The sequence below is a fragment of the Mycolicibacterium wolinskyi genome (assembly GCF_002101965.1).
GTDB lineage: Bacteria > Actinomycetota > Actinomycetes > Mycobacteriales > Mycobacteriaceae > Mycobacterium > Mycobacterium wolinskyi.
In genome coordinates, this window is the sequence record NZ_LQQA01000015.1 from 518,231 (window position 1) to 574,951 (window position 56,721).

A 56,721-nucleotide genomic window follows, 5' to 3' on the forward strand; every position below is an offset into this window, starting at 1 on the left:
ACGTCATCGCCGCGCTGGCCGAAGGCACGCTGGGATCGCCGTTCGCGATCGGGACGTCGCTGAACAACGCCGCTGTCCTGATGCTGGTAGCGGCGGGTTTCACCATCGCCTACCGGGCCGGTCTGGTCAACGTCGGTGGCGAAGGCCAACTCTGCCTCGGCGGAATCGCGGCAACAGCGGTCGGTGTCTCGTTGTCCGATGACATGCCGCTGCCCATCGGATTGACGCTCGCCCTTGGGGCCGCGGTACTCGCGGGCGCAGGCTGGGCCGCGATCCCCGCCTGGTTGCGGATCCGGCGGGGGACGAGCGAGATCATCACGACACTGCTGCTCAACTTCGTCGGCCTGGCATTGGTGGTCCTGATGGTTCAAGAGCCGCAACTGCTGCGGCAACCGATGACTTCATCCGAAACCCTTCCGCAATCGGAGCCGCTGGCGCTGTCCACGCATCTGCCGCTACTGGGCCTGCCCAAGAACCCGGCGACCATCGCGATCGTGCTCGCCGTGATACTGGTGGCCACCGTGGCAATCACGCTGCGGCACAGCGCGGTCGGGCTTCGCATTCGGGCGGTTGGCCTGTCCGGTGGCGCGTCGCTGCGGCTCGGCGTGCCCGTGGACCGCACGGCATTTCTCGGGCTGACCACCGCTGGTGGATTCTCCGGTTTGGCCGGTGGTCTGTTGGTGGCCACAGCGCCGTTCATCCTCGCCGAGGGGTTCTCGTCAGGGTTCGGTTTCAGCGGGCTTGTCGTCGGACTGCTGGCACGTGGGTCCATGGCGGCTGTCGCGGCGGTCTCGTTGCTGTTCGGATTTCTCGTCGCCGGCGGTATCAATCTCCAGCTTGCCGCCGGGGTGCCCGCGTCGACCATGACCGTCGTACAGGCCGTACTCATCATCCTCATCGCCGGTGCTGCGTGGTGGACGACCACGGCGCGCTCCGCACCCCGTCACACCCGCGTTGAACCCGCAATGCCGCGTACCGAGGAGGTGCCGGCATGAACACTTCGATGATCACCGAAATACTCTCCAGCGGAGTGGCATTCGCGATACCGCTGTTGCTTGCCGCGGCCGGTGAGTCGATCAGCGAACGCGCCGGTGTGCTCAATCTGAGCATGGAGGGGATGATGCTGACGGGTGCATTCGCCGGCGTGCTCGCGGCGGTCAGCACCGGCTCGGCGATACTCGGCGCGATCGCAGGCATCGTGGCCGGGCTGATCTTCGGACTCGCCCAGGCGTTGTGGAGTGTCCGGTTTCGTGCCGACCAGATCGTCGTCGGCATCGCGGCCAACGCGCTGGCGCTGGGGCTGACCGCATTCGGGGCCAGGACTCTGCTGGGCGACGGAAAAGGGCACGACGTACCCGCATTCAGCGACGTGCACATCCCCGTGTTGAGCGATCTGCCCGTGATCGGCCCCGCACTGTTCGGCCAAACGTTGCTCGGATACTTCTGTGTCGCTGCGATTGTCGCGCTGACCGTGCTGTTCTCCAACCGCACCATGACGGGCATGCGCATCGACGCGGTGGGGGAGGACGCGGTATCGGCGGGCTGGACGGGCCTGCCGGTCAACCGGATCCGCGTGGTCGGCGTGCTCGTCGCCTCGGGTGCCGGGGGCCTGGCCGGAGCGCAGCTGGCATTGTCCGAGGTCCGTGCGTTCAGCGAGAACATGACCGCGGGCATGGGTTATCTCGCCGTGGTCGCGGTGATCGCCGGCCACTGGCGGGTCATCGGAATCCTCTGGGCAGCCCTGTTCTTCGGCGTGGCCAGGGCGCTGCAGTTCGCGTTGCCCGCGGTAGGCGTGCACATACCGTACGCCGTGTTGGTGATGCTGCCCTACGTCATCGCGATCGTCGCGATCAGCGGTTTCGTCGGCGGTCGCAAGGCGCCGTCGTGCTTGACAGTTCCCTACGTCGGCCGTGTCTGACCCAATCCGAGAGGCAACAGTCCAATGACCATCGTGCTCACGCACTCCGACGTCGCGGCACTCATCGACCGGTCCGTGGTCTACGACGTGGTCGAGCGAGCCCACGCGGACCTGTCGACCGGCATCGCCACAAACCCCGCACCGCCGGTACTGCCCGTGGGGCACGGAGCAGCCGTGCTGCCGATGGTCGCGGCGGCGGGCCGCCAGCAGGCAAGTGCTGTGAAGATGCTCTCGGACATGCCGTCCAACCGGGCGGCCGGATTGCCCACCCAGCGCTCGACGATTCTGCTGATGTCGGCATCGACCGGGGAATGCGAAGCCGTCCTCGACGGCAGGCTCATCACTGCGATCCGCACCGCGGCGGCCAGCGCGGTCGCCACCGCCCACCTGTCGCGGACATCGAGCACTTCGCTCGGCCTGGTCGGCGCAGGCACCCTCGCGGTCGAGCATGCCCGCGCGATCGCCCGGATCCGGCCGATCGAAAAGGTGCTCGTGTGGTCCCGCAGCAGGGCGACAGTCGACGAGTTCTGCCACCGCATCGCAGACCTCGACCTTGTCGTCGAACCCGCCGAGACAGTCAGCCATGTGGTCTCGGCAGCCGACATCGTGTGCACGCTCACGCCGTCCCGCGATCCGATCGTCAAAGGCGGCTGGTTTCTTCCCGGTTTGCACGTCAACGCCGTCGGCGCACCACCGCGCGCCGACCACCGCGAAATCGACGGTGCCGGTATGGCCGTCGCGAGGCTCATAGTCGACAGCAGACCCACCGCGTTGGCCAAGTCGGGGGACGTGCTGCTGGCGATCAGCGAAGGCCACCTCACCGAGGCCGATGTCGCAACCGAACTCGGCGACGTCATCGTCGATCCTGCGTTGGGGCGCGCCGGCGAGGACGACATCACGTTGTTCAACTCGGTGGGTATCGGCCTGCAGGATCTTGTCACCGCCCGATCCCTCGTCGATACCGCCGTCGAACGCGGCGTCGGAATGCGCGTGGACATGAGCGCGTGAGACCGGATCGGTTACTTGTGACCGCCCAATCGGCCGGTGATAGCGACCACCCGACGCGCGAGGTGGTCGAGCGCGTCGTTGGTGGTGTCGTCGAACTCCGCGATGTTCTCGCGGTTGGCCACCAACCCGACCCCGTAGGGATTGCCGTCGTTGAATTTGACGGGGTCGGTGTAGCCGGGCGGCACGATGATTCCCCCGAAGTGCATCAGCGACACATACAGGTTGAGCAGCGTGGACTCCTGGCCACCATGGGCGGTCTGGGTTGACGTGAACGCCGCGTAGACCTTGTCGGCCAGCTTCCCTCGTGCCCACAAGCCGCCGAGTGAGTCGATGAACGCGCGGAACTGCGCTGTCGGCGAACCGAATCGGGTGGGGGACCCGAAGATCACCGCGTCGGCCCACACGATGTCGTCGCCGGTGGCGGCCGGGTCGTCTTTGGTGGCTTCGTAATTGGCGGTCCAGGCCGGATTCTGGGCGAACGTCTCGGGAGCCAACGTTTCGGCGATGTGGCGCAACCGTACTTCGGCACCGGCTGATTCCGCTGTGCGGGCGATGCGCTTCGCCATGTTGGTGCCGTGGCCGGTGGCCGAGTAATAGATGACTGCGAGTTTGGTCACCGGTTCAGTGTAGGAAGACCCCGTGCTTTCGAGCGGGTTGATGCATCGATCGGTCGTCTGCGGGGTAACCAGGGGAGATGGCGGTTTCTACAACGGACGAGCTGGTGGTCCTGCTGGACGAAGAAGGAGCCGCGATCGGGTGCGCGCAGAAAGCCACGGTCCATCACCGCGACACCCCATTACATCTCGGCTTCTCCTGCTACCTCTTCGATGACGACGGGCGGGTTCTGCTCACCCGTCGCGCCTTGGGCAAGCGCACGTGGCCGGGCGTGTGGACGAACTCGTTCTGCGGGCATCCCGCGCCGGACGAAGAGCTGTCGCATGCCGTGGCCCGGCGCGCCCGCCAGGAACTCGGCGTGGCGATCGATTCGCCCACGTGCGTTCTGCCCGACTTCCGGTATCGCGCTGTCGCGCCCGACGGCACCGTGGAAAACGAGATCTGCCCGGTGTTCTGGGCGCGGGTCGACGGAACCGTCGCGCCCGCGGCGGACGAGACCATGGACATGCGCTGGGTGTCCTGGCAGGACCTGCGCACGGCGGCCGCCCTGGCGTGGGCGATCAGCCCGTGGGCGGCCGAACAGGTTCCGTTGCTTGAGCGGGCAGGCCTTGTCGACCAGGTGAGCTGAGCGTGCGGCGCCGACGGATCTCGAACAACCGCTCGGCGTAGGCGAGGTCATCGCGCCACAGCCGCGCTGCCGTGTAACGCATGAACGGCGCGAGCATCGGTGCGGCGCGCGTCGCGTAACGGAACCCGTTGCGGTCGGAATGCGCGATGACCGCTTCGATGACAGCGGTGCGGGGCAGCCCGTCGGGACCCAAACCCAGGGGAGTGGCGTGGGTTTCGACGACGCTGCCCCGGCCCTCGCCGTCGCTGATGCGCATCAGGATCGTGCGTGGCTCGGGACTGACGAACTCGGCGATCACCGGCACGCCGAGCCTGCCCATCCGGAAGGTGACGGCCACCGTCAGACGATCGTGTTCGTCGGGCAGGTCCCCGGCCGCCGGCGACGAGTGCAGAACGTCGAGCTTGGTGAACGAGTATGGGTGAAACCACGATCCGTGCCACGGGTCGAGCCGGTTCGCGATGACGTCGGCGGGCTCGCACGTACCCGTGAGACGTGCGACGGCCGCTACGGTCGGCTTGTCCGGCCGATGCACGATCACGGGCTCGTCGGTGGGCGCTTCGCCCCCGGCGTGGTCGAGCCGGACCCACACCAGCACACCGTCGTCGAAGCTCGGATAGGGCTTCCACCCGGCTTGGCGGCGGCCGGTCAGGCGCAGGCCGTGCCACGGGCAGATCAGTGTGCCGCATTCGACTCGTCCGGTCGACAGATCGGCACCGAGATGCGGGCATTCGGCCGGACCGACGTGCAGCGTCTCGTCGTCGTCGCGCCACGCCACCAATTCCGTTCCGGCGACGTTGGTGCCGAACGGCTTTCGCGTCACGTCCGTACTGGCGCCGAACACGTACCAGTTACCGCTCGGTCGGCGTTGCGAACGAGCGAGTGCGGCTTGGATGACGGCCGGCGACGCGTCGGCATGGGTGGGCCGCTGGGCGGCCCACTGCAGTCGTGGAAGCACCTCGAACGGCCAGGCTTTCGCCAGCCGCGAGCGCAGATCCCTGACAGTCGTCATGCGGAAAGACTCCTCCGTTGTCCGGCAAGTCGACGCAGCACCGCGGACCGGCCCTCGCCGGGCACGGTGTGCAACTCGTGGCCCCGCACACCGAACGGCGCCAGGATCGCGTTCGCCGCCGCCCATCCGGTGGTGGCGGCGCGCTCCATGAGCGCGACGGGAAGGTCGATGCGAATGCCGTCGCCGGCAAGAACCACATTCGCGTGCGGGGTGGTGATCGTCGGCCTCGACGCGAAGTCGCCCGGGGCGAATCGCGGGCAGTCCTGCCGGTACAGCACCCGCTCGTCGACGACGGCGGCCGAAGCGGTCTCCGGATAGATCTCGTGGAGGCGGCCCAGCAGGCGTTCGCGCAGCCCCTTGTCGCCGCTATCCGCCGCGTACGCGTGCAGTTCGAGTACCGAACCGCCAGTGCGGCGGCACCACTCGGCGGCCTCGTGCTCGTAGCGGCCCAGCACGCTGATGTTGTCGAGTGGCGGCCGGCCACCGGTGCCGAGGAAGGCAGGACGGTCGTTGCGCACGGGGCGGTTCAACCACAACCGGTGGACGACGAACGGCGGTGCGGTACCGAGCTTTTCGATCGACGCGCGCCATGCGCTGTCGCCCAGCGCGGGCGACGCCCCGACGATGCGCTGAAGCCCGGTCACGTCGGTCGCGAGTACGACTGCGTCGGCCGCCACCTCGGCGGTGACGCCTGCGGTTTCCACGGTTACCCGGCCTGCCGGATCGACCGCTGCCACCGATGCTCCCGTGCGGAACTCCACGCCGAGCGACTCAAGGTAGGCCTGCAACGGCTTCCACAGGGCGACGTCGAAATTGGCGTTCGCCACATCGAACACCAGGCCCTCACTCGAACCGAGGAAGTAGATGTGGAACATCGTCGCGAGTTCGGCGGCCGACAGCTCGGCGGGCTTGGCGAAGAAGCTGCGCGAGAACACCTCGAAGGCGAGGTGGCGCGCCGCCTCTGGAAAGTTTATGTCGCACAAGAACTCTTCGGCGTTGCGGTGATCGAGGCGATCGTAGGTCGCGGGCACCGACACATCGGCCAACGGTGCGGCGGCGCGGGCGTTGAGCCGGACGAGGTCGCGCAGCCGAAAGGTGGGGCTGCGCAGCGCGAACGCCAACGCATTCAACGGCGGCACGGTTGGCAGCCCACGGAAGGTGTCTTGCCTGCCCTGCGCATCGACCAGCGGGTAGTCCTCGACGGGTACGAGCATGGAGAGGTCGTCGTCGACCCGTCGAAGCAATGCGCGCAGGTTGTAATACTGGCGGAAGAAGGCGTGAAAACCACGGTTCATCGCCGCCTCGGAACCGTCGCGGAGTGGCTCGTTCCAGCCCGCGACGCGACCTCCGAGATACGGTTCGCGTTCGACGACCGTGACGTCGATACCCCGCTCGGCGAGGCCGGTGGCGGCGGCGAGCCCGGCGATACCCGCCCCGACCACGACGACGCGGGGCCGGGCCGTCAGGGCGTCCGCGTGTGACGCGCCGGGCGGTGCGGGATGGGTGACACGCCGGCTGTCGGTCATCGCGGCGACTCCGCGAGGAAGGTGTGAACCACGCCGCGCTGCCAGCCTGACACGGTCGCGCTGCGGGTGTTGGCAAATCCGTTGTCGTGCAACCTCTTCAGGAATCGCGACACCCCGTCGAAGTTGTTCACGCTGTCGCGCAGGTAGCGGTACAGCGCGGCGTCGCCGGTGCGGATCCGTCCCATCGGGATGATGATCGCGGTGCTGACGAGGTTCCACATCATCCTGGCCGATCGGGAGTCTCGCACCGAGTATTCATGCACGGCAAGTGTCGAGCCGGGCCTCAACAAATCCCGGAATGTGCGAAGCACGGTGTCCGGGTCGGCGAGATTACGCACCAGGTATGCCGCGAAGATGCCGTCGAACGGTCCGTGGACGCCGTTCGCGGCCAACTGCTCGACGTAGGACTGGATGAAGGACACCGATTTGGGCCAGTTCTTGGCGCGCGCCTGCGCCAGCATGCCCGCCGACCCGTCGACGGCGACGATCTCGGCGTGCGGCGCCGCGGCGAGCAGGGCGGCGGTCGAAGCGCCGGTGCCGCAACCGGCGTCGAGTAGGCGCATGCCGCGGCCGCCGTCCGGCAACGCCATTCGTCGCGCCGAGAGGCGCAGATGGTCGTGATAGCCGGGATTGGCGTGCACCAGCCCGTCATAGGCCGCCGCGCCCGCATCGAAGGCCGCGGGCACGTCATGACGAATGTTCACGGTCGGCCTCCTTCGCGTACCGCTTGCGTTGGTACTGCCAGAGAATCAGGACGGCGGTCACCATCGCCCAGCCGAACAGAAAATCCTCCACCGGGATGTCCCACGGGAAGCGGATGCCCGTGGTGTGCCGGTCGTCGTAGAGGACGATCGGAGCGCTGAGTTTCGTCAACCAGCCGTCAACGGGAATCTGGAAGGCCAGGACGATCGCCATCGAGATCCAGTAGGTCGCCGTGCGGAAGATGCCGGTGCGAAACACCTTGAGCTCCAACGCGATGACCACGCCAACGGCGATCACCGCGGGCAATGTGTACCCGAGCCCGCTCACGTCCGCACCTCGCGGCGCTGCGACCACAGCCGCAGCCCCTTGTGCAGCAGATTGTCAACCGCGGTGAACGTGAGGAGCCCGCACAGCGGGATCACGATGAAGAACAGCAGCTCCTCCAGGGGCATCACGCCGAAGAGGTGTATGCCGCTGATGTAGCGCGGATTGTAGGTCCACACGTCGGCACCGATCGCGAGCGCATCCCAGACCACGAACACCGCGGCCACGGGCAGCACGGCGCGTGCTGTGCGCGCCGGTCGTCGGTAGACACCGGTGCCGAGGAACTCCAGCGGAAGGGTGATCAGCAGACACGCCCCGAGTACGAGCAGGTAATGCCAGCGGTCCACTGTCACGGCCTCCGATCGAACAGGCGCGCCCGCCACGCGCCGGCCAGACCGCTCGTGGCAACGGCCAGGCGGCGACCGGTTCCGACGGTGGCGCGCTGACTGAAGACCGCGAACTCGATGGCCTCGATGCGGTCGAGTATTTCGGAGTAGAGGGTCAGCGCGGCAGTGATGCAGGGCCGCGACCGTGGCTCGAGCATGCCGATTCCGCGTTGGGCGTACGCGTACACCCGGCGGGTGATCGCGTGTTGTTCGACGAGCGCGCGCCGGACCCGCTGATCGGTGCGGCGATTGGTGTGACACCACTCGAGCACGTCGCGATCGACGTCGTAAGCCGACAGTTCATCGGCGGGAAGATAGACCCGGCCGAGTTCGAGGTCCTCATCGATGTCGCGCAGGAAGTTGGTGAGCTGGAACGCCTTTCCGAGACCGGCGGCATACGGCGCGGCCTCCGCACGGGGGCCCACGGTGCCGAGCACCGGCAGCATCTGCAGACCGATCACCTCCGCCGATCCGTACATGTACCGGTTCAGCGCGGCGCGGTCGGCGTAGTCGGTCACCGTCAGGTCCATCCGCATGGACCGCAGGAAGTCATCGAACAGGTGCCAGTCGATCCCGTAGCTTCGTGCTGCGTGCACCACGGCGGCCAGGGTTGGATCGTCGCCCGAGCACTCATTTTTGACGAGACGCTGGAACAGGTCGGTCCCGAGATCCTCGAGCCTGCGCGCACGATCCTCGGTGCTCGTGCCGTCGAAGTCGTCGAGAATGTCATCGGCATGCCTGGCGAAGCCATACAACGCGTGCACGGCGGGTCGCTGATCGGGCGCCAGCAGCCGGGTTGCCAGGAAGAAGGTACGGCCATGCTGGGCGTTGATCGCCCGGCAACGTCCATACGCCTCGCGCAACTCGGGATCGCGCACGCCCGCCGCGTTCAGTTCTGATGAAATCACGTCACCACCGCCCGAGTTCGCTTGTCCAACAATGGAACACCGGTCACCCGGTCGGCCGCCAGCCGTCCGGAGATGACGGCGGTGGGCACCCCAACACCTGGGATCGTCGACGATCCGGCCAACACCACGTTGTCGATGCCGCGCACGGTGTTGGCGGGTCGGAACGGTCCGGTCTGGCTGAAGGTGTGTGCGAGCGCGAACGGTGTCCCGGCGGCCATCCCTTGCCGTTCCCAGTCCGCTGGGTCGACGACGTGCAGCAGCTCGGGGTCTTCGCCGACGCCGGGCAGCCGTTCGCGGACCGTATCGAGCATGTGCTGCACGTAATCGGCACGCTTCGCTGCCCAATCGATCGTGCCCACGGCGGTGTTCGGCGCGGGTGCAAGGACGTAGAGCAGGTCCCGCCCGCTCGGTGCCAGCGTGGGATCGCTTGCGGTGGGGCGGGTCACCAGCAGCGAAGGATCGCCCATCACCCGGCCGTCGTCGATGATGTCGGCGAACGTCTGCTGCCACGCGGATCCGAACAAGATGTTGTGGTGTCCGGCCTGCTGCTCGGTCACCGCGCGGCAACCGACGTGTGCGACAACCGCCGACGGGGCCGGGCGCAACCGCGTCGGCCGCCGCGGGGTACGGCCCAGCAGGCGGTAGGTGTCGGGCAGTTCGGTGGTCAACACCACCGCGTCGGCCTCGAACCGTTCACCGGTGTCGGTGACGACCGCGCGCACCCGGCCACCGGACCGTTCGAGGTTCGATACCGTTGCGCCGTAGTGGAATTGGACCCCGGCGTCCGCGGCGGCCGCCGCCATCGCGTCGGGCAGTGCGCGGACTCCGCCGATGGGAAAGTGGACGCCGGAAACGGTGTCCATGTAGGCGATGATCGCGTATACGGCCAGCGCGCGCTGCGGCGGAACCCCGACATAGAGCGCCTGGAAGGTGAACAGACGCTTGAGGCGCTCGTCGGTGATGAATTTGTTGACCACGGTGTCCCAGCGCCGGAACCCGCCCAGGGCGATCACCCGGGCGAGCTGCGGTGTGACCAGCGACAGCGGCGAGTCGAAGTTCGCGTTGATGAACCCGTCGAATTCGACCTGATACAGCCGGGACAGCCACCGGCGCAGTTCCAGGTAGCCGTCGGCCTGGCGGCGGTCGGTCAATCTCTCGATCTCGGCTGCCATCGCGTCCGGGCTACTGTGCACGTCGATGCGGCTGCCGTCGGCGAACGCCGCGCGGTACGCCGGCTCGACCGGACGCAGTTCCATTCTCGACGACAGGGATTCGCCGACGGCGTCGAAAGCCGCGTCGAGAATGTCGGGCATGGTGAGCACGGTCGGCCCGGTGTCGATCCGGTATCCGTTGACGTCGCAGCGGCCCACGCGACCACCGGGGTGCGTACCGCGCTCGACGACCGTCACGATGCGGCCCCGGCCCGCCAGGTGCATTGCGGCCGAAAGGCCGGCCAGCCCGGCGCCGACGACCACCACCTTCTCGGTGGATCCCCCGACGGTCCGCATCACGCGACCCGGTCGGCGCAGCTGGCGACGGCCGACGCCGTCAGGTCGGTGCTCATCACGCAGACGATGTACCCCGCCTGCGCAAAGTCGAACCGTCGAATCGTGGCCCGATCGAGCGCTACGGTGTTGCCTCGTGCCCGTCGCGGTCCTGAGACCGTCGCCGCTCCTTCATCTCCGCCTCGTACACATGGCGTTTGCCGTTCATCAGATCGTCGCGAACCCGCTTCTCATGCGCGCGGAACCGCGACCAGTACCCGTCGTCGAATTCCTCGACCACCTGAAAGGTCCAACGGCCGTTGATCACGTTGCGGCCGACGAGATCTTCGGTCAACCGATCGGCGATCTCTCCGTGTCCGGCTTCGCGCAACTTGTCGCACGCTTCGCCGAGCAGCAGGTCCGCATGGCCCATCACTTGGTGAAACGAGTACAGATGACCGCGCGCGCGTTCGACGTGTTCGAGTGCCTCTGACACCACACCAACGGCCTCGACGGTCGCGTCGTCCACGCCGGACGGTCTGATGTGGGCATCTTCCTGCGCGGTCATGACGAGTGCCGCTTGAGTGCGTCGGGTTTGTGCACCGCATCGCGGCCGGTCTTGTCGCTGCGCACCCGGTACTGCGGCTCGTCCGCAGTCGCCCGGACCTGACGACCGGCCGTATTGGTATCGGTCGTGATCTTCTCGACCACCGTGCCGGGCACCGTGGCGCCATGGCTTTGCCACGACACCTTGTCGCCTTTCCGGAATCCTTCGCTCACACGGGTGCTATACCCACTTTTCCGGTGAGGTCACGGCCGCCAGATGCGGCAGATTCCCGATCCCGAATTCGCGTTTCAAGACCGTGCGGGCGGCATAGAAGCCCGACATGCCGTGCACCCCGCCGCCGGGCGGCGTGGCCGACGAACACAGATACGCCTTGGGAATCGGCGTGGACCACGGGTTGACTCGCAGTGCCGGCCCGGTCAGCGCACTGACCATGTTGTTGCCACCGACTCCGATATCGCCGCCCACCAGGTTCGCGTTGTGTGCGGTCATGTTCGACGCGGGCACGCTGCGTACCGCGACCACGACGTCACGAAAGCCCGGGGCGAACCGCTCGAAGATCGTCGTCACCGTCTCGGCCATGTCCGCCGTCGAGCCGTTGGGTACGTGGACGTAGGTCCACAGTGGCCGCCGGCCCTGCGAATCGATGCGCCCCGGGTCGGCGGTATGGGGGAGCGCGGCAAGCACCATCGGCCATTCGGCGTGGCGACCCGCGGCGATCTCGGACTCGGCCAGCGCCATCTGTGCGCGGCTGCCGCCCAGATGCAGCGTCGGAGCATGCGCCAGACGCGGGTCTTCCCAAGGGATTTCGCCGGAAAGCACGAAATCGACCTTGGCGACGCCCGGCCCGTAGGTGTAGCGCCGCAACGACTTCGCGTAGCGATCCGGCATCCGATCGCCGTATATCGACAGCAGCGCCGTCGGCGCGATGTCGTAGATGACCACGCCTGGCGGCGGTTCGGTGACCTCCTGCTCGAGCACCAGTTCGCCGCCGTGCGCCTTGAGGTCGGCGATCAGCGCGTCCGGTATCGCCTGTGACCCGCCGACCGGGATCGGCCAGCCGACCGCGTGGCCCAGGGTGGCGAGCATGAGCCCGGCCCCCGAGGAGACCAACGACGGCATCCGCGAGATCGTATGCGCGGCAACACCACTGAACAACGCGCGGGCGTCTTCGCCTTTCAGTGACCGCCACAACGGGGTGCCCTGGACCAGGAGGCGGGGCGCGACCCGCAGCGCCGCCGGGAGTGAGGGCGGGACCGACCGTTTGTCGCCGAGCAGGAGCCCGACCACGCCGTCGCAATCGTCGGCGAGCGGGCCGAGCAGGCGCCGCCATGAGTCCCCGTCCTCGAGTTCTTCGCACGTGCGGTCGATGTCGCGGTAGCCGATGACCGCGGGGCGGCCGGGCAGCGGGCTGGCGTAGGAGATCTCCGGAACCGACAGCCGCACCCCGCGTGCGGTCAGGTCGTACGCCGCGAAGAACGGCGACGCCAAGGCCAGCGGGTGCACCGCCGAGCAGATGTCATGGCTGACCCCGGGAAACTCGGGGTCAGGCAGCGTGCGGGCGCCGCCGCCCGGTGTCGACTGGGCTTCGATGACCCGCACGGACAATCCGGCCCGAGCGCAGATGACCGCCGCCGTCAACCCGTTGGGACCGCTGCCGACCACTGTGACGTCCACAACTCAAGTAGAACGCATGCGCGGCGGGTGTGACGGATCTCCGGTAGCGGGCGTCCCGGTGCAAATCCGCACACACTAGGCTGACCGCGTGAGTCTTCCCGTTGTACTGATTGCCGACAAGCTCGCGGAATCGACCGTTGCCGCCCTCGGTGACCAGGTAGAGGTCAGATGGGTCGACGGTCCGGACCGCGAGAAGCTGCTCGCCGCCGTTCCCGAGGCCGACGCATTGCTGGTGCGGTCGGCCACCACGGTGGACGCCGAGGTCATCGCCGCGGCGCCCAAGCTCAAGATCGTCGCCCGCGCCGGCGTGGGGCTGGACAACGTCGACGTCGACGCCGCCACCGCCCGCGGTGTGCTGGTGGTCAACGCGCCGACCTCCAACATCCACAGCGCAGCCGAACACGCGCTCGCGCTGCTGCTGTCGGCGGCCCGCCAAATTCCGGCCGCCGACGCGACGCTGCGCGAGCACACCTGGAAGCGGTCGTCGTTCTCGGGCACCGAGATCTTCGGCAAGACCGTCGGGGTGGTGGGCCTCGGCCGGATCGGTCAGCTCGTCGCGCAGCGGCTCGCGGCCTTCGGCGCGCACATCGTCGCCTATGACCCCTACGTGTCGCAGGCGCGTGCCGCACAACTCGGTATCGAATTGCTCACGCTCGACGAGCTGCTCGGGCACGCCGACTTCATCTCGGTGCACTTGCCCAAGACCAAGGAGACCGCCGGCCTGATCGGCAAAGAGGCGCTGGCCAAGACCAAGCCGGGCGTGATCATCGTCAATGCCGCACGCGGCGGCCTGATCGACGAGCAGGCGCTGGCCGACGCGATCACCAGCGGCCATGTCCGCGGCGCCGGACTCGACGTGTTCGCCACCGAGCCGTGCACCGACAGCCCGCTGTTCGAGCTGCCGCAGGTCGTGGTCACCCCGCACCTCGGCGCATCGACCGCCGAAGCCCAGGACCGGGCCGGCACCGACGTCGCGGCGAGCGTGAAGCTCGCGCTCGCAGGTGAGTTCGTGCCCGACGCGGTCAACGTGGGCGGCGGCGTCGTCGGCGAGGAAGTCGCGCCGTGGCTGGATCTGGTCCGCAAGCTGGGCCTGCTGGTCGGCGCGCTGTCGGATGCGCCTCCGGTGTCACTGTCGGTGCAGGTGCGCGGCGAGCTCGCGTCCGAAGATGTCGAGATCCTGCGGTTGTCGGCACTGCGCGGCCTGTTCTCTGCCGTGGTCGACGAGCAGGTCACGTTCGTCAACGCCCCGGCGCTGGCCGCCGACCGTGGCGTGGCCGCCGAGATCAGCACCGCGACCGAGAGCCCCAACCACCGCAGCGTGGTCGACGTGCGCGCGGTGCACGCCGACGGCTCGTCGATCAACGTCGCGGGTACGTTGTCCGGTCCGCAGCTGGTCGAGAAGATCGTGCAGATCAATGGCCGCAACTTCGATCTGCGCGCCGAGGGCTACAACCTGATCGTCAACTACAGCGACAAGCCGGGTGCGCTCGGCAAGATCGGCACGCTGCTCGGTGGTGCCGAGGTCAACATCCTGGCCGCACAGATGAGCCAGGACGCGACCGGCGACAGCGCCACCGTGATGCTGCGCCTGGATACCGATGTTCCCGAGGATGTGCGTGCCGCGATCGCCACCGCGGTCGGCGCCAGCACGCTGGAAGTGGTTGACCTGTCATGAGACTCGCTGTCATCGCCGGCGACGGCATCGGACCGGAAGTCATCGACGAGGCCGTCAAGGTGGTCGACACGGTGCTGCCCGGGGTCGAGAAGACCGAATACGACCTGGGTGCCCGCCGCTACCACGCGACCGGTGAACTGTTGACCGACAACACCATCGAGGAACTGCGTGGCCATGACGCGATCCTGCTCGGTGCGATCGGTGATCCCTCGGTGCCGAGCGGCGTGCTCGAGCGCGGGCTGCTGCTCAAGCTGAGGTTCGCGCTCGACCATCACGTGAACCTGCGGCCGGGCCGTCTCTACCCGGGTGTCACCGGTCCGCTCGTGGGCAATCCGCCCATCGATTTCGTGGTGGTGCGCGAGGGCACCGAGGGGCCGTACACCGGTAACGGTGGGGCGCTGCGCGTCGGCACCCCGCACGAGGTGGCGACCGAGGTCAGCGTCAACACCGCGTTCGGTGTCGAGCGTGTCGTCCGGGACGCGTTCGCCCGGGCCCAGAACCGCCGCAAGCACCTGACATTGGTGCACAAGACCAACGTGCTGGCGTTCGCCGGCAGCCTGTGGTCGCGGGTGGTGTCCGAGGTGGGCGCGGAGTTCCCCGACGTCGAGGTCGCCTATCAGCACATCGACGCGGCGACCATCCACATGGTCACCGACCCGGGCCGGTTCGACGTGATCGTCACCGACAACCTGTTCGGCGACATCATCACCGACCTGGCCGCGGCCGTGTGCGGTGGCATCGGTCTGGCCGCCAGCGGCAACATCGATGCGACGCGCACCAATCCGTCGATGTTCGAGCCCGTGCACGGCAGTGCACCCGACATCGCGGGGCAGGGGATCGCCGATCCCACCGCCGCGGTGATGAGCGTTGCGCTGCTGCTGGCCCATGTCGGCGAGACCGACGCGGCAGCCCGGGTCGACAAGGCGGTCGGCGAGCACCTGGCCACGCGCGGTGACGAGAAGTTGTCCACCAGCGAGGTCGGCGAGCGGATCCGGGCGCTGCTCTGACTTCGTTGATCCTGCGTTGAGGGCGTTGGTCTCTCGTTGTTTTGCGTCCTCAACGCAGAGTCGATCCGGTGCTAGTCGACTGCTCAGCGAGGTCGGGGAGTGACTGACCAGTTCGCGACGCTCACCCGGCAGTGCCGGCTGTTCGTCATCGGTTCGTCGTTCTTCGCGGTCGCCACGGCGCCGGGCTTTCCGGCGCTGGCGGGCGCCGGTGCGACGAACGTGTTGTGTTTCATCGGCTCATGGTTTTTCACGACTGCCGCGTGGATGCAACTGGCACTCGCAGATCGGACGCGCGGTACCGAATGGTGGTCGGCGCTCACACAATTCGTGGGCACGCTGATGTTCAACGTCAGCACCGGCACCTCGGTGTGGGTGCACGCGGTGCTGGCCGAACGTCGCTTCGTGTGGGCGCCGGACGCCACCGGGTCGTCGGCCTTCCTCGTCAGCGGTGTGCTGGCAATCTTCGCCGTCGGCATGTGGGCTCCGAAATCCGTTGACTGGCACGCCGCCTGGATCAACCTGGCCGGCTGTGTGGCGTTCGGGGTGTCCGCCCTGGCGGCGTTCGTCCGGAAGACCGGGGTCACCGTGGACGAACGGCTCGCCAACTTCGGCACGTTCCTCGGTGCGCTGTGCTTCCTGACGGCTGCGCTGCTGCTGCGCCCGCGCGGGAGTTGAGCGGTTGGCGTTCAGCGTTCGTCGCGCAGACCTTCGTCGGGGGGAACCAGGGGAACCGCCAACAACGGCAACAACGCGCACACCGCGAAGGCCGCCGGATATCCGGACACGCCGATGAGCGCGCCGAAGAGCGGTGAGGAACTCGCGGTGGCCAGATGTTGCGTCGTGTTCTGCGTCCCCAACGCGCGGCCACTCCAGAACGGCCCGGCGATCTCGGCGATCGCCGTGAACGCCAGACCGTTGTCGGAGACCGTGATCACCGAGGCGATGACGATCAGCGCGATACTGATCGGGGAGTCCAGCCAGTCGGTGAAAGCCAGCAGCGCCATCGTCGCCGCCGCCCCGAGGGCGATCGTGCGGATGGGCCGCAACCGCTGACCGACCACGTCCGACCATCGTCCGGCCGCGATCCGTCCGGCGGCGCCCAACAGCTGGGCCACCGTCACCAGGGCACCCGCCGACGAGGCCGACCAGCCGCGGTCGCTCATGAGCCACACCAGGGTGAAGGTCCACACCATGCCCTGCGGAATCACCAGCAGCACCGACACGGCATGGATGCGCCACAACACACTTGAGCCGCGGTACGGATTGGCCAGATGTTCGCGAGGTGCCTCGTGGCGAGGCGGTCGCGGTGGGTCGAGCACGCCGATGGCGCACACCACGGCTGACAACACACAGACGACGGCGGGGAACAGCAGTGCGGTCGACGCACCGTGACTCTCGGCGACCCGAGGGATGACCAGCGCGCCGAGGCCCACGCCCAGCGGGGTGGCGGTCTGCCGGATACCCATTGCCAGGCCACGCTGTTCGGGCGGGAACCAGCCGACGACCACACGGCCGCTGGCCGAATTGCTGCTCGCCGCGGCCATCCCACCCAGCAGCAGGAACACGCCGACGGCCACCAGTGACTCTGCGGAGGCCGCTGCGAAGGCGGCCGCGGCGGTCAGTGCCGAACCCACCGTCAGCACGATGCGTTCGCCGACCCGGTCCACGAGATATCCCCACGCGATGAGCGTGATGACCAGGCCGAAGCTCGGCATCGCCGACAGCAGACCGGCCTTCGCCAAATCCAGACCGCGCTCGCTGTGCAGCGTGGGAATGAGGAATGCCGCGCCGTTGATGAACACATTGGCGCAGGTGGTCGCGGTCAGTGCGATGCCGAGCATCGACCAGCGGCGAATCGTGCTGATCGATGAGACGGACATATCTGGATCGTGCCACATGGATCTCAATATGCTGAATCAGTATCTCAATATTCGAGATAGACGCTCGGTGTGTTCCGCGTCACGGGAGTCGTTCGGGTTTCCGGTGTTTCGCGATCGTGGCACCGAATGATCTGGTGTCCGAACATGCCTCGAACAGACCGGTGCTCGCGGTCGCCTAGCCTGGGCTCGTGAAATGGTTGACGGTGATCGCTCTGGTGCTCCTCGCGTTCATTGCCGGTCCGGTGCCGACGGCGGCCGCGGCGGCACCGAACTGGTCCGGTTTGGACGCGCGCCATTTCGACGGCCCGATTCCCGCTCCTGGCACGCTCATCGAGTCGGTGCCGCTGGATCCGGCGCTGTCGCTGCCGGGTGCGGGGGCCGCGTACCGGATCCTGTATTCGACGATCGACCAACATGACTCACCCGCTGTCAGCACCGCGGCGGTGTTCCTGCCGCACGGCGAGGCGCCCGACGGCGGCTGGCCCGTGATCGCGTGGGCGCACGGCACCGTGGGGCTCGGTGATGACTGTGCACCGTCGGCGCAGCCGCGCAGTGAACGCGACAGCGAGTATCTGACGCACTGGCTCGACCAGGGTTACGCGATCGTGGGCTCGGACTACGCGGGCCTTGGCACACCGGGTTTGATGAGCTACCTCAACAGCGTCGCGACCGCGCACAGCGTCGTCGATTCGGTGATCGCCATGCACCACATGGACCTGCCGTTGTCGCCGAAGTGGGCGCTCGTCGGCCAGTCTCAGGGCGGCGGTGCCGCCGTCAACAGCGCGCGCTGGGCCACCGAATTCAGCCGCGGAAGCGGACTGGACTATCGCGGTGTCGTGGCGACCGGGACGCCGTTCAACGTCGAGAGCATCGTCAAGCAGGCCGGCCCGGACATGGCGCTGCCGCCGAATCTCGGACCGGCAGCCAACAGCTACACCGGCTACATCCTCGCGGGCTTTCGCGAGGCCCGCCCCGACATCGACGTCAACAGCGTGCTGACCCCCGCCGGGGTGGCCGCCGTCGACAAGGCCGAGACGCTGTGCAAGTCCGAACTCGACGCGGCGCTTGCCGGCATGACCCCGACCGGGTTCTTCCGCGCCCCGCTGAGCACCCTGCCCGGCGTATCGGATGCGCTCGACGCCCACCTCGGTACCCCGACCAGTGGCTATGACCGCCCGATCTTCCTCGGCGTCGGCCTGCTCGACCACGATGTCCCACCGAACATGTCGATGCAGCTCAACGATCAGCTCCGGGCCAACGGACAAGACGTCACACTCAAGATCTACCCGGACGAAGATCACTCCGGGACTGTCCTCGCCTCGCTGCCGGACTCCACGCCGTTCCTGCGCGCGATGTTCGACGGGAGCTGACGCAGGGCGTCTCGACCGAGCGCCACACCCTGAGCACTACGCTGACAAAAATGCGCTTAGGTCGAATCGCCAGTCCCGACGGCGTCGCGTTCGTCAGCATCGAAGGCGACGGGGCAGATGCCGTCTGCAAAGAGATCGCCGAGCATCCGTTCGGTAATCCGAACTTCACCGGGCGCACCTGGCCGCTGGCCGACGTGCGGCTGCTCGCGCCGATTCTCGCCAGCAAGGTGATCTGCATGGGCAAGAACTACGCCGCACATGCCGAGGAGATGGGCGGTGTGGCGCCGGAAGATCCAGTGATCTTCCTCAAGCCCAACACCGCGATCATCGGGCCGAACGTGCCGATCCAACTGCCGGCCGACGCGTTCCCCGTCCACCACGAAGGCGAGCTGGCCGCCGTCATCGGCAGGCCCTGCAAGGACGTGCCCGCCGCACGCGCGGCCGAGAACATCCTCGGCTACACCATCGCCAACGATGTTTCGGCGCGCGATCAGCAGCAGAAGGACGGTCAGTGGATGCGGGCCAAGGGCCACGACACCTTCTGCCCGGTCGGGCCGTGGATCGTCACCGACCTCGACCCGTCGGACCTCGAGCTGCGCACCGAGGTGAACGGCGAAGTCCGCCAGCGCAGCCGGACCTCGCTGATGATTCACGACATCGGCGCGATCGTGGAGTGGGCTTCGGCCGTCATGACACTGCTGCCGGGCGATCTCATCCTGACCGGCACCCCAGAAGGCGTCGGCCCCATCGAGCACGGTGACACCGTCAGCATCACCGTCGAAGGCATCGGGACTCTGACGAATCCCGTTGTGCGTAAAGGAAAGTAATGAGTAACGACACCGTCCGCGTGCGGTTCTGCCCGTCACCCACCGGCACCCCGCACGTCGGCCTCGTGCGCACCGCGCTGTTCAACTGGGCCTACGCCCGCCACACCGGAGGGACTTTCGTCTTCCGCATCGAGGACACCGACGCCGCGCGGGACAGCGACGAAAGCTACGCCGCGATCCTCGACGCGCTGCGCTGGCTGGGGCTGGACTGGGACGAGGGTCCGGAGGTCGGCGGTCCCTACGAGCCGTACCGGCAGTCGCAGCGCAGTGAGATCTATCGTGACGTGATCGCGCGCCTGCTCGAAGCCGGCGAGGTGTACGAGGCGTATTCGACGCCCGAAGAGGTCGAGGCCCGTCACCACGCGGCAGGTCGCAACCCCAAACTGGGCTACGACAATTTCGATCGCACCCTGACCGATGAGCAGCGCAAGGTTTTCGCCGACGAGGGCCGTAAGCCGGTGCTGCGCCTGCGCATGCCCGACGAGGACTTGTCGTGGAACGACCTGGTGCGCGGCCAGACGACGTTCCCCGCGGGGTCCGTTCCGGATTTCGCGATCACCCGCGCGAGCGGTGATCCGTTGTACACCTTGGTCAACCCGGTCGACGACGCGATGATGAAAATCACACATGTGCTCCGCGGCGAGGACATCATGCCGTCGACCCCACGCCAGATCGCGCTGTACCGGGCGCTCATGCGTATCGGTGTGGCCGAGCGGGTGCCCGAATTCGCGCACCTGCCAAGTGTTCTCGGCGAGGGCAACAAGAAGCTGTCCAAGCGCGACCCGCAGTCGAACCTGTTCCTGCATCGCGATCGCGGGTTCCTTCCGGAGGGTCTGCTGAACTATCTGGCCCTGCTCGGCTGGGGCATCGCCGACGATCACGACGTGTTCAGCCTCGACGAGATGGTCGCCGCGTTCGACGTCGTGAACGTCAACTCGAACCCGGCCCGTTTCGACCAGAAGAAGGCCGACGCCATCAACGCCGAGCACATCCGGTTGCTCACCCCAGAGGATTTCACCGCGCGGCTGCGTGAGTACTTCGTCACACATGGATACGACACCGGGCTCGACGACGCCGGGTTCGCCGAAGCCGCCGCGCTCGTGCAGACGCGCATCGTGGTGCTGGGCGACGCGTGGGGCCTGCTGAAGTTCTTCAACGACCACGCCTACGAGATCGACGAGAAGTCGGCGGCCAAGGAGCTCAAGCCTGAGTCCGCACCGGTGCTCGACGCGGCGCTGAGCGCGTTGGAGCCGGTCGGGGAGTGGACGACGGCCAACATCGAGGCCGCGCTCAAGACGGCTCTGCTGGACGGGCTGGAGCTCAAGCCGCGTAGGGCGTTCGGCCCGATCCGCGTCGCGGTCACCGGAGCGACCGTCAGCCCGCCGCTGTTCGAGTCGATGGAACTGCTCGGCGCCGACCGCAGTTTGGCGCGGCTGCGCGCCGCGAGGGACCGCGTGTAAAAAGTAGGTGCAAATCTTTGGTAGTCTGCTCGTCGGCCCGGAAAGCGGAGCGGGGAAGCCCCCGATACGCGATTCGGACCGAAAAATGCCCGTGACCTGCGGTGATGGGCAGCCAATGGGGTATGGTGTAATTGGCAACACAGCTGATTCTGGTTCAGCCATTCTAGGTTCGAGTCCTGGTACCCCAGCTGCTATGAGCGCTCTTCCGAAGAGCGTTCGAGCACAGCGGAGCGATTAGGTCAGGCTGATCACCTGAGCTATGCTTTTCCTCCGGAAGTTCTGGCCCCCGTCGTCTAGCGGCCTAGGACGCCGCCCTCTCACGGCGGTAGCGTGGGTTCGAATCCCATCGGGGGTACAACGCGAAACACCCAGTTCAGTCGAACTGGGTGTTTTGTCGTTTCGGGGGTGTGTTCTGCGTGCTCGGCCCGCGATTGTCACGCTGGCGTGGCTGTGGGTGTCGAACGTCACTCTGGCGTGACAATCGGCGTCGTCGGCGCGTGCGGTGACGCGTGCTCGCCCGCCATTGTCACGCTGGCGTGGCTCCGGGCGTCGAGCGTCACTCTGGCGTGACAATCGCGGGGACGGCGGAGCGGGGAGCAGGCGCGCGACGCGCCTCACAGCCGGCGCGTGAGGGCGTCGGCCGCGGCGAGCAGATCGGCGGCCCAGCGTGCCCCCGGCCGACGGCCCATGCGGTCGATGGGGCCGGATACGGACACCGCGGCGATCACCTCGCCGCGGCTGTCGCGTACCGGAGCCGAGACGCTCGCCACACCGGGCTCACGCTCGGCGGCACTCTGCGCCCATCCGCGCTTGCGGACTTCGGCCAGTGTGCGGTCGGTGAACTTGGCGGTGGGCAGGACGGCCTGCTGCGTGGCCGCGTCGGCGTATGCGAGCAGAACCTTCGCGCCCGAGCCCGCGGTCATCGGCAGCTGAGTTCCGACGGGCACGGTGTCGCGGAGTCCGGCCGGCGGTTCCAGTGCCACGACGCACACTCGCGACAGGCCCTCACGCCGGTACAGCTGCACGCTCTCGCCGGTGATCTCGCGCAGCCGGGGGAGTACCGCGGCCCCTGCCGCCAGCAGCGGATCGTTGACGTGGGCAGCCAATTCGGTCAATGCCGGGCCGAGCCGCCAGCGGCCGTCGCCGTCGCGTGCCAGTAGCCGGTGGGTCTCAAGGCCGGCGGCCAAGCGGTGCGCGGTCGCCCGCGGGAGCCCGGTCCGCTCGCAGAGTTCGGCCAGACCGCAAGGTGACTCGGCCACGGTGTGGAGCACACCCACCGCTTTGTCGAGCACGCCGATGCCGCTATCATTTCTCACAGAGAGATACTAACGTCTCGAATGCTGAGATGGCAGGTGAGACGGCAACAGGATCTCCCAGCCCCTTACTGCAGCCCGCAGCGCACTGAACCGAATCGAGTACTGGCGATGGATCAACCGACAAAGACATCTGCGAAACCGCGCACCCTTGCCGAGAAGGTCTGGGACGACCACGTCGTAGCGCTCGGCGAGGGTGAGGGCGCCTCGAAAGAGCCCGACCTGATCTACATCGATCTGCATCTCGTGCACGAGGTCACCAGCCCGCAGGCGTTCGACGGACTGCGCTTGGCGGGCCGGCCGGTGCGGCGGCCCGATCTGACGATCGCCACCGAAGACCACAACGTGCCCACGGTCGACATCGACAAGCCGATCGCCGATCCGGTGTCGCGCACGCAGGTCGAGACATTGCGGCGCAACTGCGAAGAATTCGGCATCCGGCTGCACCCGATGGGCGATACCGAACAGGGCATCGTGCACATCATCGGGCCGCAGCTCGGCCTGACCCAGCCCGGCATGACGATCGTGTGCGGTGACAGTCACACCTCGACGCACGGTGCGTTCGGCTCCATCGCGATGGGTATCGGCACATCGGAGGTCGAGCATGTGATGGCGACGCAGACGCTGCCGCTCAAGCCTTTCAAGACCATGGCGGTCAACGTCGACGGCGTGCTGCCGCCCGGGGTCAGTGCCAAGGACATCATTCTCGCCGTCATCGCGAAGATCGGAACCGGTGGCGGACAGGGCCATGTCATCGAATACCGGGGCAGCGCGATCGAAGCGCTGTCGATGGAGGGCCGGATGACGGTCTGCAACATGAGCATCGAAGCGGGCGCGCGCGCCGGCATGGTCGCCCCCGACGAGACCACATTCGAATTCCTCAAGGGCCGTCCGCACGCCCCGAAGGGCGCCGACTGGGACGCGGCAGTCGAAGCGTGGAGTCAGTTGCGCACCGACGAGGGGGCCGAGTTCGACACCGAGATCTACCTCGACGCCGCCGAACTCACCCCGTTTGTGACGTGGGGCACGAACCCGGGTCAGGGTGTTCCGCTGTCGGCCTCGGTTCCCGATCCCGAACTCATGGGCGACGACGCCGCGCGGCAGGCCGCCGAAAAGGCTTTGACCTACATGGATCTTCGCCCCGGTACCGCCATGCGGGACATCGCGGTGGACACCGTGTTCGTGGGCTCGTGCACCAATGGCCGCATCGAGGATCTGCGCGTGGTGGCCGATGTGCTGAAGGGCCGCACGGTCGCCGACGGCGTGCGGATGCTCGTGGTGCCGGGTTCGATGCGCGTCCGTGCGCAGGCCGAATCGGAAGGCCTCGACCGGATATTCATCGATGCCGGAGCCGAGTGGCGCCAGGCCGGCTGCTCGATGTGCCTGGGCATGAACCCCGATCAGCTGTCGCCGGGGCAGCGTTGCGCCTCGACGTCCAACCGAAATTTCGAGGGCCGCCAGGGCAAGGGCGGCCGTACCCACCTGGTGTCACCGGCCGTCGCAGCCGCCACCGCCGTGCGCGGAAAGTTGGCGTCGCCAGCCGATCTGCCTGCCGCAACCCGCTAGAGGAGCCCGAAAAATGGAAGCATTCAACACTCACACCGGCATCGGCGTCCCGCTGCGGCGGTCCAATGTCGACACCGACCAGATCATTCCGGCCGTCTATCTGAAGCGGGTGACCCGAACGGGTTTCGAGGACGGACTTTTCGCCGCGTGGCGTAATGACCCGTCGTTCATATTGAACCTGCCGCCGTTCGACAAGGGCTCCGTGTTGGTCGCCGGGCCCGATTTCGGCACCGGATCGTCGCGCGAACATGCCGTCTGGGCGCTCATGGACTACGGCTTCCGAGTGGTTATCTCCTCCCGCTTCGCCGACATTTTTCGGGGCAACGCGGGCAAAGCGGGGCTATTGGCGGCAGAAGTCGCCCAAGATGATGTCGAGCTGCTCTGGAAGCTCATCGAGCAGAATCCAGGCCTGGAAATCACTGTGAATCTTCAAGATCGAAATGTGTCCGCAGGAACGGTCGTGGTGCCGTTCAGGATTGACGATTACACGGCATGGCGGCTGCTCGAAGGACTCGACGATATAGGCCTTACGCTGCGGAAACTCGATCAGATCGAGGCCTATGAGCAGCGCAGGCCGGGGTGGAAGCCGCGCACCCTGCCGGCCTGATTCAGGGCCCTCGGCGACCCCAATTCGCCGCCTTCCGAACCGGTTCTGAACCCCCCGGGCAGGAGTCCAAGTGGGGCAACCAGATTGCCGGAAAGTTCGCCAGCTACGCCTGAAATTGCGCGTGGCTCTTGGAAATCAGTGGTCAGAGGGTTTACCGTGTCCTCTAGTCGGTCCAAGGTGGACCACTGGTTTCGGAGGTTTTGAATGAACAAAGCGGAGCTCATCGACGTACTCACAACCAAACTGGGCACCGATCGTCGGCAGGCTACCGCCGCGGTGGAGAACGTTGTCGACACCATCGTGCGCGCGGTGCATAAGGGCGACAGCGTGACGATTACCGGTTTCGGTGTTTTCGAGCAGCGCCGTCGCGCTGCCCGGGTCGCGCGTAACCCACGTACCGGCGAGACCGTGAAGGTCAAGCCCACCTCGGTGCCGGCCTTTCGGCCCGGCGCACAGTTCAAAGCCGTTGTCTCTGGCGCACAGCGTCTCCCGGCAGAAGGTCCGGCGGTCAAGCGCGGTGTGACCGCGGGCCCCGCCAAGCGGACTGCCGCCAAGAAGACTGCTGCCAAGGCTCCGGCCAAGAAGGCTGCCACGAAGGCTCCGGCCAAGAAGGCTGCTACCAAGGCTCCGGCCAAGAAGGCTGCCACGAAGGCTCCGGCCAAGAAGGCTGCTGCCAAGAAGGCCCCGGCCAAGAAGGGCCGCAAGTAGATTCCCCTCAGGCACGCCGTGGGCCCACAAGCCCACGGCGTGTCTTTGCGTGTGGGGCTATTTCTGTTTCGGCAGGGCGCTGCACATGTAGTCGGCGGCCACGAGCTCGCCACCGGACAATGACAGCACCCAGGTGCTGCCCTTGCGGTTACCGCTGGTTTCCGGGCGCACGTTCGCGCGCTCGCACCACCACGCGATGAGGTCTGGAATCACCTTGCCCTGCGTACAGATCACCGGGGTACCGGCGCGGGCGGCGATGTCGAGCACGCGGCCGCGGGCAGCCTTCTTATCCGAGGTATACGCTTCCTCGGTCAGCAGCGGTTCGTTGTGGACCTCGACGCCGAGTTCTTGGGCCAACGGCTCGACGGTCTGGTGACAGCGCACCCGATCGGCGGCGTACAGCGTTGTGGCACCGAATGCCAACAGCTGGTCGACCAGAGACTCGGCCTGCGCCCGGCCCTGCTTGTCCAGCGGGCGTTTACGGTCGTCACCCTTGTAGCTGGCCTTGCTGCCCGCGGTGCCATGCCGGACGATCATCACGGTCTTCGTTTCCGGTGGATGAGATACGAACCGCTGCAACACTTTTCGATCATAGGGATATTGCAGCTGCTCCAGCGCGGCGTCGATCGGAAGCCAGACAAGTTTGTCTACTTCACCATTGGGGGTGAAATCACCACCGGTGGCCTTGGCCGCCCAGTACCAAACCCGTTTGGTGCCCTGCTGGATCGGGTACGTGACTGCACCGAGGCGGCGACCGAGTTGCGCGGTATACCCCGTCTCCTCGGCGACCTCGCGCAGGGCGGTGAGCGGTTCGGTCTCGCCGGATTCCAGCTTGCCTTTGGGCAGTGACCAATCGTCGTACCGGGGACGGTGGATGACGGCCACTTCGATCGGCGCCGGCGCATCACCGACCGGCTCACCGCTTCGTCGCCACAGCACCGCGCCCGCCGCGGGTACCGTTTTCTTCACCGCCTTCGCGGCTGCTGTGCTGTCGTTCGACACCTCTACTCCTGCAGGTCAATCGCCGGCATCTGCCACCGGCCCGCTCGGACCCGGTTCAGGGATGCCGGTGCCGTTCCATCAGTGACACCTGGTGGTCTCTGACCGTCTGGCCTTCTTGCGGCAGTGCCGTCCAGTGGCTGTCGTGGCGCAGTTCCCAACACCGGGTGGCCGGATCCATCGCGGACTCGAACACATCGTTGAGCTGTGCGGTCAGCCTCGGGTCCTTGACCTGAGCCATGACCTCGACACGTCGGTCGAGATTACGATGCATCATGTCGGCGCTGCCAATCCAGAACTCGTCGATGGCGCGGAAGTGAATAATCCGTGAGTGCTCCAGGAAGCGGCCGAGGATCGACCGCACGGTGATGTTGTCGGAATACCCCGGCACGCCGGGGCGTAACGCGCAGATGCCCCTGACCACGACCTCGACTGGGATTCCGGCCTGAGAGGCCCGGTACAGCGCGTCAATCACCTGCTCGTCGACGAGCGCGTTGGCCTTCAATCGGATTCCGGTTTGAGCACCGTCACGCTGGGCCGCGATCTCGCGGTCGATGCGCTCGATGATGCCCTTGCGCACGCCGCGCGGTGCTACCAGCAGATTGCGGTAGGAATCCTTGCGGGAGTATCCCGTCAAGGAGTTGAACAGGTCGGTGAGATCGGCGCCGATGTCCGGGTCGGCCGTGAGCAGGCCCACATCCTCATAGAGGCGTGCGGTTTTCGGGTTGTAGTTGCCGGTTCCGATGTGGCAGTAACGCCGGATGGTCGAGCCCTCGCGCCGCACCACCAGACACGTCTTGCAGTGCGTCTTGAGACCGATCAACCCGTAGACCACATGCACGCCGGCCTGCTCCAGTGTGCGTGCCCATTTGATGTTGGCCTGTTCGTCGAATCGGGCTTTGATCTCGACGAGCGCGACGACCTGCTTGCCGGCCTCGGCGGCGTCGATCAGCGCGTTCACGATCGGTGAGTCACCGGAGGTGCGGTAGAGCGTCTGCTTGATCGCGAGCACGTTGGGATCGGCGGCGGCCTGTTCGATGAAGCGCTGCACGGTGGTTGAGAACGAATCGTAGGGATGGTGCACCAGCACGTCCCCGTCGCGCAGCGTCGAGAAGATACTCTTCGGGGTTTCTCGTTCGCCGAACGCCGGTGGGGTGGCCGGGACGAACGGCCGGTCCTTGAGGTCGGGCCGATCCACGCTGTAGATCTGCCACAGCGCGGACAGGTCGAGCAATCCGGGCACCTCGATGACATCGCCTGGGGCCACGTCGAGTTCGCGCAGCAACAGCTCGAGCATGCTCTCGGTCATGTCGTCGGAGACTTCCAACCGGACCGGCGAGCCGAATCGCCTGCGGGCCAATTCGCGTTCGAGGGCCTGCAGCAGATCCTCGTCCCGGTCTTCCTCGACCTCGAAGTCGGCGTTGCGGGTGATCCGGAAGGCGTGGTGTTCCACAACTTCCAGACCGGGGAACAGCACCGGCAGGAACGCTGCGATGAGTTCCTCCATCGGCAGGAACCGTGCCACCGCGGAACCGTCCGGCGAACCGAGCTCGACGAACCGGTCGACGTTGTCGGGCACCTTGATTCTCGCGAAGTGCTGCCCGCCGTCGTCGGGATGTTTGACGGTGATCGCCAGATTCAGACTCAGGCCGCTGACGAAGGGGAACGGGTGGGCCGGATCGACCGCGAGCGGTGTCAGGACCGGGAACACCTGTTCGTGGAAGTACCGCGACAGTTTTTCTCGTTCGGAATCGTCGAGTTCGGCCCACGTGACGATGAAGATGCCCTCTTCGGCCAGCGCCGGGCGCACCGCGTTGAGAAACACCCCGGCATGGCGGCTCGCAATCTGCTGCGTCCGTTCACTGATTCGGCGCAACTGTTCGCGCGGCGACAGTCCGTCGGCCGACCGCACCGACAGGCCCATCTCGTCGCGTCGCTTCAACCCGGCGACGCGCACCATGTAGAACTCGTCGAGATTCGAGGCGAAGATCGCCAGGAACTTGGCTCGTTCGAGCAAGGGCAGCGACGGGTCGGCGGCCAACGCGAGCACGCGCGCGTTGAAGTCCAGCCAGCTGAGCTCGCGGTTGAGGTAGCGATCTTCCGGCAGTGCGTCGTCCACCGCCGGTGAGGTTGCCGCGGGCGGCGCTTCCGGTGTAGCGACGGTTTCCACCGCCTGCTGCGATCGCGCTGAACCGTCGCCCAGTTGGGTTTCGTCGGTGCGGGTGTCAGGCTCCGCTTCGGTGGCTTCGCTCACCTGTCCGATCATTCCCTATGTGCGCGCTCCGCGGCTACCCGCTAGCGATGCCGGGCGACCGCCTGGGAAGTGGCGGCCCCGACCCCGAGGCGCCGTGCCGTCTGGAGGTCGTCGGGTGTGTCGATGTCGCATCGCAGCCCCGGCCACGCACCGGTCAATTCGATTGCTCCGGAGTGCCGGTGGTGCGCGGCCGAATCGGCGCCGAACAGCGGTTGGAGCGGAACTCCGAACGCGAACAACGCCGAGGTGCCGGTGCCGTGCCGGTCGCCGACGAAACTGCGCTGATAGCCACGCGCCGAGGCGAGTGCCTCGGCGAGTTCCTGCGGCTGCAGAGCCGGAAGATCGCCTTGCAGGACAACGATGTTCGGTGTGCCGGCCCGCAGCTCGGATTCGGCCGCCGTGATCGCGTTGTTCAGCGGGTCGTGGTGACCCTGCGGAGTCGGGTCGGCCAGTACGCCGGCGCCCAGCTGACGGGCGGCATCCGCGGCGACGTCGTCGGGCGTCACCACTGTGACCGGTGCGACGCTGGAAGCCGCGGTGATGGTGTCGACGAGCATGGCCAACACGACGGCCTCGCGGGTTGGTGCCGAAAATATGGGTGCCAGCCGAGTCTTGGCCGCGGCGAGCCGTTTGACCGCGATGATCAACGCCACGTCAGCGCCCGATGTAGCTGCTGCGGCGCTGGCTGTTCTCGTGCCGCTCATGGTGCCATCCTGCCAGCCGCGCCGGTGCCGTCGCCCGCGGCGGTGTGAGGGTTAGGGTGAACGCGTGGTGGAGGCTGCGGTCATGGGGGCCGGCGCGTGGGGAACGGCGCTGGCCAAGGTCTTGGCGGATGCTGGCAATCCGGTGACGATGTGGTCCCGGCGGCCCGAAGTCGCCGACGAGATCAACAGTGAGCATCGCAACGCCGAATATCTCGGTGACGTGAAGTTGCCGTCGGCGATCCGGGCGACGAGTGACCCCGCGGAGGCGCTGGCCGGTGCATGCACGGTGCTGCTCGCGGTTCCGGCGCAACAGCTGCGCGCCAACCTCGAGGGCTGGAAGCACTTGATCGGCGACGACGTCACCCTTGTGAGCCTGGCCAAGGGAATTGAGCTCGGCACGCTGATGCGCATGAGTCAGGTCATCGTCCAGGTCACCGGGGTGGATCCGGCTCGCGTCGGTGTGGTGACCGGGCCGAACCTGGCCAGTGAGATCGCCGACGAGCAGCCCGCCGCGACCGTCGTCGCCTGCAGCGACTCCGGGCGGGCGGTCACGTTGCAACGCGCGCTGGCCACCGGGTACTTCCGTCCGTACACCAATGCCGATGTGGTGGGTGCCGAGATCGGCGGTGCGTGCAAGAACGTCATCGCGCTGGCCTGCGGGATGGCCGTCGGTGTCGGCCTGGGGGAGAACACCGTCGCGGCCATCATCACGCGCGGTCTGGCCGAGATCATGCGGCTGGGCATCGCTTTGGGCGCAACGCCCGCCACGCTCGCCGGGCTGGCCGGGGTCGGTGACCTCGTCGCGACCTGTACGTCGCCTCATTCGCGCAACCGCACCTTCGGCGAGCGGCTCGGCAAGGGCGGAACCATGGAGTCGGCGCTCGCCGCCGCCGGCGGGCACGTGGCCGAAGGGGTGGCCTCATGCGAGTCGGTGCTCGCGCTGGCCTCCAGCTACGGGGTCGAGATGCCGTTGACCGATGCCGTACACCGGGTCTGCCACAAGGGTTTATCGGTTCACGAGGCGGTCGCGCTACTGCTGGGCCGCAGCACCAAACCGGAGTAGGTTCACCCCCGGACGCGAGGACAACACGGTATGGATGGCACGTACGGCGACTCCACTCGTAGCGTCAAAGCCGTTGGGATAGAGGCAGTCCCAGGGAATCCCGTCGCGCCGATGCCGGTACCCGCGTCCACCTTCCACCTCTCGCCCGACGAAACCGAGCAGCTCGACAGTTACGGCCGGACCTCGAACCCGTCATGGCGCCAGCTCGAAACCGCGCTCGCCGAGCTCGAGGGCGCCGCGGCAGCGCTCACGTTCGGCTCGGGGATGGCGGCGATCACCTCGGTGCTGCGGGTCCTGACCAGATCGGGTTCGACCCTGTTGGTCCCGGCCGACGGCTACTATCAGGTTCGCCGATATGCCGCGGAATATCTTGCGGCACAAGGTGTTACGGTGATCGAGGCGCACACTGCCGAGATGTGTGAGGCCGCGTCGGCCGCGGATGTGGTGCTGGCGGAAACGCCTGCCAATCCCGGTCTCGACGTCGTCGACCTGCACCGGCTGGCGATGACCTGCCGTCGGCGCGGTGCGACTCTGGTGGTCGACAACACCACCGCGACTCCGCTCGGGCAGCAGCCGCTGTCGCTGGGGGCCGACCTGGTGGTCGCGAGCGCCACCAAATCCCTGTCCGGACACAGTGATCTGGTCGCCGGTTACGTCGCGGGCAGTCAACCGGATCTGATGGCCGCGGTCGAACGTGACCGACTGCTGGCCGGGCCGATACTCGGCGCGTTCGAGGCTTGGCTGGTGTTGCGGAGTTTGGGCAGCGCCGGGCTGCGGTTCGAGCGGCAGTGCCAGAATGCGCGGGCCCTCGCGGTGATGTTGCGCAGTCACCCCGCGGTGGTCTCGGTGCGGTATCCCGGACTGCCCGACGATCCGGCGCACGAGTTGGCGGCGGCCCAGATGAAGCGGTTCGGCGGACTCGTCGCCGTCGAGCTCGCCGACGCCGCCGCCGTGCACGCGCTCGTCGAACACAGCGAACTGCTGATCGCGTCGACCAGCTTCGGCGGCATCCACACCTCGGTCGATCGGCGGGCCCGGTGGGGTGACCCGGTCCCGCCCGGGTTCGCGCGCATCTCGGCGGGCATCGAGGACACCGACGATTTGCTCGGCGACGTCGAAGCGGCGTTGTCGGCCGTCGCCGACAGCTGATTCGAGCTGTCTCGCGGGCCTGCGACGAAGGCTGCGGGCCGGATGTGCCCACGTGCGCGGTCGGCCCGGGACGGTAGCCTCTCTAGGTTGTGACTGCCCGCAACCAGCCTCCAGGACGCATCCGCGTCGCCGTCGTGTACGGCGGGCGTAGCTCCGAGCACGCGATCTCGTGCGTGTCTGCAGGCAGCATCCTGCGCAACCTCGATCCGCAGCGCTTCGAGGTGGTCGCCGTCGGTATCACCCCGGACGGGTCATGGATGCTCACCGACGGTCGGCCCGAGACGCTGGCGATCACCGACGGTCAACTGCCCGCGGTGACCGAGGACTCCGGCACCGAGCTCGCGTTGCCCGCCGCGCCCAACCGCAGGGGGCAGTTGTTGTCCCTGACCAGCGGCCCCAGCGAGGTGCTCGCGGCCGTCGACGTGGTGTTTCCCGTGTTGCACGGCCCCTACGGCGAGGACGGCACCATCCAGGGCCTGCTCGAGTTGGCCGGGGTGCCCTACGTCGGTTCGGGTGTGCTGTCCAGCGCCGCGGGCATGGACAAGGAGTTCACCAAGAAACTGCTGGCCGCGGAAGGATTGCCGATCGGCGATCAGGTGGTCCTACGTCCGAAGGACGCCACGCTCGGCCTGGACGATCGGGAGCGGCTCGGCCTGCCGGTGTTCGTCAAACCGGCCCGCGGCGGCTCGTCGATCGGCGTCAGCCGCGTATCCGCCTGGGACGAGCTTCCCGCGGCGATCGAGCTCGCCCGCCGTCACGACCCGAAGGTCATCGTGGAGGCGGCGGTTCCGGGACGCGAACTGGAATGCGGCGTCCTCGAATTTCCGGACGGCCGGGTCGAAGCCAGCACGGTCGGCGAGATCCGGGTGGCCGGGGTGCGGGGTCGTGAAGACGGCTTCTATGACTTCGCCACCAAATATCTGGTCGACGCCGCCGAGCTCGACGTGCCTGCCAAGGTCGACGACGACGTCGCCGATGAGGTTCGCCGGCTCGCGGTGCGCGCGTTCACCGCGATCGACTGCCAGGGCCTGGCCCGCGTCGACTTCTTCCTGACCGACGACGGTCCGGTCATCAACGAGATCAACACCATGCCCGGCTTCACCACCATCTCGATGTTCCCGAGGATGTGGGCGGCCAGCGGCGTGGATTACCCGACGCTGCTGGCTGCGATGGTCGAGACCGCGCTGGCCCGCGGTACCGGCCTGCGCTGAGATCCTGCGCTGAGGTCAGCGCGCCGGGGCCGGATCGATCGGCCGGGCCGCCATGGTGCGGGTGATCTGTCCGGAGATCAGCTGAATCGGGGTCGGGCCCGAGCCGGCGGGCAGGGTGAGCGCGACGTACACCGGCCGGTCCACCGCGTACCACGTGCTCCTGGTGTCCTCGGACGCTTCGGCACCGGCGCCGGGATCGCGGACCTGGAACCACTGCACGGCATCGACCAGTTGCAGCGGCGCGCCCACCACGAAGTCGCCGGGCCGCTCAAGACCGCACCGCAGGATGACGGGCTCGGTGTCGGCTCCCGCGCGCCACGCGGCCGCGCCCGGCGGAGTCGGATCGACGGTGGGGGCACGACGGAAATCGCCGAGCTGCTCGGGCAGTGCTCCCAGCAGCGCATGGCATTCGGCGGTGTCGGCCTGTGGGGCGGGCACCGAGGAAATGACGACAGGTTGCTGGTCGGGCGACTGCTGGCGGGACGCCGCAATCCCCAGCACGGTGATCAATGCCGACACCGCAACGACGACCGCCGCAATCAAGAGAGCGCGGGGTGGTCCATCGGTGGTCTGCGGATCGGTCACACCACCAACTCTATGGCTGCGCTCCGTTGGCGATCGGGCAGGTCAGGGTCCGGGTGATGCCGGTGACCTGCTGCACGCTCGGCATGACATCGCTCTGCAGGGCGGTCAGCGTGTCGGCGCTGATGCGGAGCACCACGTCGTACGGCCCTGTGACGTACTCCGCCGAGATCACGCCCGGCAATGCGGCGAGCTGTTTGGCGACGACCTCGGCGCGGCCCACCTCGGTCTGGATCAGCACGTAAGCCTGCACCACCCGCCGTCTCCTCCGTCTCGCTGCATAGACTCCTCGCCGCAGGCACCAAACGTACCGCAGGTGTGGCCAGTGTTCATGGCGCAGCCACGAAGGGCAGAAGGGCATATGGCCGACCGAGACCCAGCCACCGACATCCACGACAGTCTCGCGGCGGTCGGCGAGTTCGCGGTCATCGACCGGTTGCTGGCCGGGCGAGCACAGCCGGAATCCGTCACGCTGGGACCAGGTGACGACGCCGCCGTGGTGGCGATCCGTGACGGCCGGACGGCCGTTTCCACCGACATGCTGGTGCAGGACCGGCATTTCCGGCTGGACTGGTCGCGGCCCCACGACGTCGGACGCAAGGCGATAGCGCAGAACGCCGCCGACATCGAGGCCATGGGCGGCCGGGCCACGGCGTTCTTCGTGTCGTTCGGTGCGCCGGCCGACACGGCGACGGCGGACGCGGTCGAACTCGCCGACGGAATGTGGCATGAGGCCCGGAAACTGGGGGCGGGCATCGCCGGTGGTGACCTCGTGCGCGCACCGCTTTGGGTGGTCTCGGTAACCGTGCTCGGTGATCTCGGCGGCCGTGCACCGGTCCGGCGTAGCGGGGCGCGCGGCGGCGATGTCGTCGCGGTGATCGGCGATCTCGGCCGGTCGGCTGCCGGTTACGCGTTGTGGGACAACGAAATCGATGGCTACCCCGAGTTGCGGGACCGACACCTCGCGCCGGCGCCTCCGTACGGTCAGGGCGCGGTGGCAGCCGCGGCCGGTGCGACGGCGATGACCGATGTCTCCGACGGGCTGCTCGCCGATCTGGGTCACATCGCCACGGCGTCCGCCGTCGGCATCGACGTGTTGACCGATGGCGTTGCCGGCGATCGGGCCGCGGTTGCCGCGGCTGCCGCGGCCGTCAATACCGACCCGTTGCAGTGGGTCCTGGGCGGCGGTGAGGATCACGCGCTGGTAGCGACGTTTTGCGGGGCTCCGCCCGACGGTTGGCGGGTGATCGGCCGAGTGATCGACGGGCCGGCCCGGGTTCTCGTCGACGGCGCGCCGTGGCCGGGAAGCCCGGGATGGCAGTCGTTCGGTTAACGGCTCCCGCTAAGTTGGCTTTTCGTGACTGCGGACGCGACTAGCAATTCAACCGGTGCCCGGCCCCTCAACGAACTCGTCGAAGACGGCTGGGCCCGCGCGCTTGAACCCGTCGCGGCCCAGGTGGCACAGATGGGGGAGTTCCTGCGCGAGGAGCTGACCGCGGGCAGGCGTTATCTTCCGGCCGGCCAGAACATCCTGCGGGCCTTCACCTTTCCCTTCGATCAGGTGCGCGTCCTCATCGTCGGACAAGATCCCTATCCCACGCCGGGACATGCCGTCGGGCTGAGTTTCTCGGTCGCATCCGACGTTCGACCGCTGCCGCGCAGCCTGTCCAACATCTTCACCGAGTACGCCGATGACTTGGGGTACCCGCCGCCCAGCACCGGTGACCTCACGCCGTGGGCAGAACGCGGCGTCCTGCTGCTCAACAGGGTCCTGACGGTGCGCCCCGGCACTCCGGCGTCACATCGCGGGAAAGGCTGGGAACCGGTCACCGAGTGCGCGATCCGCGCATTGGTGGCGCGCCGCAAGCCCATGGTGGCCGTGCTGTGGGGACGCGACGCGTCGACGCTCAAGCCGATGCTCGCCGAAGGTGACTGCGCCACGATCGAATCCCCGCACCCGTCACCGCTGTCGGCCTCGCGCGGATTCTTCGGATCGCGGCCGTTCAGCCGTGCCAACGAACTTCTGCAACAGCGTGGCGCGGAGCCGATCGACTGGCGACTGCCCTGACTACCCCGGCATCGGGATGGGCGGCGGCGACGGAATCGGCGGGGGTGAGGGAATGGCCGGCGGCGATGGGATCGCCGGCGGGGACGGGATCTCGATCGTCGCGTCCCCGTCACCCTCGGTGGTCACCGTCGGAGGCGACGCGGGAGACGTCGGCGCCGGAGACAACGTGGTCTCTTCGATCGGAGACTCCGTCGTCTCGATGACCGTCGTCTCGGTGGTCGTGGTCTCCGTCGTGGTTTCGTCACCGGAGTCGCCGCCACCGCATGCGGTCAGCAACGCACCTACGGCAAATCCGGAGGCGACAGCGTAAAGCGCTGAGTGTGATACGCGAGAGGTCATGACGACAGGAGCTACCCCGCCGACCTCTCGGTTAAACCAAGGCGACCGCGCGCAAGCGCTCAGCCGTGCTGGTCTTCGTCTTCGCGCAAGCGCTCAGCCGCGCGCGACCTTGCCGGCCTTGATGCAAGAAGTGCAGACATTCACGCGCTGCTTGTTGCCACCCGGGCGCGTCACGGCGCGCACCGACTGGATGTTCGGATCCCAGCGCCGGCTGGTCCGCCGATGCGAATGCGACACCGACTTGCCGAAGCCCGGCGCCTTCCCGCAGATATCGCACACGGCAGCCATATCAACAACTCCTCGAAATCAGTACTTGGGGGCCAACGACCACAGGCGGGGTGACCCGACAACCTGATCAGAATACCGGCCAGGCTGGCTATCGCCAAAATCGGCCGTGAGCACCGCCTCAGGTTATCCACAGGCGACGGTGGTCTCATCGGGTTTGTCGCCGTCACTGGCTAGGCTGGCGCCCACCATGGGTGGTGTGACCGGCACCCACACCGCACCGGGGATTCGGCTGAAACTGGGAGGTCCGATGTCTGCTCGGCGGCTCGATGCCACCGCCTTGCGGGATTGGGCACATACCGCCGTCGGCGACCTGATCACCCATACCGACGAGATCAACCGGCTCAACGTCTTCCCGGTCGCCGACGCCGACACCGGCACGAACATGCTGTTCACCATGCGGTCGGCGTGGGCGCAGATCGATGGCGCGCCGGCCGGCGGCGACGTCGCCCAGGTGGCGAGCGCGCTGGCCGCGGGCGCGCTGCAGGGCGCCCGCGGCAACTCCGGGGTGATCTTGTCGCAAATCCTGCTCGGGGTGGCCGAAGTCATCACGTCGGCTGCGGCCCAGCGCGACGGCGACCTCACCGATGTCGACGGCGCATTGTTCGGGGCGGCGTTGCGGCACGCCGTCGGGTTGGTCAACACGTCGATGGGCGAACCGGTGCCGGGCACCATCGTCTCGGTGCTGCAGGCCGCGGCAGGCGCCGCCGAAGACCGTGCCGCCGATGGCGCCGAGCTAGGTGAGGTTGTCGCGGCGGCGGCCGAGGCCGCGGCCGCCGCGCTCGACCACACCCCACAGCAGCTCGACGTGCTCGCCGAAGCCGGCGTCGTCGACTCCGGCGGTCGGGGCCTGCTCGTGCTGCTCGACGCGATGACCGCGACGATCGTCGGCCAGGCCCCCCGCAGGGCCACCTATACGCCCGAGCCACCACAGGATGCGCCGACCGCGCTCACACAGACACCGACCACCGCTCCGCCACAGTTCGAGGTCATGTATCTACTGAGCGGTTGCGGAGCCGACGCGGTCGAACAGTTGCGAGCCGGTCTTGAGGAATTGGGCGAGTCGGTTGCGATCGCGGCCTCGGGCAGTGACCAATACTCCGTCCACGTCCATGTCGACGATGCGGGCGCGGCAGTCGAGGCGGGGCTGACGATCGGCACCCTGACGCGTATCCAGATCACCGCGCTCATCGGAGCAGGCGGAGCCCGCCCCGTCGGCGGGTGGGAACGCGAGCGCGCGGTACTGGCCATCGTCGACGGTGATGGCGGCGCCGAGCTGTTCGGCGGCGAGGGTGCGCATGTACTGCGTCCGGATGCCGGCGAGCCGGTCAGTGCCAAACAACTGTTGCGCGCGCTCGTCGACGTGGGCGCCGCGCAGGTCATGGTGTTGCCCAACGGTTATGTGGCCGCCGAAGAACTCGTGGCCGGGTGTACCGCGGCGATCGGTTGGGGTATCGACGTGGTTCCGGTCCCGGCGGGTTCGATGGTGCAGGGACTGGCTGCGCTCGCCGTGCACGACGCAGGCAGGCAGGCGGTCGACGACGGCTACACCATGGCGCGCGCCGCGGCGGGTGCGCGGCACGGTGCCGTGCGGATGGCCACCGAGGAGGCGCTGACCTGGGCCGGTGCCTGCAAACCTGGCGACGGCCTCGGCATCGCCGGAGATGAGGTGCTGATCGTCGGGCCCGACATCACCGCCGCGGCGGCCGGGCTGATCGATCTGTTCCTGGTGGCGGGTGGCGAGCTGATCACCGTGTTGACCGGCGACGGCGTCGACCCCGCGGTGGGTGAGGCACTGCAGGCGCACGTCCACAAGGAACACCTCGGGGCGGAGTTGGTGACGTACCACACCGGCCATCGCGGTGATGCGCTACTGATCGGGGTGGAGTAGTGGTAAACCTCGGCGACCGGCTCGACATGGTGATCGGCACGAAGGCCGCCGGTCCGCTCGAAGAGCACTTCGGCATCCGCACCGTCAACGATCTCCTGCGCCACTACCCCCGCAAGTACAGCGACGGCATGACGGTACGCGGCGAGGGCGAGGCGCTCGACCTCGAAGAGGGCGAACACGTCACGTTCATCGATGTGATCACCAAGGCCGAGGCGAAGCCCATGCGCAGCCAGCCCGGCAAACGCCCACGCAGGTATCTGCGGGTGACCCTCGGCAAGCACCGGCCCGAGGTGACGGCAACCTTTTTCAACGCCGACTGGTTGATCGACAAGCTTGAGGTCGACACCCGGCTGATGCTCTCGGGCGAGGTCAAGTATTTCCGCAACACCCTGCAGCTGAACCATCCGGCGTTCCTGGTTCTCAATCCGCCCGCAGGCAAGCAGATCGGGACCAAGTCGCTCAAGTCCATCGCGACCGCGTCCGGCGCCAGCGGTGAAGACATGTTGGCCGAGTTCGAGAAAGAGTTCTTCCCGATCTACCCCGCGTCGGCGAAAGTGCAGAGCTGGGACATCTACCGATGCGTGCGCCAGGTGCTCGACGTGCTCGACCCCATCGTGGATCCGCTGCCGGAATCGTTTGTCCGCCAGCGGAATCTGATGTCGGAGGACGAGGCGTTGCGGGCCGTGCACCTGGCCGAGACCGCGGCGCAGCGGGACCGGGCCGCCGAGCGGCTGACCTACGACGAAGCCGTCGGCCTGCAATGGGGTTTGGTGGCACGACGCTACGGCGAGCTCAGCGAGTCGGGTCCGGCGGCGCCTCGAACCGATGACGGGTTGGCCGCCGCGATGCAGAGCCGGCTTCCGTTCGAGTTGACGGTGGGCCAGCGCGAGGTGCTCGACGTGATCTCCGATGAGCTCGCATCGACGCGTCCGATGAACCGCATGCTTCAGGGCGAGGTCGGATCGGGCAAGACGATCGTCTCGGTGCTCGCGATGTTGCAGATGGTCGACGCGGGATACCAGTGCGCGTTGTTGGCGCCGACGGAAGTGCTTGCCGCTCAACATGCCCGGTCGGTGCGTGACGTCCTCGGGCCGCTGGCCATGGCCGGACAACTCGGCGGAGACGACGACGCCACCCGGATCGCGTTGCTGACGGGCTCGATGTCGCCCCAGCAGAAGCGCCAGGTGCGAAGCGAGGTGGCCTCGGGTGAGGCAGGCATCGTGATCGGCACACACGCGCTGCTGCAAGAGGCGGTTGAGTTCCACAACCTCGGCATGGTCGTGGTCGACGAGCAACATCGGTTCGGCGTAGAGCAACGTGACGCCTTGCGCGCCAAGGCTCGTGACGGTCTGACCCCGCATCTGCTGGTGATGACGGCGACGCCGATCCCGCGAACGGTCGCGCTCACGGTCTACGGCGATCTCGAGACCTCCACGCTGCGCGAGCTTCCGCGGGGGCGTCAACCGATCACCACCAACACGATCTTCATCACGCAGAAGCCGGCTTGGCTCGACCGGGCGTGGGCCCGGATACGCGAGGAGGTGGCCGCGGGCCGCCAGGCGTACGTGGTGGCTTCCCGTATCGACGAGAACGACAAGAACGGCAATGACAAAGGCGGCCAGGGCGGGCCGCCGCCGATCACCGTCGTCGAGCTGTTCGACCGCCTCAAGTCCGGGCCGTTGTCCGGTCTGCGGCTCGGCCTGATGCACGGCCGGCTGTCCGGTGACGAGAAGGACGCCGTCATGTCGGCATTCCGGGCCGGTGAGATCGACGTATTGGTATGCACGACGGTCATCGAGGTCGGTGTCGATGTGCCGAATTCCACCGTGATGGTGGTGATGGACGCCGACCGGTTCGGCATCAGCCAGCTCCACCAGTTGCGGGGCCGGATCGGTCGCGGCCAACACCCGAGCCTGTGCCTGTTGGCGACGCGGCTGCCCGAGGGCTCCAAGGCGGGGGAGCGGATCAAAGCGGTCGCAGGCACGCTGGACGGTTTCGCCCTTGCCGACCTGGATCTCGACGAGCGCCGCGAAGGGGATGTGCTCGGGCTCAACCAGTCGGGCCGGACCATCAATCTGCGCTTCCTGTCATTGCGTGAACATCTGGAAGTGATCACCGACGCGCGCACGTTCTGTGAGGCGATGTACGAACAGAATCCGCAGGATCCTGGAATGGCCTTGCTAGCAGCGCAATTCGTCGAAACCGAGCGCGTCGAGTATCTGGAAAAGGCATGACCCTGCGCCGGGTGGGGTGGCTGGCCGCAGCCGTCGCACTCGCGGTTGTGGTGGCCATTCAGGTGATGGTGTCCGACCAGCGCAGCGCGCGGTTCGTCGCGCAGGCGCAGACCCCTACCGTGGCCGCGGGCATCGATCCGCTGGCCGGGCTGGCGGAGATCCCGATTCGCGTGCGCGGCAACGACTATCGGCGCGCTGCATTCGGCGAGGCCTGGGACGACGAGAACAGCGCGCCCGGTGGCCGAAACGGCTGCGACACCCGTTTCCTTGGGGGGTTTGGCATGTTGCGTGAGACGTTACAAGAAGTCGGTTTCAAGCAGGGAACCCTCCGATGAGCCGGACGAGGCTGGCGTGGTCGGGTGCAGCTGCCGTTCTGGCGGTTGTGGTGGCCGTCCAAACGGTGATCTCGTCGACAGGGCCATCGACGTTGATTGCCGGGGCGGATCTACCGACGGTGACCGCTGGCGTCGATGTTCTGGCTGGAGTTCCGGTGGTGCCGGTCCGCGTCCGTCATGGGGACTATCGCCGCGCGGCGTTCGGAGAGGCGTGGACTGATGACACCGATGCGCCTGGCGGACATAACCTGTGCGATACGAGGAACGACATCCTCGACCGCGATTTGATCGACAAGACGTATGTGGCGATCAGTCGCTGCCCGCGTGCGGTAGCCACGGGTGTTCTGCACGATCCCTATACGAGTACGACGGTAAACTTTCAGCGCGGCAACAAGACTGGTGCAGCCATACAGATCGAGCACATCGTGCCGCTGGCCTATTCATGGGATCAGGGTGCGTGGGCATGGCCGGAATCGTTGCGTGTCCGGTTCGCCAACGATCCGGCGAATCTCCTTGCGGTGCAGGGGCAGGCGAATCAGGACAAGGGCGATAAAGAGCCGGCGTCGTGGATGCCGCCCAATGCCGCGTTTCATTGCCAATACGCGATGCAGTTCATCGCGGTGATGCGGGGCTACGGGTTGGCGGTTGATGAACCGTCGGTGCCAGTGTTGCGTGACGCCGCAGCAACATGTCCGAGTGGCCGGTGAGGAAGGGGTTGGGCTTGACCGGCCGCCACGTGGTCCTGCGTCGACGGCGCTCCTGGCATTTTGAAGCCCGTGCCACTGGCGGTGGCCGCGGTATCGCGGTCGGGTATCGGTCGTAGACGTCGGCAGCCAGACTGAATACCTCGGCCCGTTGCAACCTTGAGTGCCGATACCCCGCTGCCGAGATGCAACGAAGATCGACAAGACACGCCGCGTTGCTTTGACGAGATTCGGGCGTGTCGCGAGGGGGGCTTACTAATCTTCGCTGCAGAAATTCAGGTCAGGTTGGTGGTTGTTCACTTCGGATGATGATTGAGAATTTCCTTCGAGCGGGTGAGTGTGACTTACCAGGCCCGCAGCGTTACCAGCCGGATGTTGATTGCCGTCGAGAAGCTGTCAACGTACTTCTCCGGTGTGGATTCTAGATTCTCCCGGATTCGGCGTTCGTACTTGGCTAGATACTGCGCCAGCCGCTGCGGGTCGTCCGCGCCGGCCGACAGCGCGGCTAAACCGTCGATGGTCACGACACCATCACCGAGTGTTCCGTCACCGTCGAGATGGAACGAAACCCGTTTGTTTCCAGTAATATTGCGAATCTTGCCCGAGGTGGGCTCGCTGATCACGAACAGGTCGTCGCCGTTGAAATGGAACCACACGTAGGAGCTTTGTGGTTGCCCATCGTGACGGACGGTGGTGATCCAGCCGAAGTCCGCGTTCTCCAGGCGGGCGGCCGATGACGAATCGATCACGTGTGCCTCCTACCGGTAGGCGGAGTGCTTACCGGGTGCCACCGCCGTCCCCCGAAGCGGTGACACCCGGCGCCACTCGCCTACGCCGAGATCATTCCGTGCGGGTCGATGATGAACTTGTTCGATGAGCCCTGGTCGAAGGTTGAATACGCGTCCGGTGCCTCGTCGAGGCTGATGACCTTGTTGTTGAGCATGGGGCTCAGGTAGGGCATGCGGTCCCACAGGATCGCCATCATCAGTTCGCGGTGGTAGTGCATGATCGGCGCCTGCCCCGCCGATACGCGCGGCGACTTGATCCACGCCTTGCCGAAGTCCAGCGGGAAGGTGCCCTGTTGCTCCGCCTTTGTCGGTGCCAGGGGGTCGGGTCCGTAGACGCCGATGACGCCGGTGGCGCCGCCGGCGCGGGTGGCCTCCATCACCTGATTGATCGCGGCCGCCGGCAGCGCCTCGTTGGCCTCCGCACCGACGCCGTGGGCTTCGGAACCGACGTAGTCGACGGCGCAGTCGACTTCGGGCTCGCCCAGGATGGCCTCGATCTGGTCGGGCAACGGAATGTCCTTGCTCAGGTCGATCGTCTCGCACCCGTTGTTCTTCACCAGGTCGAGCCGGTCCTGGTAGTAGTCGCCGACGATGATGCAGGAGGCACCCAGCAGCCGTGCAGCCGCCGCACCGCAGCGGCCGACCGGACCGGCACCGGCGATGTAGACCGTCGAGCCGGGTTTGGCGCCCGCCTCCATCAGACCGTGGAACGCGGTGGGCAGGATGTCCGAGAGCAGGGCGAGATCGAGGATCTTCTCCATGGCCTGGTCTTTGTCGGGGAACCGTAGCAATTGGAAGTCGGCGTACGGGACGAACAGGTACTCGGCCTGACCGCCCTGCCAGTCGCCGAGGTTGAAGCCGTACGCGCCACACGCGACGTCGGCATTGGTGGTTTCGCAGACATCGGTCCGGCGCGCTTTACAGTTGCGACACCGTCCGCAGGCCACGTTGAACGGGACGGAGACCAGATCGCCTTCTTTGAGGAACTCGACGTCGGGGCCCACTTCGACGACCTCACCGGTCATCTCGTGGCCCATCACCATCCCCTCGGGCACGGGGAAGGAGCCTCGGAAGATGTGCAGGTCGCTGCCGCAGATATTGGTGGCGACCATTTTCAGGATCGCGCCGTGGGGAGCCTTCTTCCCGTTGGGCATGACCAGTTTCGGATACTCCAGCGAATCGACCCGCATGTCCCCCGGATTGTGGAAGACGACTGCGCGGTTACCTTCAGCCATGGTGGTGAACCTCCTTGCAGCACAATTGATGTGCTGATGTGACGGTCAGTCGGCCTGGTGGCGAACTGTCCTATCAACGTATGCGCGACCATGCATCGTGTCGGTGACCGCGCGCGCCACCGTTGTGACAATTCGTGCCAGCGGGTTCGTCACTGAGCGAATTCGGCGGCCAGGTAGGGGGCGGTGGCGCTGTCCGCGCTGGTCGTCACCTCGGCGGGGGTGCCGGCGACGACGATGCGGCCACCGGCGCCGCCGGCGCCAGGTCCCATGTCGATGACGTAATCGGCTTGGGCGACCACGCGCATGTCGAGTTCGGCGGCGACCACGGTGTTGCCGGCATCGACAAGCCGATGCAGGTGCGCCAGCAGCCGGTCGGTGTCGGCGGGGTGCAGTCCCGCGGTGGGCTCGTCGAGCAGATAGAGCGTGTCGCCGCGGTGGGCGCGTTGCAACTCACCGGCGAGCTTGACGCGCTGCGCTTCGCCACCAGACAGTTCGGTGGCCGGCTGCCCGAGCCGCAGATAGCCCAGACCGACATCGCACAGCGCCCGCAGAGCTTGCAGCACCGCGGGTTCGCCGTCGAAGAATTCCCGCGCCACCGACGCGCTGAGCTCGAGCACCTCGGCGATGTTCTTGTCGTGCCAGCGGATCGCGAGAGTTGCCGGGTTGTAGCGGGTTCCGTGGCAGTCGGGGCAAGGGCTGTAGACGCTGGGCAGGAACAACAGTTCCACCATCACCCAGCCCTCGCCTTCGCAGGTCGGGCATCGTCCGCCAGCGACGTTGAATGAGAATCGTCCGGGTTTGTAGCCGCGCTTCTTGGCCTTGGGGGTGGCGGCGAAGAGCCGGCGCACGTGGTCGAACAGCCCGGTGTAGGTGGCGATGTTGGATCGCGGGGTGCGGCCGATCGGCTTCTGATCGATGCACACCACCCGGCGGATACCGGCGGTTTCGCCGACCACGTCACCGGAGGCGACCTGCGTGGTCTCGGCGAGCAGGTCGTCGTCGCGGGCGTCGTCGAACCGCACCGGGCGGCCGAGGTGCTCACCGACGATCTCGGGGAGGGCCTGGGCGACGAGGCTCGACTTGCCCGACCCGGACACGCCAGTGACCGCGGTAAGGCAGCGTAACGGCACCGATACCGACAGATTGTGCAGATTGTTGCGTTGTACACCAGCGAGTTGCAGCCACTCGCTACGCTCTCGCGGTGTGCGCGGGGCGATGCGGGTCTCGTCGCCGAACAGATAACGACGGGTGACCGAGTCGGTGACGTCGGCCAGCCCGGCCGGTGGCCCGCTGTAGAGGATCTGGCCGCCGTCCAGCCCGGCACCGGGCCCGATATCGACCAGCCAGTCCGCGGCGGCGATGACATCCAGCGAGTGCTCGACGACGAAGAGGCTGTTACCGCTGCGCTTGAGGCCGGCCAAGATGTCGAGCAACGCGTCCCTGTCGCGGGGATGCAGACCAGCCGACGGCTCATCGAGGACATAGACCACCCCGAACAGCTGCGACGATAACTGCGTGGCAAGCCGCACGCGCTGCAGCTCGCCGCCGGAAAGGGTTGGCGTGCTGCGCGCCAGGGCAAGGTACCCGAGTCCGAGATCCACCAGGGGCCTAAGCCGCTCCTGCAGTTCGGCGACCAATCGCTGTGCGGCAGCGCGTTTCTCGTCCGACATGTTGGGCGTCTGGCGGACATCCGGTGCCGCGGCGTGCGAGGAACCGCCGGCCGCCACCCGTCCGTCGACCGCCGCGCGTCGTGCCGTCTGCTCCAGGGCAGTGCCGGAGGCGGCCGGTTTCCACCGCGGGCTGAGCACCGTGGCGCACAGCGCGGCGAGCTGGTCCAGCGTGAGCCGCGACAGCTCGGCGATATCCAGACCTTCGAACGTCACCGACAGCGCTTCGGGCTTGAGCCGCTTTCCATGACACGCCGGGCACTGGCCGCTTCCAACGAACTGGGAGACCCGTTTCTTGACGCCAGCGCTCTTGGTGTTGGCGAACGTGTCGAGGACGTAGCGGCGCGCGCCGATGAAGGTGCCCTGATAGCTGGGCTCCATCCCGGCCTTGACCGCACGCCGGGTTTCGGCTGGGGTGAAACCGGCGTAGACCGGCACCGTCGGCCGGTCCTCGGTCACCAGGATTGCCATGGCGGGCCGCCGCGCTGTTAGACAGCGCAATCCGGTGGCGGCCGCCCATTGACCCGCCGCCTTGGCGATGACATCGCTGCCGATCCCGTCCTTCCACGACAGCACTGCCACGCTGTGCGGTAAACGCAAGTCCTGGCCGAGCGCCTCGCCGCGTGCGTACGCACTTGCGTCGTCCGCTCCTGCCAGCAGGTCCTCCACGAGATCCCGTCGCACCCGCAGGTCAGCCTCGGCGAGGGCGCGCTGATGCGACAACTCCATGGCGAGCACCGTGGTCGCGTACTCCAAAGCGAAGATGTCCAGTTCGTCGGCGCGACGTTTCGGGTCGAGCAGGAGCAGCACACCGAGAATGTCGGTCTGCGGCCGGACCACGCAGAACAGCCGGTCCCCGTCTCGTTGTGGTTTCCCGTTCGCCGCCGCGTGCCGAAGAACGTCTTCACGGTTGGCACCGCCGATTCGGCGGTGCCTGGTCGGTTGGGCACCGCCGGACCAGGCTCGCAGGTGGCCGAATACGTCCTCGACCCCGACCGTCATGGCGGTCAGCTCGTGCAGCGCGCGGGCGATCCCCGCCTCGCGGCCACCGGCGGGCGACGTTGTGGTCAGGGCGTCGTGGATCTGTTCGTGGAGCTTGAGTTCGGTCACGGTGCGAGAAAGTCGTTCGATCGTTCGCGCGCGCTCCTCGGTGAGCTCGATCAGTTGGCGGCGTTGTTCGCGTTCCCGTTCGATGAGCGCGGCGATGGTCATCGCGGCTGCCGTCTGTTGACCGAGCACCTTGAGCAGGAAGAGCTCGTCGGCGGGCGCGGCACGCGCCGCGCTCACCACGATCACACCGGTGATGCCCTCCATCCCGCGAAGCGTGAGTGCGAATCTCCACAGCCCATCCGATAGGTGGATCTCCTGGTCCACGCCCAGCGTCGCCGAGACGGCCGCGTCGAGCTCGCTGTCCAGCCGACGCCCAATGTCGAGTCCGTCGACCAACGACCCGTTCATGACCTGATAGGTCGAATCGGTGTGGCATCCACCCAGTGATGGCACCGAGTCTGCGGCCAGCCGAAGTACCGCGCCCGAGCTGCGACCGTCGAACATTAACGACGAAAGCGTGAAAACCCCGTACAGATTCGACAGCTGGGACCTGCCCGAGCTGTCCACCTTCAGCGCGTCATTTCGGCCTACCGGGTTCGTGGTCGACGCCCCCGTTCAGCCTGCCGGACAAATGCCAGCCGATGCCAGGCCCGCTCGACCCGCGTGGAGATGATCGTACGCGCGCCGATTGCCGGCCAGTGGGGCCCAGTGATCCCGGTTCATCGTTCCCCGAGGTCTACTCCACGAAGAATGTTTGGACTGCCGGGACGACGCTGCGACCTCCAGCCAGTGGGTACAATGATTACCGAGAAGTGGAGGGACACTCCGCCGCTGCGGCAAGGTTCTCTGCCCTTCCGGTCATCTACCGCAGATTAGGGAGACCAACCATGGCTACAAAGGCATTGCTGGTACGGCTCGAGGCCAAGCCCGGCAAAGAAGGCGCCGTCGAGGAATTTCTTCTTTCGGCGCTGCCGCTCGTCGAGCAGGAACCCGGGACGAAACCGTGGTTCGCGGTTCGGTTCGGTCCTTCGACGTTCGGCATTATCGACGCGTTCCCGGACGAGGCGGCGCGGGAGACGCATCTTGGCGGCCCAGTTGGAAAGGCCCTCGCGGAGAAAGCCGACGAGCTCTTCGCCTCACCACCCGACATCAGCAAACTCGACGTTCTCGCCAACAAACTCTGAAACCTCCCCGAGGGGAAGCGTCACAGGCTTGAGCGTGCGCAATTGATTGATGTTCCCCAGGGAGTGGTGGGCATCGGAGATAGGGGGTCCTGCTGGACGGATGTTGATGAGGCCACAGCCGCCTGACCCTGTGTCTACCAAACGGGGGTCAAGCCCATCATTTCTGTCGTAGAACACCTGCAGATAACGTAGCCACGACAGTCGACCGGAAGAGGCGAGACAGGTCGTGGTGGACGTCGCGGAAACCCTTGTGAGTCCTAGAGATATCGATCAGACGCCGCGCATACGGCGCCACCGACTCCAGGTACCGTCGCTGAGACTCCGCGAACAGCGTGCCGAAGGCCAGCGATGACTTGCCCGAACCCGACACCCCGGTGAACGCGACGAGCGCATCACGCGGCACCTCCACAACGACATCGCACAGATTGTGCTCGCGGGCACCGCGCACCCGAACTCTATTGTCTGGCTCCATCACTCATCTCCTCGTCCGGCGACGTTATCTGTGGATGCACGGCGTCTCACTGACGATTCGTGCCACAGCCCTGACGTCCCGTGCCAGGTCGGCGATAGGGCGTGGCCCGCTGCACATTTCCCTCCGAGACGCTGCGAGGCCTTCACGCGATCAACGCCCGCCGAAGCACTGCGCTCGGTGGTGCTGCGCTGACGGAGCTACGGCGACGGATCGAGCCGGTCCCGCAGATTCACGGCGCCCTCCCGGGCCAGGTGGCGGAACTCCCCGGGAGTGATCCCTGTGACCGCCCGAAACGACCGATAGAAGTGCGTATCGTTGGAAAACCCCACCTCGCGGGCGATCGATTCGATGGGCAGATCCGTCTGGTTCGTCAGTAGCCGCTGGGCGGCGGCGATCCGCAGGGTGCGCAGATGCGCGGTCACGGTTTGTCCGGTGCCCTCGAATAATCGGTGCAGGGTGCGGCGGGACACGTGGCAGCCGACGGCGATCCGGTCCACATCGAGGTCTGGGTCGCCGAGGTGGTGACGCAGGTAAGTCAGGACGCGCTCGCGCTGCAGCAGCAGCGGAAGATCCAGCGCGCCCTGAGTTCGCGCCGCGTAGGCAAGCAAGGAACCGGCCAGGCTCGCCGCGTGTGGAGCCAGCAGACCGGCGCCCACCGGGTCGACGGCCTGCGTGGCAGCCAGACTCCGGAAGAAAGCGGACACCGACAAGAGCGCCCCCTCGACGGGAATCTCTACTGCCAGCAGATCCGTGCTGGGCCGCAAGCCCGCATCGGCGAATGCACGCTCGGCCGGTATATGCACGACGACCTGCTCGTAAGGATCGCGGTAATCCAGCGAGAACGGCTGCGCGCTGGCGTAAATCACCACCCGGCCGGGCCTAACCTCTGCGGTATGGCCCGCCTGAGTAATGACTCCCGTGCCACGGCTCTGAAACAGCGCGTACAGGTACTCCCTATCCTCGGCACCACGGGATATCAGGGCGCGGCTTCGACTAACCTTTTCGCCGCTGGCCCGCTTGACCGACAGCGCAAAGTCGCCGTAGTCGGCATAGTTGATCTCACCGGCGAAATTCGGATCATAGGGAGTCGGCGCAACGTCGACGTACGCCTTGTGCCGCGCGGTGCGCCAGTAATCAATCGCGGCGTCAGGGTCCACCGCCTGGGTGGACCACGTCGCGGTATCAGACGCGGTCGCCGCATCGTGCTCCGACATTCCTCACCTCCCTCAATCACTGAATCTAAGCGATCGCCGCGCCGTCGGGTTCAGGATTGCGTCGGAGCTACGTCCGGGTGCCCGTCGGCTGTGCGCGAGGCCTCTGACCAGGGTGCGAGTGTTGTCGCCGCCACGAGCGTAACCCATCCGCGCAGAACCGCTCGGCGTTTCCCTGGGTGTCGGTCGCAAACGCGATGACTTGGGGCCCACAGCACCCGACGGTGTAGCCGGGTTTCTTCGTCTCGGGCGGGCGATGCCCGCAGCCGCCTACGGACGTCGTCGACGATGCCGACGGTGTCCCCGCGTCCACGGCACGCAAGATGGTGCGGTGCCACGTGGTTCGGCGTTCGCGGGCGAGCTGATCAGCCATGCCCACACGAAGAGGACCAGCGGCGACGGCGGCGGCTCGGGGGTCTCAACGAGGCCGGTGTTGCGCAGGGCAGCGACACCTGGCGGCGAGTCGGGGGCGGCAGGCGGATTCGACTGACCGGTCACCCTCACGATGCGGGGTTGGGGAGCGCCGAGATGGTGGTGACGCGGGCACCGGCCGGTTGGTTCTGCCGCAGCCGGTCGTTCTCCAGAGTGAGAACCTGGATGGCGCGGGCGAACGTCTCCGCGGTGGCCTTCCACTTGCGGCGTTGGTCGTTAGCGTCGCCGAGTCGGCGCCGAAGATCCTCGATGTCCGATTTCAGCTGTGCAGCATCGGTTTTGACGGGGTTGTGATGATGGTCGCGTAGCTGGTAGAAGAGGTCCTTCAACTCGGGGTGCTTGTGTGTCAGGTAGTGGCGTTTGAGCCCCGACTCGACGGCCACCGCGGTGATGGTGAGATCACCGGCCCGAGCCGTGGACGGCCGTCCCGACAGGACCCGCACCATGGCGGCCAGCAGCTGCGCCGTCACGTCGCCGGGGGGTGTGATCGCGGTCGGGTCGGGTTGGGTCATGAGGCGGGCTCCCCGAGTGCGGTGGGTTCGGTCGCGCGAAGCGTTACCTCGGCGGAGGTCGCGTCGTGGTGGGCGGCTGCCGCGGCAAATGTGTCGGCGCGGTGCAGCATCCGCTGCGCCAACGGCTCTGGGGTTGCCGGGCTCGCGGCTTCCCGCCGTAACCGCGTAACCTCCCGCTGCATGTCTGCGACCTGGCGGTCGGTACGGGCGATGTTCGCACAGTGCCCCGCGCAGTGATCGAGCCGCGGTTCGGTCGATCTGCTGGTGCGCTCATGGAGGCAGGCCGCTCGGTTCGGATCGAACAGGCAGGTCAGGAACTGCTTGGGGTTGTCGTATACGCGCAGTTGCGTATCGCGCTTGACGCGGTTGAGGTCTGCGGTGCTGAGGAACGTTCCGCTGAACCGGGGCGCGGCGTCCAGGACGGAGACCAACCGCTGCCCTGCCGCCCCTGAGATGCGCGCGCCGGACGCGACGTCGCCGCGAGTACGTTCGATCGTGTCGACAATGGCGGTGAGCTCCTCGCGTTCCATAAGGGCGGCGAAGCCGTCGTTCTTGAGGCCGGCGTACCCCTCGCCTTCGCGCACGGTGAGATGTCCGTATTGGACGGCCAGCGCGATCTTCCCCTGGGGCAGTCGGCGGATGTGCCAGGCCAACGTTCGACGGAAGCGCCGGAGCGTGACCGCGCCCGCCGGATCGGGTGGGATGGCGTAGGCCTGTGGGAGGTGGCGATCGTCGCGCAGCCGATTGGCGGTGTCGATCAGCGCGGTGATCCTCTTGGAGGCGTTCACCGGGTCGAGGATGATGTTGCTGTCGCGCATCATCGGGAACAGGGTGTCCTCGTCGGGGTAGACCCGTTCCAGGGTGGCGATCGCGGTGGCGACCGGCTTGATCGTCGCCCATGTGCGTTGCGCGCCTTCGGGATCGGTGCGTCCGTCGCGTCGTACCCGTTTGTGTTTGCGTCCGCTGACGGTGTACCGCACGGTGCCGTCGACACGTTCGACGCGGCAGCATCCGGGTTTGAGCGCCAGTGCTTCGTGTGGTCGCATTCCGGTTAGGTAGGTGATGATCACCAGGCAGGCCGCGGACAGGGATTTGTGCAATGTGGGTAGGTCGGCGTAGTCGATGTGGTCACACCACGGTCTGCCGTCGATGGTGGCGATGATCGGACTGTCGATCGGTTTGGCGGCGTCTAGGTCCAGTGCGAAGTCGCGCCCGGATGCCTTCAGGGCGTTGGAGATGTCGGAGGGATGGACGTCGCCGTGCATCGCGGCGAGGTATTGGACGTCCCAACAGGGCTGTCCGTGTTGTAGTCGGGCCGGCAGGGACGTGACGCCGTCGCGGAGCCAATCCTGTACTAGAGGAGAAGCTTTCGCGAACCCGGCACGGGTTTCGCATCGGGGTATCCGAGCAAGTCGGGTGTTCCACCGCGCGGTGGCTGCGGCGATGTCGTCGGCGAAGTCGAGGAATCGCTGCGCCCACAACAGCAGGGGTGCCATCGTCGCGGGATGGATGATCCGTGTGGTGTTCTCCCCGCGTCGCTCGCCCCGGCCCAGCAGGTCGGAGATCGGTTCGTCTTCCCAGGGCGGCATGGGTAGCGCGTCACCAGGTGGTAGGTGGGGTGCGTGCGCCCACAGCCGTGTGAGACCGCGTAACGTCCGCGCGGCCGTGCCCCGGCTGACGCACTTCTCGCCGAGATGCCGGACAAACAGTTCCAGGTCGTCGCGGGTCAGATCGCTCAGTCGCCCGATGCCCCGTTCGTCGACCCAGTGGGCGAACGTCAGCCAGTCGTACATCACGGTGGTGCGAATAGTGCTGGCGCTGAACCATTCCACGCCGCTTGAGCCGCTCTTGTCGAGGGTGACTTCCGGCGCCTCGGTGTTGATCAGCAGCCATGCGGCCCGTCGAAACGACTCCCGCAATTGCTCGGGAAAGCGCTCCCAGGTCAGCAGGCCCGGTTTGACGGCGGCCGGTGCTCCCAGGGGTGCCAGCGGCCAGCGCGAGTCGGCGAAATCCGCCACGGCGGCCTCGGATGTGTGGACCCGCTGCGCGATGATCGACGGGTCGCCCGGCGACGGCAGCCGATACGGGGTGGCGGCGAATTCGGGTTGTGCGGACGACGTCATGCCGACAGCTCACCGTCGAGAAGTCGACCGACCAGTTCGCGTTCCGCGTCGGTGGTGGCGGCCATGGCGTGGGCGCGTTCGGCGTCGGTGCTGTGGTGGTCGAGCACGTCGCAGAGACGCTGGTGATGAAGCTGCCACCGCTGTCGCCACTCCGTCTCGGACAACGCGCTGCGTAGTTCCTCAAGGGCGGCGTGCAGGACGACCAGTCGGCCCAGGTGTCGCGGCGTCGCCACGGCGTTGGCGCATCCCAGGCAGGCGAGGAACGAGTCGGTGCACAGCGCATCGGTGCCGGGATGGTGCTGGAAATCGGTGCAGGCCGCGATGACGGTGTCGGCGCTCCCCGAGCGAATGCGCTCGTCCACCGCGTTCTCGGCGACGATGCGCAGCTGCACGTAGTTCTCGGCGGTGCTCAGCGCGTTGGTCAGACCCGTCTCGATGACGGGGCGGGATTCGTCGCGGGTCGCGGAGTCGTTGAGGACATAGGCGTCGTCGTGGACGTCGCGGCTGTTCTGGGTGGGAGTGCGATCGAAGAGGACCTGGCGGGTGCGGCGCAGTCGTTGCAGCGAGATGGGACCACACGGCGCCCACGTCGAGAGCCGCCGGACGGTGCCGTTGGGGGTGCCAAACGCGAATCGGTCGTCGGCGGTGTATCCCTTGTGGCGGGCGTAGATGAGAAGACGGTCTGTTGGCTCGTCGATGGATGCCAGGACGTCGCGAGCCGGTTCGGTGGCGGCGATGACCCACTTGAGTGCTCGTCCGGTCTCGCCGCCCGGTTCGACGACCTCCGTGGTGGTGCTGTGGCGGTAGCGTCCACGTCGAGGCTTGTCGATCCTGATGGTGAACACGTCCACCCCGTCGGCGACGCCGGCGACGTTGTCGGGCACCGCGAGTTCATCGACGACGGACGGATTCCATCCCGCCTCGGCGGTGAGCAGGACCGCGCACGCCCAGGCCTCGTGCGGTGTCAGGAAGAGGTGATCCTGCGCGGCCCGCGCGGACACCCCCGTGGTCGACACGCCCCGAGGTCGCGGCAGGCCGGCTCCGACACCCGCATGCCGAGATCGGCGACCTGGGCGAGGGCATGGGCGATGCGCGTCTGGGGAGCAGTGAGTTCCTGTTCGGCGCGGTAGCTGGCGAGAAGCTCGTTATTGGCGCCGATTCTTCGTGCCGCGCGGTGCACGACTTGTCGCGCCGCTCGTCGGATCTGGCGGAACTCCTCGTGCGTGTAGGAGATCTGCAAGCGTGGTTCGGGTTTCCCGGTGCGTCGCGACAACGCCGCGGTCAGGGATGTCGACAGGTTCCCGGCGGCGCGGAGTACGTTGCGCACGTTGCGGATCCGGGCGGCACCGGCACTGGTGGTCGCTCCGCCGTTGTGCAGAATCCATCGGTTCCACACTCCGCCGTCGATGGCTGCCACCGTGTCCGGTCGCGGCTCTTCGCTTTCCAGCCAGCGGAGAAAGGATGCGATCGTGTCGTAGTGGGCCAGGGCGGTTTCCGCTGATCGCCATCGGCCGCGTGGACCGTTCAAGTAAGCCATGGCGGTGATGAGTTCCAGGCGCAGCTGGTGTGTGCCGGGTAGCTTGGCCAGGCTGACCAGTGCCTGTCGCGTGCCCGACTCGTTGGACGCCACGAACGACAGGTGTTCCGTGTCGACGGTGCTGGTGCTGTCGAAGTCGCTGGGTGGTAACAGTTCACCTCGTGTGAGCCGCCTAGCCATTGCCGGCCTGTGCGACGTCGAGCACGCGCGGGTCGAGTCCAGCCAGTCCGGAAAGGGCCCGTTGCAGATCGCCGCGGCCGATCAGCGAACGGAGCCGCACACCGTTCAACGGTGCGAGATAGCGCTCCCTGGTCGTGGTTTCGTGACGATGGCCTAGCAGGTCGCGTACGGTTTCCCAGGCCATCCGGTAGCGCTCTTCGTGGTATCCGGTGCTGCCCGTGCTGCCGTTCTGCACGTCGATGGCGCGATGCAGCGCAATGAGCATGTAGAGGGCGAACGAATGTCGCAGGCTGTGCGGGCTCAGACGCGGAGCCCGCGATCCCGGTTTCACGACGCCGCCGGGGCGAATCTCTTTGAACGCATCAAACACTCGATCATTGGCATCGCTCATGACGTCGGTCCACGCCGACACCGGCAGGGGCATGCCGGCTTCCGATAGCCACAACCACAAGGGCTCCGGCCCGTCGCCGGTGTCGAGGAGCAATCTCCGACGGTCGGCGATGTCGATGTCGTCGGGGCGCCGCCATCGGCCCGAATACTTCAGTTTCATGCCGTCGGCGGTCAGACGGGTGTCCGTGACCAGGATCCGGTCGGCGTTCTCGTAGCGCTTGTGGCGTTTCGCTCGGTCGACGGACACTCGTCTCGTCGTCGTCATGTAGCTGTTGACGATGGCCAACGCGTCGTTGAAGAGATACCAGGTGCGTGGGTGGCGGCCCTTGGCGATCGCGGCGGCTAGACGGGCCTCGTTCAGGCCGACGGCGTGTCGGTCGCAGGATGGGAGTTCGAGTGTCAAGAGTGAGGCACCTTCGGTGATCCGCAGCCCGGACGAGAACAGCATCTCCATCATCGCTTTGTTGCGCAGCGCATTTCGTCCCTTGAACGAGGTACCTCGTAGGTCGTCGAGTGTGTAGCCTTCGATACCGACTTTGCGCCAGAGGCGAAATGTTCGCGGCGTAACCCACTTGACCCGCTCGGCGACGACGTTGCGGGACCGCACCGGCACGCCGTTTCGGTGGCCCGATCCCGACCGGGCGGGACCGAGCGATTCACGCTCGACGGGATTGAACTCGATGTGCCCTCTGGTGCGGTGCGACGCCCATCGATAGAGCAGGGAGATGGCGGCCAGTTCGCGGTTGGCCTTCGACCCGCTGACGGAATGCTCGTTGAGGTCGCTCCGTGAGCGCCACAACCAGTACGTGTTGACGTCTTGAGGAGACGCCTCTGACCAGCTTTTCCCGCGAGTGTCTAGATATTCCAGCCACATTCGCAGATCGGCTGCATACGATTTCTTCGTCGACGAGCTCAGTCGTGCGAAGTGGGGAGACGCGAGGAACTCGCAAAGGCGTGGATCGCAACTGCCGTCCGAAGCTATCAATACCGGCGCATCCCGACCGATACCGAGTGCACGCTCTCTCTCGCCGAGGTCATCGAGCTCTGCCAGTACTGGGTGAAAGGCCGGGTCCGGGAGAGCGGACCCCGACCACGTCAGCAACCACTCCCTCGCATCAGCCTCGGGTCGTTGCACGGATCAAACACTATGGGTAGTGCGCAACAAAACAGCGCTACAACACGCCAAAATCCTGAGGAAACTCGCAACGACATCCTCAACCGCGATCTCGCCGACAAGACTTTCGTGTCGATCAAGCGGTGCCCCAACGCGGTCGCCACCGGCACGCTGCACGATCCCTACACCAACGTTGTCGTCGCGTTCGTCCGCGGCAACCAGACGGGCGCGGCGGTGCAGATCGATCACATCGTTCCACTGGCATTGGCATGGGATCTGGGCGCACGCGATTGGCCGGACGATCTTCGTCTCCGGTTCGCCAACGATCCGGCGAATCTGATCGCGGTCGCCGGGGAAGCCAATCAGGACAAGGGCGATCAGGAACCGGCGCATTGGATGCCGCCCAATCGTGCGTTCTGGTGTCAATACGCCGTGCAGTTCGTCGAGGTGTTACGCGGTTACCGCCTGCCGGTCGACGCGCCGTCGGCGGTCGTGCTGCGTGAAGCCGCCGGGACGTGCCCGACGAGCTGAATCGTCTGCTCGCCAGACTTCAGAGGTCGAGCAACCAGTTCTGGCCGTTGAGGTCGTGGCCGAAACTGTGGTGACGTTCCTCGTCGACAAGCCGGAAACCGAACGCCTCGTAGATCTTTCGAGCGGCGACCAGCACGTCGTTGGTCCACAGCGTCACGCGTTGATAGCCCGTGTCGCGCGCGAACTGCAGGCACTGTTCGACGAGCCGGGTGCCGAGTCCGAGGCCGCGAGCGTCCGGGGTCACCAACAGGATCCGCAGCTTCGCCACCTGGGGTTCATCGCCGGCGACGCAGAAGATGCAGCCCGCCCGCACGCCGTCGACTTCGGCAATCCAGCCTGCTTCGCGTGCGGGATCGTGGTTCGCGGCGAAGTCGGCGACGATCGCCGCCACCAATTTCTCGAAGTCGGTGTTCCAGCCGAACTGCCGGTTGTAGACCTCGCCGTGGGCCATCACGACCCACCCCAGATCGCCGGGGCGGTCGGCCCGGCGCACGAGAACCTGTCTCTGATCGACGGCCTGCGACATCGAAGAACCTCCAGAACACTGAAACACTCGTTTCAGTAGCGGTAGGCTACCAACGTGCCCACCGCCGCGACAAGCCCCTCGGCCCGGCAGACCGAACTGTTGGAAGCCGCCTACCGGTACGCCCTCACCCACGGCTTGGGCGACATGTCGTTACGTCCCTTGGCCGCGGCGATCGGATCGAGTCCACGCGTGCTGCTGTTCCTGTTCGGCAGCAAGGACGGGCTGGTGCGGGCCCTGCTCGCGCGGGCACGCAGCGACGAACTGGCGCTGCTCGACCAGTTGCGGGACACCGGTGACACCGAACCCATCGGGCTTGGCGCCGCCGTCGAGGAGACCTGGAAGTGGCTTGCCGCAGACGAACATCGGCCATTGCTGAAACTCTGGGCCGAGGCGTACGCGCGATCGCTCTCAGAACCGGATGGGCCATGGAGCGGCTTTGCCCGCGCCACGGTGGAGGACTGGCTCGATGTCCTCGCGAATTGCCAACCGACGCAAGACAAAACCAGTGCCGACGGGATCGCGCGTCGCACCCTGGCGCTCGCAGTCCTGCGCGGGGGACTGCTCGACCTGCTGGCCACCGGCGACCGGGACCGGGTCACGAGCGCCGTGCGCGCGCAAACGGCTCAGTTTCGCGTGTGACGAGCAGGCGAAAAGCACCCCAAACCTGTTGATCTAGGGTGCTTTGCGTCAGCTCGCGGTTTAGGTGCCGGTGTAGGTGGCCGGGTCCGGCCGGAACCGGGTGCCCTCGTCGAGGCCGTTGAGGGACGCCATCTCGTCCTCGGTCAGCT

The 56,721-nt window shown here is 66.9% G+C and carries 54 protein-coding genes, 2 tRNA genes and 3 pseudogenes (2 of these 59 only partly in view); 28 read left to right on the forward strand and 31 right to left on the reverse strand.

The window, feature by feature from the left end; genetic code table 11:
• The 3 genes in view from AWC31_RS16880 to AWC31_RS16890 are tightly spaced (at most 24 nt apart) and all read left to right on the forward strand, a layout consistent with a single transcriptional unit that may run on beyond the window.
• Positions 1–995: the 3' portion of an ABC transporter permease gene (locus tag AWC31_RS16880; protein WP_085145253.1), read on the forward strand. It extends 115 nt beyond the left edge of the window; only the last 995 of its 1,110 coding nucleotides appear in the window; its start codon lies beyond the left edge, outside the window; it ends in the stop codon at positions 993–995.
• Positions 992–1,918: an ABC transporter permease gene (locus AWC31_RS16885; RefSeq protein ID WP_085145254.1), complete on the forward strand. Its 927-nt coding sequence runs from the start codon at positions 992–994 to the stop codon at positions 1,916–1,918. Before AWC31_RS16880 ends, AWC31_RS16885 begins: the two co-directional genes overlap by 4 nt.
• A 24-nt stretch (positions 1,919–1,942) precedes the next feature.
• The gene (locus tag AWC31_RS16890) at positions 1,943–2,926 is read left to right on the forward strand and encodes an ornithine cyclodeaminase family protein (RefSeq protein WP_085145255.1); all 984 of its coding nucleotides are present in this window, start codon (positions 1,943–1,945) and stop codon (positions 2,924–2,926) included.
• Positions 2,927–2,937: 11 nt separating this feature from the next.
• Here AWC31_RS16890 and wrbA read toward each other — a convergent pair whose 3' ends face one another.
• Positions 2,938–3,543 (reverse strand): NAD(P)H:quinone oxidoreductase, encoded by a 606-nt coding sequence (gene wrbA / locus AWC31_RS16895; protein ID WP_085145256.1) that lies wholly within the window; start codon positions 3,541–3,543, stop codon positions 2,938–2,940.
• Positions 3,544–3,620: 77 nt separating this feature from the next.
• On the opposite strand from wrbA, the gene idi reads away from it, so the two are divergent.
• Entirely contained in the window at positions 3,621–4,169 is a 549-nt protein-coding gene (gene idi / locus AWC31_RS16900; RefSeq protein ID WP_085145257.1) for an isopentenyl-diphosphate Delta-isomerase, read from the forward strand.
• On the opposite strand, the gene AWC31_RS16905 is transcribed toward idi, so the two are convergent.
• The 10 genes from AWC31_RS16905 to AWC31_RS16950 all read right to left on the reverse strand — a co-directional run bounded on the left by AWC31_RS16905 (position 4,102) and on the right by AWC31_RS16950 (position 12,750).
• Positions 4,102–5,178, reverse strand: coding sequence for a DUF5914 domain-containing protein (locus tag AWC31_RS16905; RefSeq protein WP_085145258.1), 1,077 nt, complete (start codon positions 5,176–5,178; stop codon positions 4,102–4,104). The genes idi and AWC31_RS16905 overlap by 68 nt on opposite strands.
• Complete coding sequence (locus AWC31_RS16910; RefSeq protein WP_085145259.1) at positions 5,175–6,704, reverse strand: FAD-dependent oxidoreductase; 1,530 nt, start codon at positions 6,702–6,704, stop codon at positions 5,175–5,177. The genes AWC31_RS16905 and AWC31_RS16910 overlap by 4 nt, the downstream gene beginning before the upstream one ends.
• Positions 6,701–7,408 (reverse strand): class I SAM-dependent methyltransferase, encoded by a 708-nt coding sequence (locus tag AWC31_RS16915; protein WP_085145260.1) that lies wholly within the window; start codon positions 7,406–7,408, stop codon positions 6,701–6,703. The genes AWC31_RS16910 and AWC31_RS16915 overlap by 4 nt, the downstream gene beginning before the upstream one ends.
• On the reverse strand, positions 7,392–7,733 hold the full coding sequence (locus tag AWC31_RS16920) for a lycopene cyclase domain-containing protein (RefSeq protein WP_085145499.1): 342 nt from the start codon (positions 7,731–7,733) through the stop codon (positions 7,392–7,394). The genes AWC31_RS16915 and AWC31_RS16920 overlap by 17 nt, the downstream gene beginning before the upstream one ends.
• Positions 7,730–8,077 carry a lycopene cyclase domain-containing protein gene (locus AWC31_RS16925; protein WP_085145261.1) on the reverse strand — a complete coding sequence of 116 codons (348 nt, stop codon included), beginning with the start codon at positions 8,075–8,077 and terminating at the stop codon, positions 7,730–7,732. The genes AWC31_RS16920 and AWC31_RS16925 overlap by 4 nt, the downstream gene beginning before the upstream one ends.
• A gap of 2 nt (positions 8,078–8,079) precedes the next feature.
• Positions 8,080–9,024, reverse strand: coding sequence for a phytoene/squalene synthase family protein (locus tag AWC31_RS16930; RefSeq protein WP_085145262.1), 945 nt, complete (start codon positions 9,022–9,024; stop codon positions 8,080–8,082).
• Positions 9,021–10,532, reverse strand: a complete 1,512-nt coding sequence (gene crtI, locus AWC31_RS16935) for a phytoene desaturase family protein (RefSeq protein ID WP_085145263.1) — start codon at positions 10,530–10,532, stop codon at positions 9,021–9,023. The genes AWC31_RS16930 and crtI overlap by 4 nt, the downstream gene beginning before the upstream one ends.
• 118 nt (positions 10,533–10,650) lie before the next feature.
• On the reverse strand, positions 10,651–11,076 hold the full coding sequence (locus AWC31_RS16940; protein WP_085145264.1) for a hypothetical protein: 426 nt from the start codon (positions 11,074–11,076) through the stop codon (positions 10,651–10,653).
• Entirely contained in the window at positions 11,073–11,288 is a 216-nt protein-coding gene (locus AWC31_RS16945) for a hypervirulence associated TUDOR domain-containing protein (RefSeq protein WP_085145265.1), read from the reverse strand. Before AWC31_RS16945 ends, AWC31_RS16940 begins: the two co-directional genes overlap by 4 nt.
• Positions 11,289–11,295: 7 nt before the next feature.
• Complete coding sequence (locus AWC31_RS16950; protein ID WP_085145266.1) at positions 11,296–12,750, reverse strand: phytoene desaturase family protein; 1,455 nt, start codon at positions 12,748–12,750, stop codon at positions 11,296–11,298.
• A gap of 88 nt (positions 12,751–12,838) precedes the next feature.
• On the opposite strand from AWC31_RS16950, the gene serA reads away from it, so the two are divergent.
• The 3 genes from serA (at position 12,839) to AWC31_RS16965 (ending at position 16,107) form a co-directional block, all read left to right on the forward strand.
• Positions 12,839–14,425, forward strand: a complete 1,587-nt coding sequence (serA, locus tag AWC31_RS16955) for a phosphoglycerate dehydrogenase (protein WP_085145267.1) — start codon at positions 12,839–12,841, stop codon at positions 14,423–14,425.
• A complete protein-coding gene (locus AWC31_RS16960; RefSeq protein ID WP_085145268.1) occupies positions 14,422–15,432 on the forward strand; it encodes a 3-isopropylmalate dehydrogenase in 1,011 nt (336 codons plus the stop codon). The genes serA and AWC31_RS16960 overlap by 4 nt, the downstream gene beginning before the upstream one ends.
• A 99-nt stretch (positions 15,433–15,531) precedes the next feature.
• Entirely contained in the window at positions 15,532–16,107 is a 576-nt protein-coding gene (locus tag AWC31_RS16965; protein ID WP_085145269.1) for a hypothetical protein, read from the forward strand.
• Positions 16,108–16,118: 11 nt separating this feature from the next.
• On the opposite strand, the gene AWC31_RS16970 is transcribed toward AWC31_RS16965, so the two are convergent.
• A complete protein-coding gene (locus AWC31_RS16970) occupies positions 16,119–17,312 on the reverse strand; it encodes an MFS transporter (protein WP_085145270.1) in 1,194 nt (397 codons plus the stop codon).
• A gap of 206 nt (positions 17,313–17,518) precedes the next feature.
• Here AWC31_RS16970 and AWC31_RS16975 point away from each other — a divergent pair, with 206 nt between their 5' ends.
• The 5 genes from AWC31_RS16975 (at position 17,519) to AWC31_RS16995 (ending at position 21,324) form a co-directional block, all read left to right on the forward strand.
• Entirely contained in the window at positions 17,519–18,682 is a 1,164-nt protein-coding gene (locus AWC31_RS16975) for an alpha/beta hydrolase family protein (RefSeq protein ID WP_420087378.1), read from the forward strand.
• 50 nt (positions 18,683–18,732) lie between these two features.
• A complete protein-coding gene (locus tag AWC31_RS16980; RefSeq protein ID WP_067854079.1) occupies positions 18,733–19,509 on the forward strand; it encodes a fumarylacetoacetate hydrolase family protein in 777 nt (258 codons plus the stop codon).
• On the forward strand, positions 19,509–20,969 hold the full coding sequence (gene gltX, locus AWC31_RS16985) for a glutamate--tRNA ligase (RefSeq protein WP_085145271.1): 1,461 nt from the start codon (positions 19,509–19,511) through the stop codon (positions 20,967–20,969). The genes AWC31_RS16980 and gltX overlap by 1 nt, the downstream gene beginning before the upstream one ends.
• A gap of 116 nt (positions 20,970–21,085) precedes the next feature.
• A tRNA-Gln gene (locus tag AWC31_RS16990) sits at positions 21,086–21,157 on the forward strand.
• A gap of 94 nt (positions 21,158–21,251) precedes the next feature.
• Positions 21,252–21,324: transfer RNA gene (locus tag AWC31_RS16995), tRNA-Glu, on the forward strand.
• 259 nt (positions 21,325–21,583) lie between these two features.
• On the opposite strand, the gene AWC31_RS17000 is transcribed toward AWC31_RS16995, so the two are convergent.
• Entirely contained in the window at positions 21,584–22,285 is a 702-nt protein-coding gene (locus AWC31_RS17000) for an IclR family transcriptional regulator (RefSeq protein WP_085145272.1), read from the reverse strand.
• A 108-nt stretch (positions 22,286–22,393) separates the two neighbouring features.
• Here AWC31_RS17000 and leuC point away from each other — a divergent pair, with 108 nt between their 5' ends.
• The 3 genes and pseudogenes from leuC to AWC31_RS17015 form a co-directional block, all read left to right on the forward strand.
• Positions 22,394–23,848, forward strand: a complete 1,455-nt coding sequence (gene leuC, locus AWC31_RS17005) for a 3-isopropylmalate dehydratase large subunit (protein ID WP_067854088.1) — start codon at positions 22,394–22,396, stop codon at positions 23,846–23,848.
• Positions 23,849–23,861: 13 nt separating this feature from the next.
• Entirely contained in the window at positions 23,862–24,455 is a 594-nt protein-coding gene (gene leuD / locus AWC31_RS17010; RefSeq protein WP_067854092.1) for a 3-isopropylmalate dehydratase small subunit, read from the forward strand.
• 204 nt (positions 24,456–24,659) lie between these two features.
• Positions 24,660–25,151: pseudogene (locus AWC31_RS17015) on the forward strand (HU family DNA-binding protein); the annotation flags it as partial.
• A 69-nt stretch (positions 25,152–25,220) separates the two neighbouring features.
• On the opposite strand, the gene mutT1 reads toward AWC31_RS17015, so the two are convergent.
• Genes mutT1 through cofC form a run of 3 tightly spaced genes read right to left on the reverse strand, consistent with a single transcriptional unit; the run spans position 25,221 to position 29,120 of the window.
• Positions 25,221–26,165, reverse strand: coding sequence for an 8-oxo-(d)GTP phosphatase MutT1 (mutT1, locus tag AWC31_RS17020; RefSeq protein ID WP_085145274.1), 945 nt, complete (start codon positions 26,163–26,165; stop codon positions 25,221–25,223).
• A 55-nt stretch (positions 26,166–26,220) separates the two neighbouring features.
• Positions 26,221–28,428: an RNA degradosome polyphosphate kinase gene (locus AWC31_RS17025; RefSeq protein WP_085145275.1), complete on the reverse strand. Its 2,208-nt coding sequence runs from the start codon at positions 28,426–28,428 to the stop codon at positions 26,221–26,223.
• A 29-nt stretch (positions 28,429–28,457) separates the two neighbouring features.
• Positions 28,458–29,120 carry a 2-phospho-L-lactate guanylyltransferase gene (gene cofC / locus AWC31_RS17030; RefSeq protein ID WP_085145276.1) on the reverse strand — a complete coding sequence of 221 codons (663 nt, stop codon included), beginning with the start codon at positions 29,118–29,120 and terminating at the stop codon, positions 28,458–28,460.
• Between the two features lie 82 nt (positions 29,121–29,202).
• Between cofC and AWC31_RS17035 the strand changes: the two genes are divergently transcribed.
• From AWC31_RS17035 to AWC31_RS17045, 3 genes are all read left to right on the forward strand, one after another.
• On the forward strand, positions 29,203–30,183 hold the full coding sequence (locus tag AWC31_RS17035) for an NAD(P)H-dependent glycerol-3-phosphate dehydrogenase (RefSeq protein WP_085145501.1): 981 nt from the start codon (positions 29,203–29,205) through the stop codon (positions 30,181–30,183).
• 30 nt (positions 30,184–30,213) lie between these two features.
• Positions 30,214–31,332 (forward strand): cystathionine gamma-lyase, encoded by a 1,119-nt coding sequence (locus AWC31_RS17040; RefSeq protein ID WP_085145277.1) that lies wholly within the window; start codon positions 30,214–30,216, stop codon positions 31,330–31,332.
• An 89-nt stretch (positions 31,333–31,421) separates the two neighbouring features.
• On the forward strand, positions 31,422–32,543 hold the full coding sequence (locus AWC31_RS17045; RefSeq protein WP_085145278.1) for a D-alanine--D-alanine ligase family protein: 1,122 nt from the start codon (positions 31,422–31,424) through the stop codon (positions 32,541–32,543).
• Positions 32,544–32,558: 15 nt separating this feature from the next.
• Here AWC31_RS17045 and AWC31_RS17050 read toward each other — a convergent pair whose 3' ends face one another.
• Together AWC31_RS17050 and AWC31_RS17055 are read right to left on the reverse strand one after the other, a co-directional pair.
• Positions 32,559–33,128, reverse strand: a complete 570-nt coding sequence (locus tag AWC31_RS17050; protein ID WP_085145279.1) for a DUF3515 domain-containing protein — start codon at positions 33,126–33,128, stop codon at positions 32,559–32,561.
• Positions 33,129–33,138: 10 nt separating this feature from the next.
• A complete protein-coding gene (locus AWC31_RS17055) occupies positions 33,139–33,381 on the reverse strand; it encodes an Lrp/AsnC family transcriptional regulator (RefSeq protein WP_085145280.1) in 243 nt (80 codons plus the stop codon).
• A 105-nt stretch (positions 33,382–33,486) separates the two neighbouring features.
• On the opposite strand from AWC31_RS17055, the gene AWC31_RS17060 reads away from it, so the two are divergent.
• Genes AWC31_RS17060 through AWC31_RS37425 form a run of 3 tightly spaced genes read left to right on the forward strand, consistent with a single transcriptional unit; the run spans position 33,487 to position 35,503 of the window.
• The gene (locus AWC31_RS17060; RefSeq protein WP_085145281.1) at positions 33,487–34,458 is read left to right on the forward strand and encodes a thiamine-phosphate kinase; all 972 of its coding nucleotides are present in this window, start codon (positions 33,487–33,489) and stop codon (positions 34,456–34,458) included.
• A 24-nt stretch (positions 34,459–34,482) separates the two neighbouring features.
• Complete coding sequence (locus AWC31_RS17065) at positions 34,483–35,193, forward strand: uracil-DNA glycosylase (RefSeq protein WP_085145282.1); 711 nt, start codon at positions 34,483–34,485, stop codon at positions 35,191–35,193.
• A gap of 52 nt (positions 35,194–35,245) precedes the next feature.
• The gene (locus AWC31_RS37425; RefSeq protein WP_157894405.1) at positions 35,246–35,503 is read left to right on the forward strand and encodes a hypothetical protein; all 258 of its coding nucleotides are present in this window, start codon (positions 35,246–35,248) and stop codon (positions 35,501–35,503) included.
• A 122-nt stretch (positions 35,504–35,625) separates the two neighbouring features.
• Here AWC31_RS37425 and rpmB read toward each other — a convergent pair whose 3' ends face one another.
• Positions 35,626–35,820 (reverse strand): 50S ribosomal protein L28, encoded by a 195-nt coding sequence (gene rpmB / locus AWC31_RS17075; protein ID WP_067854126.1) that lies wholly within the window; start codon positions 35,818–35,820, stop codon positions 35,626–35,628.
• Positions 35,821–36,067: 247 nt separating this feature from the next.
• Here rpmB and AWC31_RS17080 point away from each other — a divergent pair, with 247 nt between their 5' ends.
• From AWC31_RS17080 to AWC31_RS17095, 4 genes are read left to right on the forward strand one after another with little or no spacing between them, the layout of a single operon-like run.
• On the forward strand, positions 36,068–37,708 hold the full coding sequence (locus AWC31_RS17080) for a fatty acid kinase ATP-binding subunit FakA (RefSeq protein ID WP_085145502.1): 1,641 nt from the start codon (positions 36,068–36,070) through the stop codon (positions 37,706–37,708).
• Positions 37,708–39,942, forward strand: a complete 2,235-nt coding sequence (recG, locus tag AWC31_RS17085) for an ATP-dependent DNA helicase RecG (protein ID WP_085145283.1) — start codon at positions 37,708–37,710, stop codon at positions 39,940–39,942. The genes AWC31_RS17080 and recG overlap by 1 nt, the downstream gene beginning before the upstream one ends.
• Positions 39,939–40,277 (forward strand): hypothetical protein, encoded by a 339-nt coding sequence (locus AWC31_RS17090; RefSeq protein WP_374213999.1) that lies wholly within the window; start codon positions 39,939–39,941, stop codon positions 40,275–40,277. Before recG ends, AWC31_RS17090 begins: the two co-directional genes overlap by 4 nt.
• A complete protein-coding gene (locus AWC31_RS17095) occupies positions 40,274–40,984 on the forward strand; it encodes an HNH endonuclease family protein (protein ID WP_085145284.1) in 711 nt (236 codons plus the stop codon). Before AWC31_RS17090 ends, AWC31_RS17095 begins: the two co-directional genes overlap by 4 nt.
• 341 nt (positions 40,985–41,325) lie before the next feature.
• On the opposite strand, the gene AWC31_RS17100 is transcribed toward AWC31_RS17095, so the two are convergent.
• The 3 genes from AWC31_RS17100 to AWC31_RS37880 form a co-directional block, all read right to left on the reverse strand.
• Positions 41,326–41,730 (reverse strand): pyridoxamine 5'-phosphate oxidase family protein, encoded by a 405-nt coding sequence (locus AWC31_RS17100; protein WP_085145285.1) that lies wholly within the window; start codon positions 41,728–41,730, stop codon positions 41,326–41,328.
• Positions 41,731–41,810: 80 nt separating this feature from the next.
• Positions 41,811–43,004 carry an alcohol dehydrogenase catalytic domain-containing protein gene (locus tag AWC31_RS17105; protein WP_085145286.1) on the reverse strand — a complete coding sequence of 398 codons (1,194 nt, stop codon included), beginning with the start codon at positions 43,002–43,004 and terminating at the stop codon, positions 41,811–41,813.
• A 149-nt stretch (positions 43,005–43,153) separates the two neighbouring features.
• On the reverse strand, positions 43,154–46,225 hold the full coding sequence (locus tag AWC31_RS37880; RefSeq protein ID WP_234816886.1) for an excinuclease ABC subunit UvrA: 3,072 nt from the start codon (positions 46,223–46,225) through the stop codon (positions 43,154–43,156).
• Positions 46,226–46,608: 383 nt separating this feature from the next.
• Here AWC31_RS37880 and AWC31_RS17115 point away from each other — a divergent pair, with 383 nt between their 5' ends.
• Positions 46,609–46,905: a putative quinol monooxygenase gene (locus AWC31_RS17115; protein ID WP_085145287.1), complete on the forward strand. Its 297-nt coding sequence runs from the start codon at positions 46,609–46,611 to the stop codon at positions 46,903–46,905.
• Positions 46,906–47,170: 265 nt separating this feature from the next.
• Here AWC31_RS17115 and AWC31_RS37665 read toward each other — a convergent pair.
• The 7 genes and pseudogenes from AWC31_RS37665 to AWC31_RS17150 all read right to left on the reverse strand — a co-directional run.
• Positions 47,171–47,377: pseudogene (locus AWC31_RS37665) on the reverse strand (hypothetical protein); the annotation flags it as partial.
• A gap of 197 nt (positions 47,378–47,574) precedes the next feature.
• Positions 47,575–48,591, reverse strand: coding sequence for an AraC family transcriptional regulator (locus AWC31_RS17125; protein ID WP_085145288.1), 1,017 nt, complete (start codon positions 48,589–48,591; stop codon positions 47,575–47,577).
• A 497-nt stretch (positions 48,592–49,088) separates the two neighbouring features.
• Positions 49,089–49,532, reverse strand: coding sequence for a hypothetical protein (locus AWC31_RS17130; protein WP_085145289.1), 444 nt, complete (start codon positions 49,530–49,532; stop codon positions 49,089–49,091).
• Positions 49,529–51,655 (reverse strand): site-specific integrase, encoded by a 2,127-nt coding sequence (locus tag AWC31_RS17135; protein ID WP_085145290.1) that lies wholly within the window; start codon positions 51,653–51,655, stop codon positions 49,529–49,531. The genes AWC31_RS17130 and AWC31_RS17135 overlap by 4 nt, the downstream gene beginning before the upstream one ends.
• On the reverse strand, positions 51,652–52,671 hold the full coding sequence (locus tag AWC31_RS17140; protein ID WP_133060179.1) for a hypothetical protein: 1,020 nt from the start codon (positions 52,669–52,671) through the stop codon (positions 51,652–51,654). The genes AWC31_RS17135 and AWC31_RS17140 overlap by 4 nt, the downstream gene beginning before the upstream one ends.
• Positions 52,620–53,372: a hypothetical protein gene (locus AWC31_RS17145; RefSeq protein ID WP_085145292.1), complete on the reverse strand. Its 753-nt coding sequence runs from the start codon at positions 53,370–53,372 to the stop codon at positions 52,620–52,622. Before AWC31_RS17145 ends, AWC31_RS17140 begins: the two co-directional genes overlap by 52 nt.
• Positions 53,365–54,897 (reverse strand): tyrosine-type recombinase/integrase, encoded by a 1,533-nt coding sequence (locus AWC31_RS17150; protein ID WP_165765978.1) that lies wholly within the window; start codon positions 54,895–54,897, stop codon positions 53,365–53,367. Before AWC31_RS17150 ends, AWC31_RS17145 begins: the two co-directional genes overlap by 8 nt.
• Between AWC31_RS17150 and AWC31_RS17155 the strand changes: the two are divergent.
• Positions 54,853–55,407, forward strand: a pseudogene (locus AWC31_RS17155) (HNH endonuclease family protein); the annotation flags it as partial. The gene AWC31_RS17150 and the pseudogene AWC31_RS17155 sit on opposite strands and share 45 nt — an antisense overlap.
• A gap of 19 nt (positions 55,408–55,426) precedes the next feature.
• Here AWC31_RS17155 and AWC31_RS17160 read toward each other — a convergent pair.
• Positions 55,427–55,933, reverse strand: a complete 507-nt coding sequence (locus AWC31_RS17160) for a GNAT family N-acetyltransferase (RefSeq protein WP_085145294.1) — start codon at positions 55,931–55,933, stop codon at positions 55,427–55,429.
• A gap of 54 nt (positions 55,934–55,987) precedes the next feature.
• Here AWC31_RS17160 and AWC31_RS17165 point away from each other — a divergent pair, with 54 nt between their 5' ends.
• Positions 55,988–56,572 (forward strand): TetR/AcrR family transcriptional regulator, encoded by a 585-nt coding sequence (locus AWC31_RS17165; protein WP_085145295.1) that lies wholly within the window; start codon positions 55,988–55,990, stop codon positions 56,570–56,572.
• Positions 56,573–56,632: 60 nt separating this feature from the next.
• Here the strand turns inward: AWC31_RS17165 and AWC31_RS17170 are convergent, their stop codons facing one another.
• Positions 56,633–56,721, reverse strand: partial view of an aldo/keto reductase gene (locus AWC31_RS17170; protein WP_085145296.1) — the 3' end only. It continues 763 nt past the right edge of the window; only the last 89 of its 852 coding nucleotides appear in the window; its start codon lies off the right edge, out of view — the gene reads right to left on this strand; its stop codon occupies positions 56,633–56,635.

Coding starts and splice junctions, on each gene's coding strand:
- AWC31_RS16885 (WP_085145254.1), top strand. CDS start 992: ATGAACACTTCGATGATCACCGAAATACTCTCCAGCGGAGTGGCATTC.
- AWC31_RS16890 (WP_085145255.1), top strand. CDS start 1,943: ATGACCATCGTGCTCACGCACTCCGACGTCGCGGCACTCATCGACCGG.
- idi (WP_085145257.1), top strand. CDS start 3,621: ATGGCGGTTTCTACAACGGACGAGCTGGTGGTCCTGCTGGACGAAGAA.
- AWC31_RS16905 (WP_085145258.1), bottom strand. CDS start 5,178: ATGACGACTGTCAGGGATCTGCGCTCGCGGCTGGCGAAAGCCTGGCCG.
- AWC31_RS16910 (WP_085145259.1), bottom strand. CDS start 6,704: ATGACCGACAGCCGGCGTGTCACCCATCCCGCACCGCCCGGCGCGTCA.
- crtI (WP_085145263.1), bottom strand. CDS start 10,532: ATGCGGACCGTCGGGGGATCCACCGAGAAGGTGGTGGTCGTCGGCGCC.
- AWC31_RS16940 (WP_085145264.1), bottom strand. CDS start 11,076: ATGACCGCGCAGGAAGATGCCCACATCAGACCGTCCGGCGTGGACGAC.
- AWC31_RS16960 (WP_085145268.1), top strand. CDS start 14,422: ATGAGACTCGCTGTCATCGCCGGCGACGGCATCGGACCGGAAGTCATC.
- AWC31_RS16970 (WP_085145270.1), bottom strand. CDS start 17,312: ATGTCCGTCTCATCGATCAGCACGATTCGCCGCTGGTCGATGCTCGGC.
- AWC31_RS16980 (WP_067854079.1), top strand. CDS start 18,733: ATGCGCTTAGGTCGAATCGCCAGTCCCGACGGCGTCGCGTTCGTCAGC.
- gltX (WP_085145271.1), top strand. CDS start 19,509: ATGAGTAACGACACCGTCCGCGTGCGGTTCTGCCCGTCACCCACCGGC.
- leuC (WP_067854088.1), top strand. CDS start 22,394: ATGGATCAACCGACAAAGACATCTGCGAAACCGCGCACCCTTGCCGAG.
- leuD (WP_067854092.1), top strand. CDS start 23,862: ATGGAAGCATTCAACACTCACACCGGCATCGGCGTCCCGCTGCGGCGG.
- AWC31_RS17025 (WP_085145275.1), bottom strand. CDS start 28,428: ATGATCGGACAGGTGAGCGAAGCCACCGAAGCGGAGCCTGACACCCGC.
- cofC (WP_085145276.1), bottom strand. CDS start 29,120: ATGAGCGGCACGAGAACAGCCAGCGCCGCAGCAGCTACATCGGGCGCT.
- AWC31_RS17035 (WP_085145501.1), top strand. CDS start 29,203: ATGGGGGCCGGCGCGTGGGGAACGGCGCTGGCCAAGGTCTTGGCGGAT.
- AWC31_RS17040 (WP_085145277.1), top strand. CDS start 30,214: ATGGATGGCACGTACGGCGACTCCACTCGTAGCGTCAAAGCCGTTGGG.
- AWC31_RS17060 (WP_085145281.1), top strand. CDS start 33,487: ATGGCCGACCGAGACCCAGCCACCGACATCCACGACAGTCTCGCGGCG.
- AWC31_RS37425 (WP_157894405.1), top strand. CDS start 35,246: ATGGCCGGCGGCGATGGGATCGCCGGCGGGGACGGGATCTCGATCGTC.
- rpmB (WP_067854126.1), bottom strand. CDS start 35,820: ATGGCTGCCGTGTGCGATATCTGCGGGAAGGCGCCGGGCTTCGGCAAG.
- AWC31_RS17080 (WP_085145502.1), top strand. CDS start 36,068: ATGTCTGCTCGGCGGCTCGATGCCACCGCCTTGCGGGATTGGGCACAT.
- AWC31_RS17090 (WP_374213999.1), top strand. CDS start 39,939: ATGACCCTGCGCCGGGTGGGGTGGCTGGCCGCAGCCGTCGCACTCGCG.
- AWC31_RS17095 (WP_085145284.1), top strand. CDS start 40,274: ATGAGCCGGACGAGGCTGGCGTGGTCGGGTGCAGCTGCCGTTCTGGCG.
- AWC31_RS17105 (WP_085145286.1), bottom strand. CDS start 43,004: ATGGCTGAAGGTAACCGCGCAGTCGTCTTCCACAATCCGGGGGACATG.
- AWC31_RS37880 (WP_234816886.1), bottom strand. CDS start 46,225: ATGTTCGACGGTCGCAGCTCGGGCGCGGTACTTCGGCTGGCCGCAGAC.
- AWC31_RS17115 (WP_085145287.1), top strand. CDS start 46,609: ATGGCTACAAAGGCATTGCTGGTACGGCTCGAGGCCAAGCCCGGCAAA.
- AWC31_RS17125 (WP_085145288.1), bottom strand. CDS start 48,591: ATGTCGGAGCACGATGCGGCGACCGCGTCTGATACCGCGACGTGGTCC.
- AWC31_RS17130 (WP_085145289.1), bottom strand. CDS start 49,532: ATGACCCAACCCGACCCGACCGCGATCACACCCCCCGGCGACGTGACG.
- AWC31_RS17135 (WP_085145290.1), bottom strand. CDS start 51,655: ATGACGTCGTCCGCACAACCCGAATTCGCCGCCACCCCGTATCGGCTG.
- AWC31_RS17145 (WP_085145292.1), bottom strand. CDS start 53,372: ATGGCTAGGCGGCTCACACGAGGTGAACTGTTACCACCCAGCGACTTC.
- AWC31_RS17160 (WP_085145294.1), bottom strand. CDS start 55,933: ATGTCGCAGGCCGTCGATCAGAGACAGGTTCTCGTGCGCCGGGCCGAC.